This window comes from Paraburkholderia sp. JHI2823 (assembly GCF_038900695.1).
In the GTDB taxonomy this organism is placed as follows: Bacteria; Pseudomonadota; Gammaproteobacteria; order Burkholderiales; family Burkholderiaceae; genus Paraburkholderia; species Paraburkholderia mimosarum.
Genome location: NZ_JAYMRY010000012.1, coordinates 1 through 55,733 on the forward strand (window position 1 = coordinate 1; position 55,733 = coordinate 55,733).

Consider the following 55,733-nt stretch of genomic DNA (forward strand, 5'->3'; position numbering starts at 1 on the left):
ATGTCCGGTTCGATGAGCGGGGTGTGGAAACGGGGTTAAGGCGAGGTTACTCGGGCACCGCCAGACGAAAGGGGCGGCAACAGACAAACCGAACCTACCGCTACCGCGCCACATCTCGACTCTACCGGTTGCCGACTTCCGCCACATGCATGATGGAGCAGCCTTCGCCGGATTTGACGGTGTCTGTCCGATGACGTCCCGACTTATACACTTCAAGGTCTTATCCCCGTCACCGCGCCGATATTGGCTTCAGGTTCCTTGCGATTCGCACTGAACCATGAAACGTCCACACGCAAGCCCCCAAGCGCAGCGGATCTGCCTACCCGGATCGAAGCGCCATGTGCACTCGCAATGCGCCGCACGATCGACCACCCGAGGCCGCTCCCGCTTTGCCCGGTGCCCCGCGCCCGGAAGAACCGGTCTCCGAGCCGGTGCAAGTCGTCCTCCGGCAGACCCGGCCCGCTATCTTCCACGGCCAGCACGACGCGGCCATCGCAACGGCGCACCGACACCGAGATTCGAGCCCGAGGAGGGCTATAGCGGACAGCGTTGTCGACCAGGTTGCGAATGAGCGCAGCAATCAGCACCTCGTTGCCTGTGATGTCGCAGTGTTCAGCCGCTTCGAGTTCGAGTCGCTGCCACTTGCCGATCGACCGGGGGGCGATGTCGGCGACAACCTGCTTCGCAACGGCACCCATGTCGACCGCAGTGCTGTCAGTGGTATCGTCGGCCGGCGTCCCCGCTTCGAGTCGCGACAGCAGCAAGAGCTGGTCGACGAGATGCGCCATACGGTCGCAGCCCTCGAGCACGCCAGAGAGCGCGTGCCTGCGAAGCGCGGCATCGGCTTCCGCCATCGCTACCTGGGCCTGTGCCTTGATCGCGGCGATGGGCGTGCGCAGTTCATGCGCGGCATCGGCGGTGAAGCGCCGCTCCGCGTCGAGCACAGCCCGAATGCGATCGAACAGACGGTTGAGCGCATCGAGCATCGGCTGCATTTCTTGGGGTGCGCGATTCATCCGGACCACGTCCAGTGCACGCGGATCGCGCCGCGCCAGCATGCTGCCCAGGTCCCGGAGCGGCGCCGCGCCTCGCCGCACTGCCCACCAGGTCACGAGCGCGAGCACCGGCAGGGCGCCGGCCATGGGCCAGAAGGCGCTGCGCATCACCGCCATCAGTATCGAAGTGCGTGAGTCGACCCGTTCGCCCACGTAGACTTCGACATCGTGCTGCGCGCCGGGAGTCGCAAACACGCGCCATGCGTTGCCCTCTATCTGGACGGTCCAGAACCCCGATTGCCGCTTCTCCCGGGAAGGCACCATCGGTTGCGCGGGCGCGTTGGCCGAATGCATGCCGAGCCGCCCTTCGTGGAAAACCTGAAATACCACCTTCGGCGCATAGGGATGCAGAATCGGCGTGTCCAGGGTTTCGTCGTCGTCTGCCGCCTGGGCCTGCTGCATCACCAGCAGCGCGGCAGCCTGCGCGAGGTGGCTGTCGAGTAGCTGATCGATTTCCCGCCGCGCGTCCTGCCAGGTGAGTACGCTCGCGCCCAGCCACACGCCAGCGACCACACCCGTCACGAGCACCAGCAAACGTCCCTGCAGCGAGCGAGGCAGCTTCATGGCTCGCCCGTGGTTTCGCGCATCAGCACGTAGCCCACGCCGCGTACCGTCCGGATCAGGTCGCTGCCGAGCTTGCTTCTGAGGCGGTGCACATGCACTTCGACTGCATTGCTCTCCACTTCCCGGCCCCAGCTATACAGGTGCTGCTCGATCTGCTCACGCGAAAGCACGCGGCCTGCATTGAGCATCAACACGTGCAGCAGATCGAACTCGCGCGCGGACAGCGTGACGGGTGCGCCGCCGCGGTAGACCATACGCGATGCCGGTTCCAGCACCACATCGTGAGCCTGAAGCCGCTCGCGCGGCCGGCCATGCGCGCGGCGCACCAGTGCCCGCAGCCGGGCGCCGAGTTCATGGAGGTCGATCGGTTTGACCACGTAGTCATCGGCGCCGATGTCGAGCCCGCGAACGCGGTCCTTCACGGCATCGCGCGCCGTGAGCACCAGAATGGGAAGCTCCACACCGGCGCGGCGCACGTTTAGCAGCACATCGATTCCGTCCATGCGCGGCAAGCCGAGATCGAGCACCGCAGCCGCATACGGTTGCGCGCGCAACTCGCTTTGCGCCGCTTCACCGTCGCGAACCCAGTCGACTTGAAAGCCCTGCTGCCGCAACCCGGCACGAATGCCGTCGCCGAGCAGGGTGTCGTCTTCGACAAGCAGAATGCGCACGCGTGAAAGGTCCTGTCGATCGGGTTCAGTCGCCGTCTCCATCTCCGTCGGTCCGCAGATGCGCAGCGGAACCGGCGGATGGGGTTGGCGCCGGTGTTTGCGGCGCTGCTTGCCATTGTGTCCACCACCAGGCGATCGCGGCTGCCATGACCAACGCAGCGAATCCCCAGCGCGCGGTTCGTATGCTTTCGTTCGCGCGGCCCGATTTGTATCCCGTTACCATCGCGCCAATCAGGTTTTCGCGATGCAGCAGGCTACTCGCCAGCACCGCGACGACGTGAATGGCGATGAGCGCGAGCATGGCGTTGGCGACGCCCCCATGCAGCTCGCCAAGCCATTCGCCGCCGGTGCCGTTATAAGCGGCCCAGCCGGTCGCTCCGACCGCCCAGGTCATGAGCAGCATCGCAACGATCGCGATGGCGCCTGCCGGATTGTGGCCAACGTGTCGTTCAGGACGTCCCTTGAGGAGGCTCGCCATGTAGCGCATGACCGCTGTTGGCGAGCGCACGAAGGCGGAGAACCGGGCGTATCGCGTGCCCATCAGTCCCCAGACGATGCGAAACCCTACGAGGCCGACCATCGTGTAGCCCAGTGTCGCGTGCAGCAGGCGCCATCGCTCGCTCTCCGCGGTCAGCCAGGCGCCGGCGAACGAGGCAACCATCAGCCAGTGGAACACGCGCACGGGCGCGTCCCATACCAGAATCCGGATCGTGCCGGACGCATGCGCGTCATTGTCAGCGCGGGATACGGATGTATCGTTCATCGAAATTTCCTTGATCTGCCTGCGTATGGCAGGCGGCGCAGTTGGACGCGCTCTTGATTGCGGGACGCCGCCACGTCGACGCGGGCACTTCGTCGTGCGCGGCCATGAACCATGAGGTGCGGGTAATGCGATCCTCGGGCGGTGCGTTCGCCGCCCGCCCCGCGTTTGCCGCGTGGCCCGTGAGCCAGCCTTCGAGCTGCTTCACGGAAGCGGGGTCCAGAGACGCGTTGGTGCCGAAGTGGTGATCGAGATTGTTCAGGATGCGTCGCCATGAATCGGCAGGCAACATACCTGGCGGATAGGCCAGGTGGCACGCGGCGCACTCTTGCCGGTATTTGGGCAGTGGCGTCACGGATCTTGCCTGCTGTTGTTCTTCGTCCTCCGCGAAACCCGGGCCGGAAAGCACGGTCGCGGCCAGTGCCGTGAACGCGAACGCAATAGCAGTAGCGGGTCGGATTCTCATAGGTCAGTCACCAGCGAAGTCATCGATGTGGATCGCGCCGTGCGTGCTATGGCTTGAGCGTCATGAGCCAGCTCAGGATGTCGGCTTTCTCCGACACCGTGCACTCGCGCCCAACCACGTCGCCGCAATTGCGGCGGAACCACTTTTCCGTTTTTGCCGCATCGGTAAAGCGCTCCGGATTGAAGGCCGGCGCGAGCGGTGCAATCGTCTTGCCCGTGGCTGCGTGCTGGCCGTTTGCGGTCGGCGTGGCGCCGTGGCAGGTCGCGCAGGCCCACTCACGGCCATGCCGCGTGGTGAAGAACTGTTGGCCCCGCGAGGGCACGGGCGCAGATCCCGACTGCGCGGCGTAGCCGTTCAAGATTTGCGCGGGAGATTGCGCGTACGCGGCTGGAACACCGGTGGCAGTGACAAAGCCGAACACGTAGAGCAAGCGAAGCGCGCGCAGGCATCCGGACGTGAGCATCGTGAATTCTCCTGGTGGATGCCCTCCATGTTCGGGCGGCTTCCTTACCGGATTCTTAACGCCGCCATCCAATGCATTTTCAACAACCGCGCCCCGCTTTTTTTGATCTGAATCAACCCCGTCGGATCACGCGGTGGTCAGTGCCCACGGGGCCGGAGAACGGATCCGCTGACCCTTCAGCATCATGCAGACGATGAATTGACGTATGTCAATGGCTAAAGCAGCAACGTTCGTAGATTGGAACAAGCGGTTCCCTGCGTCGCAGGTGAGCGCCCGGTATGCATGATGAAGGAGATGACGATGTACGTTGTTTCGCGTTTGAGCCGAGTTCTTCTTTGTCTGGCTGGCGTGGCTCTCTATGGAACGGCTCTGGCCGATTCCTCGCCATCGCCGAACGTCGCGTCTCAGGTCGACTGCGGGAGATGGGGGAATGGGCCGGGGCCGGGCATGATGGGTGGCGGGTATGGTGCGGGAATGATGGGTTACGGCGCCGGGCCCGGCATGATGCATGGCTACGGAATGGGAATGGGCATGGGCCCTGGCGCCATGATGCCGGGCGGCTGGGCAGCCAGTCTGGATCTGACCGACGACCAGCGTACGAAGATCAATCAGATCCAGGACCAGGCACGCAAGCGTCTCTGGGCGCTGATGGGCAGCATGATGGATCAGCAGGCGACGCTGCGCGACTTGTACCAGGCGCCGAAGCGCGACGACGCGGCAATCGACGAGACCCACAAGGCGATCGGCGCGCTCCGTCAAAAGATGACCGACTCCTCGATCGATGCGCGCAAGCGTGTGGAGGCCGTGCTGACGCGCAAGCAGCTGGACAAGCTTCGCGCGTACGAAAATCAGGCGGACGAGCTCGGATGGTGACGTATGGCGAGGTCGAAGTGCGAACTCGCTGCTGCTGAAGCCGACGCGCGTTCGATCCACCGCAGTGCATGTCGAATCGCAGCGTCTCGATGAATGTATCGTCGATGATGGTTCACTGCGATTCGAGCGTACGGATCAATCGGACGCCGGCACCCTTGCCAGGCTACGTCACGCCTTGACGTTAATCAGTTGACCGATCGTCTGGCCACTGGAATTGACGGTGGGCGCCGATGCAGTCGGTGCCGCCTGCGACGCCTTATCGTCAGCGTCGCCATCCCTGTCAGGACCCACCTCGCCAGCTTCACCGCCCTTCGAGACGTTTGGCGGCAACGGATGCTGCTGTGCGACGGCGTTGCCGCCGATGGAAGATATCGTCATTGTTTTCCTCTGGAAAATATGGGTACAACGCTGTGCCCGATCGGGTTATCGGCGCGCGTTGCTCGTGGATTGAGTCTCTTTCTGGAGGAAACCTTCTCACCATGGTGAGCAATCACCGGTTGCGGCCGGGACGCGTCGGCGAAGAAAAACCGAGGCGATTCGTGGCTTCGTTTCCGTTGCATGTCGCGTAAACCCTCCCGCAAGAAATCGCCCGCCGTAAGAACCGGGTAAGCCGGCGCTTTTAACTTACTCACGAGCGCATCGAAAGAACAACAGCTGAGAACGTGCGCCCGAGCGCATCGCGCCACATCCCCGCACGGGGATCCCCAACTCATATGGCTCGCTGATCGTTCCGGCGCTGCCCGAAAGAACGCGTTCTTTCAGGCAGTGGAAGATACCCGTATAGGAGACGAAGATGGACCTCAAACTCGCAGAGAAAATAAAATCGAGCGCGACATATCGCGAACTGGTGCGAAAGCGCTCGAAGCTCGCCTGGACGCTGACCGCCCTCGTGCTGGTCGTCTACTACGGCTACGTGCTGCTCGTCGCCTTCGACAAGAGTCTGCTTGCCGCGAGGATGGGTGCGGGCGTGATGACCTGGGGCATGCCGATCGGGCTCTTCGTGATCGTGTTCACGGTGGTGATCACCGGCCTCTACGTGCGCCACGCCAACAGCAACTACGATGAACTCACCGACCGGATCAAGCGGGAGGCCGCATGAAAGCCCGACAATTCCTCGCCGCAAACGCGCTGCTCGCCGCTTCGGCCAGTTGCTTCGCCGCCGGTGCCGACCTCGGCCAGGCGGTCAAGCAGGCGACCAACTGGACCGCGATCTGCATGTTCATGCTGTTCGTGATCGCCACGCTGTTCATCACCAAATGGGCCGCCAGAAAGACGCGCTCGGCCGCCGAGTTCTATACCGCGGGCGGCGGCATCACCGGTTTTCAGAACGGCCTTGCGATCGCGGGCGACTTCATGTCTGCGGCGTCGTTCCTCGGTATCTCGGCCGCGGTCTACGCGAACGGCTATGACGGCCTCATCTATTCGATCGGCTTTCTGGTGGGCTGGCCGATCATCACGTTCCTGATGGCCGAACGACTGCGCAATCTCGGCCGCTTCACGTTCGCCGATGTGGCCGCCTACCGCTTCAAGCAAGCCCCGATACGCGCGTTCGCCGCATCGGGCACGCTCGTCGTGGTGGCGTTTTACCTGATCGCGCAGATGGTGGGCGCGGGACAGCTCATCAAGCTGCTGTTCGGCCTCGACTACTGGATCGCGGTGGTGATTGTCGGCGCACTAATGATGGTGTACGTGCTCTTCGGCGGCATGACCGCGACCACCTGGGTGCAGATCATCAAGGCGTGCCTGCTCCTTGCGGGCGCCTCGTTCATGGCTTTCATGGTGCTCTGGCAATTCCACTTCAGCCCCGAGGCGCTGTTCGCGAAGGCCGTGGAAGTGCACGAGAAGAAGGCCTCGATCATGGGGCCGGGCAACTTCATCAAGGATCCGATCTCGGCGATCTCGTTCGGCATGGCGCTGATGTTCGGCACGGCCGGCCTGCCGCACATCCTGATGCGCTTCTTCACCGTTCCCAATGCGAAGGAAGCACGCAAGTCGGTGTTCTGGGCGACCACCTGGGTCGGCTACTTCTACATCCTCACCTTCATCATCGGCTTCGGCGCGATCGTGCTGGTGAGCACGAATCCGGTCTTCAAGGACGCGGGCGGCAAGCTGCTCGGCGGTGCCAACATGGCCGCCGTGCATCTGGCGAATGCGGTCGGCGGCAATGTGTTCCTCGGTTTCATCTCGGCCGTCGCCTTCGCGACCATCCTCGCGGTCGTCGCTGGCCTCACGCTCGCCGGTGCTTCGGCCGTGTCGCACGATCTGTATGCGACCGTGCTCAAGCACGGCAAGGCATCGAGCGAGAGCGAACTGCGCGTTTCGCGTTTCACCACGGTCGTGCTGGGCATCGTTGCGGTCGTGCTGGGCATCGTGTTCGAAAAGCAGAACATCGCGTTCATGGTGTCGCTCGCCTTCGCAGTCGCGGCCTCGGCCAATTTCCCGGTCCTGTTCATGTCCGTGCTGTGGCGCGGCTGCACGACGCGCGGCGCCACCATCGGCGGCTTCCTTGGGCTGCTCTCGGCGGTGCTGCTGACGGTCCTCTCCAAGGCCGTGTGGGTCGATGTATTCCACTATGCGAACGCACCGTTTCCGTACGCTTCGCCCGCGCTCTTTTCGATGGCGATCGGCTTCGCCGGCATCTGGATCTTCTCGGTGACCGACAAGTCCGCTCGCGCACGGATCGACCACGCCGGGTTCGAGGCGCAGAGCGTGCGCTCGGAAACCGGCATCGGCGCGGTGGAGGGCGCGAGCCACTAACGAGGCCTGGTACACTTCGAAGGGGCGGCGTCGCGACTCGGCGAGGTCGACTATCGAAGAGATTCAAAAGGGAGGGGGCGACGCATCTGCGGCGCCTCCTTCCGTCAATCTGCAGTCGATTAGCAAGCCGAAGTAACTTCAAGGCTTTGCGACATGCCACATGTCTTTGAAGCCGTCGCCATTCGTCTGTCCTGCCCGCGTGTCTTTGGCATAGCGATAGAGGGGGTGGCCCTTGTAGGTCCATTGATGCTTCCCGTCCGCAGAAGCGATGAGCCCCCAGTCGCCGCTCGCCTTGTCGTAGGGATCGGCGAGCGCGGCGGGCCACATGGCGGCGCACGCGCCGGCGCAGGCGCTTTTGCCCTGCGCCGTATCCTTGTCGAACGTATAGAGCGTCATACCGTCGTCGTCGACGACGATGCCGTTGGCAACCTTGGGCGCTTCCGCGAACGCCGCGATCGGCAGCAAGCAAGCCGCTGCGACGCACAACAAGATTCTGGTCATGATTTCCGTCCTTGTGAAAACCCACCCGGGATAGCTGATAAACGGCTGACGGCCGCGTTTCTTCCACCATGGCCACCCATTCGTTCGCTGTCGAACAAACGCGGGTAAGGGCATCACGCATGATCTTCTGGCGCGCTTTTGCGCCAGCAGCTTTTGTGCACCAGGAGCCGCCGGGGCGGGCCGGATGGGGCATACTGCACAGCGCGCCCCGCCTTTTTGCCCGAGGAAGCCGCGATGATCTTTCGACAGCTTTTCGACCCCGTATCGTCCACTTACACCTACCTGCTCGGCGACGCTGAAAGCGGCGAAGCGCTGCTGATCGACCCCGTCTACGAGCAGGTGCCGCGCGATCTCGCGCTCTTGCAGGAGTTGGGCCTGCGGCTTCAGACGACGTTGGACACCCACGTGCACGCCGACCACGTAACGGGCGCATGGCGCTTGCGCGAGCGCTGCGGCAGCCGGATCGCGCTCGCCGCGGTGGTGGGCGCCGAGGGCGTCGACCTGCCGCTACGGCATGGCGACCGCGTTTCGTTCGGCAAGCGCTATCTGGAAGTTCGCGCCACGCCCGGCCACACGAGCGGCTGTCTGACCTATGTGCTCGACGACGCGAGCATGGCCTTCACCGGCGATAGTCTGCTGATACGCGGCTGCGGCCGTACCGATTTCCAGGGCGGGAGCGCGCAGGCGCTTTTCACGTCGGTGCGCGAGCAGATCCTCACGCTGCCCGACCCTTGCCTGCTTTATCCCGGGCACGACTATCGCGGCATCACGGTCACGAGCGTGGCCGAAGAGCGGCGCTTCAACCCGCGCCTGGGTGGCGACGTCGATCTCGGCGATTTCGCGGGCTACATGCATAACCTGAATTTGCCGCACCCCAAGCTGATGGCCGTCGCGGTGCCCGCCAACCTGCGCTGCGGGAAGCCCGAAGGCGAGGCGCCGGTTCAGGAGTCGCCCGACTGGGCGCCCCTCACGCTGCGCTTTAGCGGCGTATGGGAGATCGAGCCGATGGCGCTGCTGGAGCATGCGGCCGGGTTGCAGATCGTGGACGTGCGCGAGGCGCCCGAGTTCATCGACCCGCTCGGCCACTTGCCCGACGCGAAGCTCGTGCCGCTCTCGCAGTTGATGGCCCGGATCGACGAACTCGACCGCGAGCGCCCCGTCGTGGCCGTGTGCCGCTCGGGTGTGCGGTCTGCGCAGGCGAGCGTGCTGCTGAGCAAGGCGGGCTTCGACAAGGTGGCCAATCTCGCTGGCGGGATGCTGCGCTGGAAGGCGGAGGGTTTGCCGGTCGCGCCAGGGAGCCGCTGATGATGCCTTCGAGGAGACGAACATGACTGCCCACGACTTCGCCGAGTTCTCCTGGGACGAGCAGGAGGACGTCAAGGCCGTGCTTGCCAGCCGGGGGCTCGAGCTGCGCGAGTTCAGGATCTCGGACAACGCCAGCGCGGCTGGGGAGGGGAAGAACGGACCGGTCCGGCAGGTTTGCGTAACGCGGATCACCAATGGCAAGACGGCCACCTATGAAACCGACCACTTCGCCCCCTGGATCACCGACTTCGACGAGGCGCTGCAAGCCGGCGAATTCGACGACTGAGCGGTTATCGGCTCAACGCGGCCTGAGCCCGCTGGAGCCACTCGCCATTGTGTTCGCGGGCATGGCGCGGCCAGTGCTTCGCGTCGTGCACGATTTCGGCATATAGCTCGCGCGCGCGCTGGCGGTCGGCTGGATCCGGCTGCTTCGCCAGCCAGTCGGCGAACAGGCAACGCGGTGCGGCGTCGCTTGCGCACGAGAGCGCGGTTTCGAACGCGGCACGCGCGCCCGGTGCCCCTGTCGCGGCCAGGGCACGTGCATACAGCAAGGACGGATCCGGTTGCTGGCGGGCGACCGGTTGCACGGCGAACAGCTTTTCCAGCGTCTCCTGTGTGGCCGCGGCATTGCCGTTGGCAAACTGCGCACGCGCCAGCCCTTCGAGCAAGGCCGGATCGGACGCGAACGGGCCGCTGGCTGCGGCCTGATAGTGCTCCAGCGCTTCGGCGGCGTTGCCGGCATCGAGCAGCGCGGCCCCCAGCCGCATGCGATGCGCGACGGTCGGCGCGCGGTCGAAATCCGTGCGCGCCTCGCGCACCGCGCGATTGGGATCGACGAGCTGCGAGATGGCCCTTGACGTCGCCCTGGCCCCGCGCGACTGGCGCAGCGAGGGCAAGTAGATGACGAAGAAGTAGACGAGGCTGCCAAGACCAGGAAAAAGAAACAGGATCAGCAGCCAGTACATGTTCTGCTGGTTGCGAATCGCATGCACCGCGAAGAGCAGGGCGATGATGACGTAAAGGCTGATTCCGAAAATGCGCATCGACGAGAAGGTCCGTTGTGCTGCGTGATCCGCCGCGAGTCATCGAATCGATCGGGTGGCGGGGAACGCGTCAATGGGAAGGGCCGTGCAGGTTGCGCTGCAGCGACTCCAACCCCCAATGATACTGCCTGGCGGTTTCGGTCTCCGCGAGCGCGCCGCGAATCGCGGCCTTTCGAACGGCAATTGACGGATCGGCGCCCACAGACGCGGTTGCGCCTACGCGCGTTTCGCGGCGACGTACGTGTAGACGACCGGGAGCACGAACAGCGTGAACGCCGTGCCCACGAGCATGCCGCTCGCGAGCGTGATGCCTATCGCGAAGCGGCTCGCTGCCCCTGCGCCGCTCGCGAACACCAGCGGCGCCATACCCGCGACCATCGCAGCCGTGGTCATCAGGATCGGGCGCAGCCGCACCGCGGCCGCGCGCTCGATTGCGGCAGCGCGGTCGAGCCCTTCGGCGCGCCGCAAGTCGTTCGCGAAGCTGACCATCAGAATGCCGTGCTTCGAGATGAGACCGATCAGCGTCACGAGCCCGATCTGTGTATAGATGTTGAGCGTCGCGTAGCCCAGATAGAGCGGCACGAGCGCGCCGCAGACGGAGAGCGGCACGGTCACGAGAATCACGACCGGATCGCGCGTGCTCTCGAACTGCGCGGCGAGCGCGAGAAAGATCAGGATCAGCGCGAACACGAACGTCACGATGAGCCGGTTGCCTTCGTGCACGTATTGCCTCGACTCGCCCAGCCAGTCGATCGAATAGCCGGCAGGCAGGTCCAGCGAGCGCAGGAATTCGACCGCTTCGCCCATGGTCACGCCTGCTGCCGGTATCGCCGAAAACGTGACCGCGTTCATCTGGTTGAACTGGTTGAGCATCGCGGGTTGATGACCCGTCGAAACGCGCACGACCGTCGACAGCGGAATCATCCCGCCCGACGCAGTCTTCACGTAGTAGCGGTTCAACGTATCGGCGGAGAGGCGCTCGTTGCGCGTGACCTGCGTAATTACGTCGTATGCGCGCCCGTCGTGGTTGAAACGGTTCACATAGTTTTCGCCGACCAGCAGCGCGAACGTTTCGGCAATGTGCTGCATCGTGATGCCGAGCGCGTTCGCCGCGTCGCGGTCGATGTCGACGTTGATCGCGCGGCTGTCGAATGTGAGGTCAGTGTCCATGGCCGCGAACAAGCCGCTGTTCGTCGCGTCCGCCTTCAGTTTCTCCATCTGCACAAACAGCTCCGGGTAGCTTGCGGGCGCGAGCAACACCATCTGCACCGGCAAACCGCCGCTCGACGCGGGCAACGCCGGCAGCAGGAAGGCGAATACCTGGGTGCCGGTTATTCCGTTTGCCCCGGCCTGCACGAGCGACTGCAGTTCGAATGCACTGCGCTCGCGCCCGGACCAGTCCACCAGGTTGACCCCGGCAAAGCCGAGGTTGTTGCCGTTGTAGCCGTTCAGGATGAAACTCGTATCCGCCTCAGGCAACGTTCGGAACACGCGTTCCATGTCCGCCGCGTAGCGCTCCATGTAATCGAGGTTCGCGTACTTCGGCGCCTTGATCGCGGCCATGATAGAGCCTTGATCCTCGGGCGGCGCGAGCTCGTGTTTGGCCCCCAGCGCGAGCGGTACGATGACGGCCATCACACCGACGCCGAGCGCTACCGTTGCGCTCCGCGCCGCGAGGCTCGCACGCAGCGCGCGCTGGTAGCGTGCAGTGAGTTGCCCGAGCCCGCGTTCGATCGCGCGTTCGAGACGCGAGGCGGCTACGCCCCGTGCGAGAAGTTGCGCGCCGAGCATGGGCGACAGCGTGAGCGCGACCACGCCCGACATCAACACGGCGCCCGCGAGCGTGAACGCGAATTCGCGAAACAGCGACCCGGTCAGGCCGCCCATCAGTCCAATGGGCGCGTAGACGGCAATCAGCGTGCCCGTCATCACGACGACCGGCGCGACGATCTCGCGCGTGCCCACGAGCGCAGCGCGCAGCGGCGCCATGCCACCTTCGACGTGCCGGTGAATGTTCTCGACAACGACGATTGCGTCGTCCACGACGAGGCCGATGGCCAGCACCATCGCGAGCATGGTCAGGATGTTCAGTGAGAAACCGGCGGCCAGCATCAACAACGCGGTGCCGGCGAGCGACAGCGGAATCGCGACCACGGGCACGATGACCGCGCGCAGCGAGCCGAGAAACACGAAGATCACGACCACGACGATGGCGACCGTTTCGGCGAGCGTGACGCAAACCTCGTCGATCGACGCATGAATGAAGCGGGCGACGTCGAAGCCGTTCGCGATGGCGAGGCCTTCGGGCTTCGTATGTTCCATCTGGGGCAGCAGTGCCTCGATGCCGCGCACGATCTCGAGCGGATTGCCCGCAGGCGTAGCGTTCACCGCGATGTAAACGGCGCGGCGGCCGTTCATCAGCGCGCTCGAGTCGTCGTTCTGGCCGCCCGTTGCGACGGACGCCACGTCCTTGAGCCTTACGACGCCATGGTCGTAGCCGCCGGTTTTCACGATGAGTTCGCCGAACGAGCGCGGGTCGCCGAGATCGGTGTTCGCGGCGATGTCCGCGGCCGTCAGCGCGCCTTTGGCCTGACCCGGCGCCGCCTGCACGTTGTTCGCCTTGAGCGCCGCCGCGATCTCGCCCGCGCTCAGCCCGTGCGCCGCGAGGCGCGCCGCGTCGATCCACACGCGCATCGCGAGATTGCGGCCGCCGAGGATGTCCGCGGACGCGACGCCGGGCACGGCGCTCACGAGCGGCTGTGCGACACGCACCACGAAGTCGGTAATCTCGGGCACAGACAGCGTGTCGCTCGCGAAGCCGAGGTACATGACGGCGGTCGGCGCGTCCGTGAGCCTGGTGATGACCGGATCGTTCGCATCGACCGGTAGCCTGTATTTGACCTGCTGCACCTTCGCCAGGACTTCGGTCATCGCGCGGTCCGAATCCGCGCCGAGGCGCAGCCGCGCCTTCACGACGCTTCGGCCTTGCGTTGTCGTCGAGGCGAGATAGTCGATGCCTTCGGCGGTCGCGATCGACTGCGCGATGGGCGCCGTGACGAAGCCTTGCATCAGCGTTTGCGATGCGCCGGGGTAGCCGGTCTCGACGCTAATCGTCGCGCTTTCGAGCGCCGGGTATTGCCGGACCGGCAACGCCATCAGTGCGCGCGCGCCGACGAGCAGGATCAGCAGACCCAGAGTCGCGGCCAGCACCGGGCGCTCGATGAACAGGTCGGTCCAGCGCGCGCCGTCGGCTTCATGTTCGCGGCGCCGGATCATTGCGGCCGCTCCGGCGGCGTTGCGCCGTCGAGTGCGATCTTCACGCGCATGCCCGGCGCGACGCGCAACTGGCCGGACGTCACGATGACTTCACCGGGACGCAGACCGTCGAGCACCGCCACGCGGTCATCGCGGCGCGCACCGGTCTCGATGCGGCGAATCGCAACTGTGCCGACGCCGTTGCGGTCCGCGTGCTCGACGACGGCAACCGTTTCGCCGTCCTGCGAGGTCTGCACCGCGGTATCGGGCACCGTGAGCACGTCGTGCCGGGGCGGCAGTTCGAGCCTGACCTGGGCATACATGCCGGGGCGTAACAGATGGTTTGGATTGCTCAGCGTGGCCTGAACGCTCACGTTGCGCGTACGCTCGTCGACATGCGGTTCGAGCGCGGTGACGCGGGCGTCGAACAGGCGGCCGGGAAACGCGTCGGTCGCGACGCGCACGCGCGAGCCGGGACGTAGTTGCCCGAGGTGCTTTTGCGGCAAGGCGAAATTCACGTGCAACGTATCCAGGTCTGTCAGCGTCGCTATGGGGTCGCCCGCGTTCACATACTGCCCGACGTTCACGCGCCGCAAGCCGATCTCGCCGCTGAACGGCGCACGCACGCTCTTCTGCGTGATGACGGCCTGGACTTGCCGGGCATCCGCGGTGGTCGCTGCGAAATCGAACCGATGCTCATCGAGCGCCCGGCGCGATTCCGCGCCCATCGGCACCAGCGTTTGCGAGCGCTGGAGCTGGGTTTTCGCGTAGGCCGCCCTAGCTTGCAGACTCGCAAGCCGCGCGCGTTCCGGTGCATCGTAGAGCTGCACGAGCCGCGCGCCTTCGGCGACCGCCGTGCCCGGCTCGAATTCGATGCCCGTCACGCGCCCGGCGACCTCCGGCGCGAGCGTGACCTGCCGGACCGCCGCGAGCGTGCCGATTGCGTCGAGCGTGACGGATTCCATGCCGGTCCGCGCAACGGTGGCCGCGACCGTGAGCGGCGGGGCGGGGGGCGGAGCCTCGCGGGTGGGCACGTCGCGCGCGTGCCGCCACAGCACGAAACTGCCGAAAACAGCGGCCAGTGCGACGACCGCCAGCGCGAGCGGCCGGGCGGCGCGCATCCGCGCGCGCCAGCGGGGCAGGACTGTCATGCGCGGCTCGTATCAAGAGCGCCGAGCGGGCTGCGGCACCTGCGCGGCCGCCGTCTCCGCGGCCTCGCCTCGCTCCGCTGCGGATGCCTGCCTCGCGCGAACATTGGCCGCGGTCGTAGACCACTGAACGATCAGCATGCCCCCGGTGATCAGCAGCACGCCCGCGATGCGGCCAAGGGTGGCATGCCTCACGGGCAGGCCCATGACGCCGAAATGATCGATCAGCAGCGAGGTGAGCATCTGGCCGGCGATCACGCAGACGATGAACGATGTCGCGCCCAGACGCGGCGTGAGCATCAGCGCGGCGGTGATGTAGATCACGCCCGCGATGCCGCCGAACCAGATCCACGGCGGCATGCTCAGTGCATCGCGAACGAACGGCGCATGGGCGTGCGTCGCGAAGAGCACCGGCGCCACGGCGACGAGGCTGACGCAGAGCGACACGAGCGTTGCCCACAGCGGATGACCGAGCGCGCGGCCGAGGGCAGCGTTGCTGCCGGCCTGCAACGGGACGAGCGCGCCGGCCGCCACTGCCGCGCCTCCCAGCATGATGCCGGACAAGGACTGAGTGATATGCACGGAATACCTCCGGTTTCTTGTTGGTGATCCATGCCGATTCTCATATATTAGTTCTTCGAATTAAAATTCGTGGTTAGCATATCTACCATTCTTTCAACGAATAATGGATAAGCTGAAACAAGTCGATTTGAATCTTCTGGTGACACTGCACGCATTGTTGATCGAGAAGCACATCTCGCGGACGGCCACGCGGCTGAACAAGAGCCAGCCCGCGATCAGTCATGCGCTTGCGCACTTGCGCAGGATCTTCAACGACCCGTTGCTCGTGCGCGCCGGTGTCGGGCTCGAATTGACGCCTCGCGCGACGGAGCTGATGCAGCCGCTTTCCGAGGTGCTGCACCAACTCCGCGCGCTGCTGGAACCACCTCGCTTCGAGCCGTTGGAGGCACAGCAGACGTTCCGTCTCGCCATGTCGGATTACGGCGCGCGTGTCGTGCTGCCCCCGCTCGTGCGGCTGCTGCGCCAGCGGGCGCCGGGCGTTGACATCGCCGTCGGTCAGTCCAACCGGGAAACCATGCAGACGCAGGTGCTCGACGGCGAGATCGATCTCGCACTCGGCGTGTTCCCGGCGCCGCCGTTGGGTCTGCATACGAAGACACTGTTCGTGGAGTCGTTCGCCTGCGTGGCCGACGCGGCGAGCCTGCCGCCGTCGGGCGGCCTCGCGCTCGACGTGTGGCTCGAACGGCCCCACGCGCTCGTCGCCATGCGAGATGGAATGGACAACGAAATCGACCGCGCACTAGCGGGACTGAAACGCCACAGGCGCATCGCGGTGATCCTTCCGCACTGGGGCGTCGCCAACGAGCTGATTGCCGGCACCGATCTGATCCTCACCGTCGCCCGCCGCAATCTCGATCATGGGGACTTCGAACGCGTCTACGGCAGCAGCCTGCGTGTGTTCGACCCGCCGTTCGCAATCGAGTCGTTCGAGTTCCGCTATCTGTGGCACGAGCGCCGGCACAATGACCCTGCGCATCGCTGGCTTCGCGGTGTTGTTGCGCGTCTCGTGCGGGCGCGCTGAAGTTTGGCGGGCCGCCGGGCGTGTGCAGCAGTCCGGCGGTGGCGTTTGGCCGTCTGCCTTGCTGGTATTGCCATACCGTTCATATCTCCTTTAGATGCCCCGCTCCGGCCATTCCTCCTCCGAATAATCCGAATTCGCGCAAAGAATTTTCTTGCTTTCAATTGCCTGCATATACTCGTTTCAAAACCCGAGCCAACCACACCGGCGGAAAGATCAATTTCATGATTTGCGCGAGCGGTATTTGTCGTTTAAATAAACCGCATCAGTGAGAGATGTCAAAGAGTCATCTGGCGCTTCGCCGTCGGAAACCGGATTCGTGAAGGCTGGGTTCGAAAGCGGGATAGCCGGAATCCGAATCTCAACAGTAGGAGGGGCTCGATGAGCACGCTAATTCGTTACGACTCCATCGGCGAGCGGTTCGAGGACTTCACGCAGACAGCAGCGCAGAGGGCGGTCGAGGAGCGCACGATTTTCCATATGACAGGCAATGTCGCCGGGCTGAAGGTGCTCGACCTCGCCTGCGGTTTCGGCTATTTTAGCCGCGCGTTGTATCGGCGCGGCGCAGTTCAGGTCGTAGGCGTCGACGTTTCGGCACGAATGATCGAACTCGCGCGCGCGGAATCAAAAAAATACGGCGAACCGTTGATTTTCCACGTCCACAACGTCGCGGAAATGAAAATACTTGGCGAATTCGATTTGGTGAATGCCGCATGGTTATTCAATTATGCTGAATCGCCGGAGGATCTGGCGAAAATGTTTCGCGCTGCTGCGGCGAATCTGAAACCGGATGGGAAACTCGTCGCCTATACCGTTGATCCCGGTTTTTCGCTCGAAAAGGGTAATTTCGAACGTTACGGCGTGGACGTGCGCAATGAAACGCCATGGCGCGGAGGCTTTCGTCACGATGCACAGTTCGTCACCCAGCCGCCCAGCGCATTCACCTTTTATCGCTGGAGCCGGGCCGAATACGAGCGTGCCATTCTGGCGGCGGGCTTTATGACGTTTTACTGGCAGAAGCCATTGCTTGCGTTATCCGATATCGCGGCGCGACCAGTCGGTTTCTGGTCCGTGTTCCAGTCCAACTGCCTGCAAACCGGGCTCGTGTGCCAGCGCTGACGCGCAGCACGCACCGGTTGGCGGCCCGGTTTCGCGGCGTTCGGTGCGCAGCGGCGCCAGCCGAACGCGTCTTTCCTTCCGACTTCGACTGTCAGGCGACGTACATGAAAATTTCCGATATTGAACGCGGCGTGTCCGTACGAACCCGCGTGAAAGTGCCCATCCGTCCGCGAGCCGGCAAGGTTCGCTTTGAACCCGAAATGGTGACGTTTTCGGGGCTGTGCGATAACGCCGAGCACCTCGCGCTCGTGTTTGGTCCATCCGGTGCGGTGCCCCACGTGCGCGTGCATTCGGAGTGCCTGACCGGCGACGTGTTCGGCTCAGCGCGTTGCGACTGCGGCGAGCAACTGAACGAGGCGATCATGCACTTCGGTGCGTGCGGCGGCATTCTGCTGTACCTGCGCCAGGAGGGGCGGGGCATTGGCCTCTACAACAAGCTCGAAGCGTACCGGTTGCAGATCGTGAATGGCCTCGACACGTTCGCCGCGAATCGCGCGCTGAATTTCCCCGACGACCCGCGCGACTTCCGCGTCGCCGCGCAAATGTTGCAGGCGCTCGGCGTGCGCGAGATCGCGCTTGTCACCAACAACCCTGACAAGGCCATGCAGATCGCCCAGCACGGCATCGAGGTGAACCGTTGCCTCTGCACCGGGGTTTTTGCTAATGAAACGAATCGCAGCTACTTGCATGCGAAGGTGGTGCACCACCAGCATTCGATCAACCTGAGCGGAGACTATCAATGATCGCCCACAGCAGCCCGATCAGCGGCGTTGCCGCTCATCGCGACCAGTACGTGCTGACAGCCGGTTACGACAACCAGGTCATTCTTTGGGACGCGCGGACGCAACGGCCGCTCGCCCGCGCGATTCACGACCATCTCGCGAACCAGGGAGCGTTCTCGCCGGACGGCGCGTATGTCGTGACGTCGTCGTCGGATCACACCGCGCGGCTGTGGACGGTGCCGAACCTGCAACTCGTCGCCGTGTTCGCCGACCAGCAGGACGACGTCGAGATGAGCGCCTTTCACCCGACACGGCCGCTCGTCGCGACCGCGTCGCGCGATCATCGCGTGCGCGTGTACGACTACAGTGGACGCCTGATGCACACGTTCAGCGGTCACACGGCCGATGTGATATCCGTCGAATGGATGCGCGACGGGGAGGAACTCGTATCGTCGAGCGACGACGGCACCATCAAGCGATGGTCCCTCAAGGCCAACGAACTCGTTGCGGACGTCGATCTCGACGGCATCGAGACGGACACGATCGTGATCGCCCCCGACGGCCGTATCTTTGCCGGCAACGACGCGGGCGAGATCATCGTGATCGGGCACGACGCGCGCACGCGGTTGCCCGCGCACGAAGCCGGCATCAAGCGGCTCGTGCTCGACAGTGGGCGCAGCCTGCTCGTGTCGCTGTCGTACGACCGCACGATGCGGCTGTGGCGTGTGGGCGGCGGCCTGCCCGAGCCCGCCGGCGTCACCGCGCTGCCGCCCGAGGTTTGGCCGCGTTCGTGCTCGTTCGAAGGCGACGACCATCTGGTGTTCTCGACTTTCCATGCGAGCTATCGTCGCTACAACTGGCGGCGCGCACGCTGGGACGACACCGAGCTCGCGCCCACGCATGGCATAAACGCGGTGTTGCCGGTCCAAGGCCAACAATGGACGATCGGCGACTCAGGTGTTGTGCGCGTCGACGGCGACGTGCAGGCGCGCACAGGCAGCCTGTGCAACTTCCTCGTCGCCGCGGAGCCGCTGATCCTGACGGGCGGCCAGCTCGGCAAGCTGTTCGATGCGCGCACCGGGCGCGAGTTGCACCAGCACCGCTCGCCACTCAACTGCGGCGTGGCTTTCGAGCAGGGCGGTGCGACCTGGGCTGTGATCGGTACATACACGGGGGAGGGGATCGTGCTGCGCAACGACGGCGAGAACTTCGAGCACGTAGCCGATCTGCCGCTGCATCACAACGCGGTCAAGGGGCTGGCGTGCTCCGGCGACTTGCTGTGTTCGGTCGCGGCGGATACCTCGGCCACCTGGTACCGGCTCTCGACGCTCGAACCCGTCGCGCGGATCGAGCGGGCGCACGACAGGATTGCGAATGGTTGCGCGGGGCTCGGCGAAGGCTGGTTTGCTTCGGTGGGCCGCGACCGGAAGCTGCGGATCTGGTCGCCCGAGCAGCGCTGCGAAGTGCTGGTGACGCCGCACACGCATTCGGTCAAGTGCGTCTGCTCGAGCGATGACGGCCGCTTCGTCGCGACCGGCAGTTACAACGGACGCGTGACGATCTACGACCGGCGCGAGTCGCGGTGGTGCGCCGACGAGCGTCTAACGATCGCGGGCGTGTCGTCGCTGGCCTACGATCCGAACGCGGGCCTTTTCCTCGCAAGTTCGTACGATGGGCGCGTCTACCAGGTTGCCGCGCAAGCGACGCGTTGAATCTGCCCCGCGTGCCGCGAGCCGGGCGGTTCTGATCAAGAGGAGTTCGGACTAAAAGATGCCGATGCTCGCCGACAATCCAAACTGCCTGAGCGACCGCGAAGCCATGGGGCTACCCGAGACGTTCGTCGCGCGCTTGCCTGCCACCCTGCTGGCCAGACATCGCGAACTGTTGCGGGCAGAGCCTGACGAGCTCGCCGCGTTTGCCGGGGATCCGCAGCAGCCATTCGAGCGGCGCTACGCGGCTGGCACGCTACTCGGTCTCGTTGGCGATCCGCGCATCCGGCCGTTCGATCCGTACATGGTCACGATCCCTGCCGCCCACGCGACACTCGGCTTGTCTCACGATGAGGTGAACCGGGTCGTCGAGCAGTGGGGCGACGTCGGTGTGATCGAACCGTGGATTGCGAAGGAGTGCCCACGTTACGACGCGCAGATCGCGCGGTTCGCGCTGATGCGCTACCCGGTCACAAATCTCGAATACCGGTTGTTCCTGGAACACACCGGCCTCGCTTTGTTGCCGACGTCGTGGACGTTCGGCGCCTATCCGGCCGAGAGGGCGAATCATCCCGTTTGGTCGGTGCTCCCGGAAGCCGCCGACCGTTACGCACAGTGGCTCTCCGCTGCGACGGGGCGGCGCTTCCGGCTGCCTTTGGAGGCCGAGTGGGAGTATGCGGCTTCGGGTGGCGCACACGAGTACCCGTGGGGCGACGCGTTCGATCCGCGAGCGGCGAACACGGTCGAGGCCGGGCCGCTCGGCACAACGCCGGTTGGCATCTTCCCGGACGGGCGCAGCCCGTTTGGGGTCGACGATATGGCGGGTAACGTCGAGGAATACGTGGCGGATGACTACCGGCCTTACCCCGGCGGCGCACCGGTCGACGACGACCTCGTGCTTTCGCAGGGCCCGTATCGCGTGGCGCGGGGCGGCAGCTTCACGCGCTTTGGCGATCTAGCGCGCTGCGCGCGCCGGCACGGCCGGTACCCGCGTGACATCTACGTCTTGGGCTTCCGGCTTGCGGAGTCGCTGCAATGAGCGGCCGCACGACCCTCGGCAGAACAGTCGATATCCCAGCGGCCTCTTCCGTCGCCGATCGGGCTCATATATCGAGCGAATCGGCAACGATGTGTTTGCGCGCATCGCGCACATCGACTCGCTGGTCTGAACGAGAGCAGGTCGTGGGGCAACTCCGATCCCGGTGGAATAGCGGATCCTGAGATCCGCACTATGGCTCACAGGAGTCGACAGCTCGACGTTGATCGCCGCGATGATCATTGCCGCGCGGCCACCGAGTGCGCGCCGATGCCAGTTTCCGTCTACGCGCACCTCGCTGCCTTAAGCGAGCCAGCTCGGAACGCATGCGAGGACATCACCCGTGACGATCGAGGTGAGATTGCCGAACCACCAGCAAAGCACGGCGATCGCGAGCACGGCCAGATGGAGGGCCATTTGCTTGCGTACCACCTGCATCCTGGCGACGAGCAGCGATTGCGCGGCCACACGCGCCGCGCCGGCGATCAGCACGATACCCGCCGCGATCGCGCTGGCTGAAGCCAGCAGATAAATCCCCCGCTGCAGGGCGACCGCGCGCCCGAGGCTGACGAGCGCACCGGATAGCGTGCCCCGGCGTTCTGGCTCAGTGCTAATCGGCCGCAGCCGTGGTGTTCGCGCCGAGTCGATGTGCGATTTTCTTCATATTTTTTTCCGTGCTGAGTCCGTGAACCGCCAGCACCGAATAAAAGCGACTTTTATTCAGCCTCGAAAAAACCGGCGCATCGCAAGCCGGCTCATGGAAATCCCGTACGCACCGGCATGACCCGCGAAAGCTTCGGGAAGGGTTGGGATCACTAGAATCCCCCCATTCAATCGAGGCAGGCAGCGTCGTGCAGCCGGCCCAATCAAACGGAGACAGTCGATGCAACCCAGTTTTCGCGCGTTGCGCCATGTGGCGCTCGCTTGTGGCCTGCTGTTTACCCTCGCAACTCAGGGCGCGCACGCGGCCGATGCAAGCGGCGAGAAAATCACGATCATGGTGGGCGGGATCACCAAGCTCATTTACCTGCCCGCGCGCCTGACCGAGCAACTCGGCTACTTCAAGGACGAAGGGTTGAACGTCGAGCTGCTGTCGCAGCCTGCCGGCGTGGATGCGGAGAACGAACTGCTCGCGGGTGCCGTGCAAGGGGTCGTCGGCTTCTACGATCACACCATCGATCTGCAAACCAAGGGTAAAGACGTCAAGGCGATCGTCGTGTTCGGCCAGGTGCCGGGCGAAGTGGAGATGGTGTCGTCGAAGGCCGCCGACACGATCAAGTCCATGGCCGACGTCAAAGGCAAGACGCTCGGCGTGACCGGGCTCGGCTCGTCGACCAGCTTTCTCACGCAGTACCTCGCGGGCCAGCATGGGCTTGGCTCGAGCGACTACAGCATGTTGCCGGTCGGCGCGGACGCGAGCTTCATCGCGGCTATCAAGCAAGGGCGCATCGATGCGGGCATGACCACCGAGCCCACCGTCTCCGCGCTGCAAAAGAGCGGCGATGCCAAGGTGCTCGTCGACATGCGCACGCTCGAAGGCACGCGCGCCGCGCTCGGCGGCACCTATCCGGCGGCAAGCCTTTATGTCCAGGATGCGTGGGCGGCCTCGCACAAGGAACAGGCGGCGAAGCTCGCCCATGCATTCGTGCGCACCATGCAGTTCATTCATACGCATAGCGCCGAAGAAATCGCCGACAAAATGCCCGCCGATTATCAAAAGGACAAGGCGCTATACGTGAGCGCGCTGAAGGCGTCGCTGCCGATGTACACGGCGGACGGCAAGATGCCCGCCGATGGCCCGGCAACCGTGCTGAAGGTCCTCGCGAGCTTCAATCCTTCGGTGAAGGGCAAGCACGTGGACCTGGCCAAAACCTATACGAACGAGTTCGTCAGCGCGAAATGAAGCAGACTCCGAACCTGAATGCCGCGCCCGCCATCGAGTTCCGCTCGGTATCGTGCCGCTTCGTCTCGCCCGACGGCAAGGCCACTATCGCGTTGCGCGATTTCAGCATGTCGGTTGCGCAAGGCGAATTCGTCGCGATCGTCGGGCCCACGGGCTGCGGCAAGTCCACCACGCTCAGCATGATCACGGGCTTGCTGAAACCCACCTCGGGAGACGTGCGCGTGATGGGCGAGCCCGTCGACGGCATCGATCCGCGCATCGGCTTCGTGTTCCAGGCCGACGCCGTGTTTCCGTGGCGCTCGGTGCTCGACAACGTCGCGGCGGGCCCGCTCTTTCGCGGCCGCTCGAAGTCGGCGGCCTACGACGAAGCCAATGAATGGCTGCGCCGCGTGGGTCTCGCCAACTTCGGCAAGCACTATCCGCATCAGCTATCGGGCGGCATGAGAAAGCGCGTGGCGCTTGCGCAGACCTTCATCAACAAGCCCGAGATCCTGTTGATGGACGAGCCGTTCTCGGCGCTCGACATGCAAACGCGCACGCTGATGCAGGACGAGCTGCTTCAGTTGTGGGGCGGAACGGGTTCGGTGGTATTCGTCACGCACGATCTCGAAGAGGCGATCGCACTGGCGGACCGCGTCTTCGTGCTGACCGCGCGGCCGGCCACGCTCAAGAAGGTCTACGAAATCGACCTGCCGCGCCCGCGCGTCACCTCGGAAATCCGCTATCACCCACGCTTCGTGGAAATCTCGCGCGACATCTGGCACGACCTGCGCGAGGAGGTGCAAATTGCCTGACACGCTCGAACTCCGGAAAGCGCCCATGACATCGCCTGCAACACCTTCGAAAGCAACAGCAACACTGGACGGCAAGTCGCTAGCTGAAGTCGAGCGGCTCGCGCAACGCCGCATCCGGCAGCGCCACGCGCTCGTCATCACGCTGCGCATTCTCGTGCTCGTCGTCGCGCTGGGCGGCTGGGAACTCGCCGGGCGCAACAAATGGATCGATCCGTTCTTCTTTTCGATGCCGTCGCTGATCTTCCTGCAGATCGTCGACTGGTTCCAGAACGGCACTTCGCAGGGGCCGCTGCTGTTGCAGGTCTGGGTCACGCTCGAAGAAACCATACTCGGCTTCCTGATCGGCGCCGTGGCAGGCGTGGTCTGCGGCATCGTGCTCGGCCGCAACAAGCTGCTCTCCGACGTGTTCAGCCTCTACATCAAGATCGCCAACTCGATTCCGCGCGTGGTGCTCGGCTCGGTGTTCGTGATCGCGCTGGGGCTCGGCATGGCGTCGAAGGTCGCGCTCGCGGTCGTGATGGTGTTCTTCGTGGTGTTCGCCAATGCGTTCCAGGGCGTGCGCGAGGCCGACCGCTACATGATCGCCAACGCGCAGATTCTGGGCGCGTCGCGCCGCCAGGTGACGACCTCGGTCGTGATTCCCTCGGCGCTCAGCTGGATTCTCGCGAGCTTGCACGTGAGCTTCGGCTTCGCGCTGGTCGGCGCCGTGGTCGGCGAATTCCTCGGCTCGAAGCAAGGCATCGGTTTGCTGATCTCGACGGCCCAGGGCGCGTTCAATGCGAGCGGCGTGTTCGCCGCAATGATCGTGCTCGCCGTCGTTGCGCTTGCTATGGACTACTTGCTGACCGCGCTGGAAAAACGTCTGCTCAAATGGCGGCCCGCCGCGTTTTGAGCGGGAGCGGTTGGGCCAGCCGCGATGCTGGCCTGGAAGTCGATTCACTGCGTATGCCGTCCTGCGCCGAGCCGCCGGACGGCTTTGTACCTGAGAGAACGTGACATGGTGCATAGTCTGCGCGCGCGTTTGCTGTTGTGGCTGCTGGTGCCGCTCGCCGCGTTTGTCGTCGTCACGAGCGGCGTGTCGTACGACGCCGCGCGTCAAACCGCGGATCTGTTGCAGGACCACGCGCTGCTGGATTCCGCGCGTACGATCATCGAAGACGTCGGCTGGGTCGACGGCGCACTCAACGCGACGATTCCACCCGCGGCGCTGGAGCTGTTCGAGTCGCCCTGGCAGGATCACGTCTTCTACAAGGTGCTCGCCGGCAACGGGCGATTGCTGGGCGGCGCGCCGGACCTGCCGCCGCCGTCTGCGAGCAGCGCCGTGCAGCCCGTGTTCTACGACAGCGCGTATGCGGGCCAGCCGATACGCGCCGTTGCCTACGAGCGGCTCCTCTACGACTCGGGCCGTGCCGAACGCGTCACGGTCATCGTCGGCAAGACGATTGCGTCGCGCCAGGCGATGATCGACGGGCTGTGGCGTCCTCAGCTCCTGCGGCAGTGGCTCATGCTGGGGCTCGTCGTGCTGCTCGTGCCGCTCGGGCTCACGCTCGAATTGCGTCCGCTCATGAAGCTCAAGGACGATGTGGCCGACCGCGAGCCCGCGCAACTCGAGCCGATCCGCCCCGATCATCTGCCATCGGAACTCAGACCGATCGTCGATGCGATCAATCAATGCATCGCCCGGCTCAAGGTTCACGCCGCGATGCAACGTCAGTTCATCGCCGACGCGGCGCATCAGTTGCGCACGCCACTCGCGCTGCTCACCACGCAGACGCAGTTCGCTAGCCAGTGCGATGCGCACGATCCCGCGCTTTTCGATGCGCTCAAAGGCGTTCGCCGCACCAGCCAGAAAATGGCGGAGTTGACGAATCAGCTACTTTTGCTCGCGCAGGCGGAATCGATGGCGACGTCGTCTCGCGCCCAAACGCGCGTCGATCTCACGGAAGTGGTGGCTTCGGTGCTCGAAGAGATGGTCCAGGCCGCGGAGCGGCGCGATATCGATCTCGGCGCGGATCTGGCCGAATGCGTGCCCGTGGCGGGCAACAAGGGCTTGCTGGCGTCGCTGGTCGCCAATCTCATCGACAACGCGATCCGCTATACGCAGAAGGGGGGCCGTGTCACAGCCATCTGCCGCTGTGAAGAGGGCGAGGCGATGCTCCAGGTGGTGGACAACGGACCCGGCATTCCGGCCGAGGCGCGCGCGCACGTATTCGAGCGCTTCTATCGCGTCGCGGCGGACACCGAAGGCACGGGCCTCGGACTCGCCATCGTGCATCAGGTCGCGCGCTCGCACGGCGGGTCGGTGAACGTCGCCGCGGGGGCGCAGCGCGTGGGGCTCGTCGCGACGGTGCGCCTGCCGGTGCTGGCAGGCTGAGGAGGGACCATGAAGTTGCTGCTCGTAGAAGACAATGCCGAACTCGCGCGCTGGATCGTCAACCTGTTGCGCGCCGAGAATTTCACGGTGGATTGCGTGGCCGACGGAGAATCCGCCGATTCCGTTCTGATCACGCAAAGCTATGACCTCGTGCTCCTCGACATGCGCCTGCCGCGTTTGAGCGGCAAGGACGTGCTCAACCGCCTGCGGCGCAGACGCAACAACGTGCCCGTGCTCATGCTGACCGCGCACGGTTCGATCGACGACAAGGTGGCCTGCTTCGGCGCGGGCGCCGACGACTATGTGGTCAAGCCGTTCGACAGCCGTGAGCTCGTGGCGCGCATCAAGGCGCTCATACGGCGGCAGTCGGGCGAGAAGTCGGGTTGGCTGACGTGCGGCGACCTGCAGTACATCTCCGATACGCGCGAGTTCCGTCACAAGGATGCGCCGCTCAGCCTGCGCCGGCGCGAGCATTCGATTCTGGAGGCGCTCATGCTGCGCCAGGGCAAGGCGGTGCCGAAGCACGTGCTGCTCGAGCGCATCTGCAGCCTGAGCGACGAGCCGAGCGCGGATGCCATCGACATTTACATCCACCGCCTGCGCAAGCACCTGGCGGAGTCGAGCGTGCAGATCACGACGCTGCGCGGGCTTGGCTACATCCTGCGTGCGAAAGAACCCGTGGCGGCTTGAACACGTCCGGATTTTTCCGGTATTGGTGAATGTACTTAGGAATACAGACGGTTCATGAAAGAATCGCGAAGGGATCACCTCTCTACTATTCGTCTCATCCGCTGACTCACGAGGCTCGACTACGTGTCAGGACTGCGTCCGGGACTGCCCGTCGGGACCAAACCGGCAAGTGACTGCAGCGGGTCCATGAAAACTTCCAAACGCGAAATTCCCTGGAGACGATCTTGAAGAGAAGGCATCTTGCAATTACCGTGGCGGCAGGCGCATTGGCGGCGAGCGGCGCGCACGCGCAGTCGAGCGTTCAGCTCTATGGTCTGTTGGACCTGAGCGTACCCACGTATCAGTCGCACGCGGATGCCAAGGGCAACCACGTGATCGGCATGGGCCTCGGCGGCGAGCCCTGGTTCAGCGGCAGCCGCTGGGGCTTGAAAGGCGCTGAAGACATTGGCGGCGGCACGAAGATCATCTTCCGGCTCGAAAGCGAATACCGCGTGAGCGACGGGCAGATGGAAGACCCGGGCCAGCTCTTCGACCGCGACGCCTGGGTGGGCGTGGAAGACGAACGCTTCGGCAAGTTCACGGCGGGCTTCCAGAACACGATCGCGCGCGATGCGTCCGCCATTTACGGCGACCCGTACGGCAACGCGAAACTCACGACGGAAGAGGGCGGCTGGACCAACGCGAACAACTTCAAGCAGATGATCTTCTACGCGGGGAGCGCAACGGGCACCCGTTACGAAAACGGCCTCGCGTGGAAGAAGGTCTTCGACAACGGCATTTTCGCGGCTGCGGGTTACGCGTTCGGCAATTCCACGAGCTTCGGCAACAACGCGAACTACCAGTTCGCGCTCGGCTACAACGCGCCGACCTGGACGGCTTCGACGTTCTATAACCACGTGAACCGCGAAGGCAATACGAACCAGGCGTTCTCGGTGGGCGGCAACTATACGATCGGTATTTTGCGCGCCAATGCGGGCTATTTCCGCTACTGGGGCAATCAGGGGGCGCTGGGCCAGCGTCAGGACAACGCCTGGACGGTCTCGTTCAAGCTCGTGCCGAAGGGCGCGCTCGACTACGAACTCGGCTATCAGCAGATGCGCACGCGCAATGCCGCGTACAACGTCGACGGCAACATCCCGAACGCCAACATCGGCGCATTCGATCCGACCAGCGGGCTGCACAACGGCTTCAAGGAGACGCTCTACGGTTCGATCTTCTATCACCTGTCCAAGCGCACCGAAGTGTACCTGGCAGGCGACTACATGAAGCTGCACGGCGGCTACACGGTCGGCTCGACGTTCGGCGCGACCAACCAGGTCGAAGTGACGACGGGCGTGCGCACGCGCTTCTGATCCCGCGTCAGTCTGTTTTTCTCGACAGCTAGCAGGGCTCGATTCGTCTGGCGAATCGAGCCCTTTGTTTTTGCTGCGCCATCAACCCGCGCTCACGCATGCCACGGTCGGCGCCGTATAAGCAGACGGGTAAGGCGAGAATGGGCCGCTGAGCAGTCGCAAGCGCTGGGTGGCGAGGACATCGGCCTCGACCTGTTCGCGGCGCGTGAGCGCGGCCGGTTCGCCGGCCGGCGGCGCTTCGTTGACGCCGCAAAGCAGGTTCTTCCCGCTCGATAGCTGCACAGGCGTCTGGTAGACCGAGCCGGGCGCCGCCGCGGCCAGGGCGCCGGTGCTCCACAACGCCGCCGCGCAGACCATTGCGCATCCGGGCAAGACGATCTTCATGGCTCACTCCTCAAATTGCGATGACCCATCTTCTGCCAATGAACGGGCGCGTTCCAGACCGGATCCGGGAAATGACTCTTGCGATTAGCTCAAGGATGGCGGCGTCGTCGTGCAGGCCGAGATTTCAGCCTGCGGCTCGGGCCGATTCTGAAAGTTCGGACAGGCTGCGGGCGCGAGTGGGTTCATCCGCCGGAAAAGTGCCGATAGATCAAGGGGTTATTCATTGACCGCGGCGCTGGCACGCCTGCTGCTTTATAGAGGTCCGGCGGCCCAATCAGGCCGCTTCCCTCATCAAACAAGCACCGGAGACGCGACGCAGTCCGGTCGCGAAAACGAAGGAGACATCCCGTGCAGAACAGCGTATCCGCATCCGCCACTTCTCAGGCGATCCCCGAGCCGTCCTCGACTCCCCAAACCCGCTTCTGGCCGGAAGGCTGGTGGAAGCTCATGGAGATCCGCATCGGCATCATTCCGCTGCCGATCTACATGATCCTGTTCGCGCTGATCGCCGGCTTCGCGGTCACGGGCAAGGTGCCCGGCGAGATCTCGATGGCCATCGCCGTGCTGGCGTTCTGCGGCTTCACCTGCGCCGAACTCGGCAAGCGCCTGCCACTTCTGCGCAACATCGGCGCGGCCGCGATTCTCGCGACCTTCGTGCCCTCGGCGCTCGTGTACTACCACGTGCTGCCCAAGCCCGTGCAGAACCTCACGGTCGAATTCACGAAGCAGACCAACTTCCTGTATCTCTTCATTGCGTCGATCATCGTCGGCAGCATTCTGAGCATGGACCGGCGCGTGCTCATTCAGGGCTTCCTGAAGATCTTTATTCCGCTCGCCGCCGGCACGGTCGCGGCGACGCTCGTGGGCACCGCCGTTGGCGCGGCGCTCGGGCTTGGCGTCAAGCACACGCTGCTCTATATCGTCGTGCCGATCATGGCGGGCGGCGTTGGCGAAGGCGCGATTCCCCTCTCGATCGGCTATTCGGAAATCATGCACGTCGCGCAAGGCGAGCTGTTCGCACAGGTGCTGCCGCCCGTGATGCTCGGCAGCCTCATCGCAATCATCCTCTCGGGCATGCTCGACATGCTGGGCAAGCGCCTTCCGCATCTCACCGGCAACGGTCGCCTGCAAGTCGGCGCGACCGACGAAATGGCGCCGTCGGACGAGGAAGTGCGCGGCCATGTCGATGTGAGCCACATCGCGGCGGCCGGCATCACGGCGATCACGCTGTACCTGATCGGCCTGATGGCGAACAAGCTGTTCGGCTTTCCCGCGCCGGTCGCGATGCTGTTTCTCGCCGTGCTCGTGAAGCTCGCGCGCGCGGTTTCGCCGCCGCTGCAGGAAGGCGCGTTCGTGGTCTACAAATTCTTCTCGACGGCGGTCACCTACCCGCTGCTGTTCGCGATCGGCGTGGCGATGACGCCTTGGGAAAAGCTCATGGCCGCGTTCACGCTCGTCAACGTCGTGACGATCGCCGCGACCGTCGCAACGCTGATGGGCACGGGTTTCGTAGTGGGCCGCCTGATGAAGATGTACCCTATCGACACCGCAATCGTGAACGCGTGCCACAGCGGCCAGGGCGGCACCGGTGACGTCGCGATCCTCACCGCCGCGAACCGCATGCAGCTCATGCCGTTCGCGCAGATCGCCACGCGCATTGGCGGCGCGATCGTCGTGACCGTGACGCTCATCGTGCTCGCCCATTTCGGCGCATGACGCGCGGGTGTGCCCCTCGCACGCGCCGTCGCGATGGCGGCGCCGGTGCATCCGGCGCGAACCGTCCGCTCATCGAGCGACAGGGCGGCGATCCATCGACGAGAGTGAACGTGCACAGGCGCTACAAGGGAATTCCATGGTGGGGATGGGCGGCGGCGGCCGTGCTTTATGTGGGCGCGGCCGCCGCCGCGGTGGAGTTCGCCTGGAGCCGCGCGATCGACGCATTGGCCGAAGTGGGTGCGCACCGGCTCGACCTTTACGCGGCGAGCCTGACGAGCGAGCTGGGACGCTTCGAGATGGTGCCTGCGCTCGTCGCGAGGCAGGACAGCGTGCGCGCGTTGCTCAAGGCCTCGCCGGACGAAGCACGCGCGAGGTTGCCCGCGGTCGATGCCTATCTGGAAGCGGTCAACCGTGACGTGGGCAGCGGCGCCGTGGACGTGATCGATGCACACGGCACCGTGATCGCCGCGAGCAACTGGAACCAGCCGGTCAGCTTCGTCGGCACCAATGTGTCGTATCGCCCTTACTTCATCGACGCCCTCGCGCAGGGCAGAGGCCGTTTCTTCGGCATCGGCACCAACACCGGCATTCCCGGGCTGTATTTCGCGAGCGCGATTCGCGATGGCGATGCCGCGATCGGCGCCGCGGCCGTCAAGGTCAGCGTCGACGCGCTCGAGTCCGCCTGGCGCACGCCCGGCGAAGCGGCGGTCGTGGTGGACAGCAATGGCGTGGTCGTGATCTCGACCGAGCCCGAATGGAAATTCACCGCCCTGCGCGCGATGACCCCGCAGCAGCAGCGCGAGATTCAGGCGTCGCGGCAGTACGCGGGCCGCATCGTCGAGGCGCTGCAACACCGGCGCGTGGGCGACTGGAACGACGCCGCGTGGATCGGCGTGTTTCCCGACCTGCGCCGCGCGGGCCGCACCGCCCGTTATCTCGTGATGTCGCGGCCCGCGCCGCAGGGGCAGGACACGATCATGGTGCTGCTCGACACCGCCGGTGCGCGGCGGCAGCAGCGGCTTGCCTTCGCGTCCGTGACGGGGGTGGTTCTGATCGCCGCACTCTATGCGCTTTATGCGGTGCAGCGCCGCCGCGTGATCGTGGAGAAGCTCAAGGCGCAGGAAGCGCTGCGCCGCGCGAACGACCAGCTGGAAATGACCGTTGCGCAGCGCACCGCCGCGCTCACCGAGGCGAACGCGCGGATGCAGCGCGAGATCATCGAGCGCGAGCGCACCGAGCAGCGTCTGCGCGCCACGCAGCAGGAAGTCGTGCATGCGGGCAAGCTCGCGGTGATCGGCCAGATGGCGGCGGCCCTCACGCACGAGCTGAACCAGCCGCTCGTGGCGATCCGCACGCTCTGCGACAACGCGCGCACCTTCTTCGAACGCAATCAGCCCGCGCAGGCGATCGCCAATCTGGAGCGCGTCGCTCGCCTCGTGGACAGCATGGCGGTGCTCACCAGCGAGCTGAAGGCGTTCGCGCGCAAGCCGGAGGTCGAGCGCGTGGCGGTATCGCTTGCCGAGGCCGTCGCGCACGCGCGGCTCATCTACGAGTCGCGGATTCGCGACGAAGCCGTGCGGCTCGATGTGCGGATTGCGCCGGGCACGACGGTGTATGCGGAGTCGAGCCAGCTTCAGCAGGTGATCGTCAACCTGCTTGGCAATGCACTCGACGCCGTGCGCGACGCGAGCACCCGCGTGATCGCCATGAATGCCAGCGAGCCCGATGCGTCAGGTTGTGTGCGCTTCACGATCGACGACAGCGGCCCTGGCATCGCGCCGGACGTGCTCGCGCATCTGTTCGAGCCGTTCGTCACGACGAAGCCGCGCGGGCAAGGCCTCGGTCTCGGGCTCGCAATCACGTCGCGCATCGTCGAAGGCTTTGGCGCGAGAATCACCGCGGCGAACCGGGAAGAAGGCGGTGCCCGGTTCACGATCGAATTCGCGGCAGCCGAGCCGCAAAGGACAGAACATGGCAGATGAGATCCGGGTGCTGGTTGTCGAGGACGACGAGAACGTCCGCATCGGCGTCGAGCAGGCGGTCGCGCTCGCCGGCTTTCCGGTGAGCGCATACGCATCGGCGGCCGATGCCTGGGCCGATATCGCGCCCGGCGCGCCGGTCGTGATCGTTTCGGACGTGCGCATGCCCGGCATCGACGGCCTGCAACTGCTCGACCACGTGATGGCCATCGATTCGCAAATCCCCGTTCTGCTGATCAGCGGCCACGCGGATATCTCGACGGCGGTCAGTGCGATGCGCGTGGGCGCCTACGACTTCATCGAGAAGCCGTTCTCGTCCGATGTGATCGCGGCCCGCGTGGCCCGTGCCGTAGAGAAGCGCCGGCTCACGCTCGAAGTCGAGGGGTTGCGCGCAACGCTCCACAACTGGCAGGGCATCGAGGCGCTGGTGCTCGGCAAATCTGCGGCGATGGCGGATGTGCGCAAGAAGATTCTGCGGCTCGCCAACACCTCGGTGTCGGTCCTCATTACGGGCGAGACGGGCACGGGCAAGGAATTGATCGCGCGCAGCCTGCACGATTTCAGCGCGCGGCGCGATGCGCATTTCGTGGCGCTGAACTGCGGCGGACTGCCCGAGCAGGTGTTCGAGAGCGAGCTGTTCGGACACGAGGCGGGTGCCTTCACAGGCGCGATCAAGAAGCGCGTGGGCAAGATCGAATGGGCCAACGGCGGGACGCTCTTTCTCGACGAGATCGAAACGATGCCGCTGCCGCTGCAGATCAAGATGCTGCGCGTGCTGCAGGAGCGCGTGGTCGAGCGGCTTGGCGCGAACGAGCTGATTCCGGTGGATTGCCGCATCGTTGCCGCTTCGAAGGCGGACCTCGCCGAACTCTCCGCCGGCGGCGGCTTTCGCGCCGACCTGCTGTACCGGCTGAACGTTGCGCAAATCGAGTTGCCGCCGTTGCGCGAGCGGCGCGAGGACGTGCCTTTGCTGTTCGAGCACTTCGTGCTGGCGGCGGCGCGCCGCTTCGGCACGCCGCCGCCCGTCGTGACCGCTGCTCAGGTGTCCGAACTAATGACGCACGCGTGGCCCGGCAACGTGCGCGAGTTGCAGAACGTCGCCGACCGCTTCGTGCTGGGGCTGACCGGCGACAGCCTGCTTTCGGCAGGCGCCGCCTCAGTGAAAGGGGACACGCTGGCTCAGCAGCTTGCGTACTTCGAACGCATGCTGATCGAAAACGCGCTGCAGCGCAATCGCGGCAACGTCGCGGACGCGAGCGCCGAGCTAGGGATGCCGCGCAAGACGCTGTATCACAAGCTGCGCCAGTTGAAGATCGCGGCGCGGGATGCGCAGGGCGAGGAAAAGGAAGACCCGGACGCTTGAGCGTGCGGCCGGCAGTCGGCCGCAAATTGACCACGATTTCCACCACGCAGCGCAAACATGGACCGCATCGAGCTCGCGACGCAAGGCCAGATTCCCGGCTATCTGATCCGGGGTGTCACGCAACGCCAGAAAGTATTTCGTCCCGGGGATTGGGCGGAACGGCTCAAGGGCGTCATCACGCTTTTCGTCGGCGAACGGCGGCCCGGGCTTCACGTCGCGTCCACGCGGCTCGTCATGCCGGTCGTATCGGCGGGTATCAAATGTTTGTTCGTGTCCGACGAATTGAGGTTGATCTGCCCGGATGCATTCGAGTTCGTGATGGGATTCGCAACGGACAACGAACTGCTGGTCAGCGGGCACGACGCACCGCTGATCGCCGTGGTGCCAACGGCCTAGTTGGTGCGGTACGTGGTGGTGGTCGACTGCAGTTTTGTCAGCGTGCCGTTCTTGAGCCGGAACCAGCCTTCCGAGCCCTGCATCACGACTTCATCCGGTTGCCAGAAGACGCGTTTGACCGTCATGCGCATGTTCGCGCGCTGCACGAGCGGCGGCTGGCGGCGAAAGTCGTACAGCACGGGGCCGTAGGCGGTTTGCACGAGCATGCGCGTAACGGTGCCGTTGTCGCCGCCGACTTCATCGAAATGCGTGAGCGTCTTCGCGTCGAAGCGGTCGAAGATCTCCTTGCCGAGGACAGCCACGAAGTCGCGGTCGTCACGCACGAATTGCACGGTGCCCGCAGGCGTGGCGAACGAGCCGGGCGCGTTGCTTTGCGCCTGCGCTGAGGTTGCAACGAAGGAGACGGCGGCGAGCGCGGCGAATAGAAGTCGTTTCATGTTGCTTTCCGGATCGGGCGGCCGCACCGTGAGTGGGGTGGCGGCACATAGACGTTGGCTTGCCGTGCATTTTCGTTCATTTCCGCTTTGACGTCGAATGTCCCGGGCCGCGCTTGCGGCGCCGCGCACCGCATGTGCGCAAGCGCCCGGCCTGCGGAACAGGTCCGCGGGCCGGGCGCTTTGCATTGCGTTACGCGGGGAGGCTGCCCGGAGGTCAGCTCGGCACGTAGCCCTTGGGAAGCGTCGAATTGGAACTGGCCACCGACGCATTCTTCGAGACCACGTAGATCGGCGACTCGGTCAAGCTCAACGACACTCTGCCATTGGAGTAGCTCATGGTCGTCGGATTGCCCATTTCGTCGAGCACGGTGACCGTGCCGCTCGTGCCGGGTGCGTCCACGGCGAGGCTGTAGCCCACGCTATAGGTCGAGCTGTAGCCGCTGCTCGCGCTCCACACGTTGTTGTTGTGCGTCCAGAGGGCCGTGATGACCGCGCCGTTGTTCAACTGCTGGAACGCGTAGGCGTAGACGCCCGAGGGCGTGCCGTTCACCGGGCCGAGCGTGTTGGTGCCGTCGAGAATGCGCGTCATCGCCGCCACCGACATCGCCGCGGGCTTCGGGCTGATGTTCTGCGCGCCGTATTGGCCCTGGGCATCGGCGAGGTCGAAGAACGTGCCGTAGCCCGTGAGGCCCGGGAAGTCCGCACCGTAGAAGATCCAGGTTTGATCGGCGCCTTCGCCCAGGATGATCAGGTGGCTGCGCGCGACCACTGCGCCTTGTGCATAGAGGATATTGCCGTTCGGATAGTTCGGACCGTACGACGTGCCATTGTCATAGCTGATGCCGAGTTCGGTGCTCCAGAGCTTCATGCCCGGCTTGTAGTCGGCCGCCATTTCGCTGCGCAGGGCGCGCATTTGCCCGATCAGCGAGTTGGACGCGTTGGCGGGATCGGTCGCTTGCCGTTCCGGCACGTACGAGGGCGAGGTGCCGTTGACGTCGTAGTAGCCGTGCGTCGTCACGCCGTCGATGTACTGGGCAAAGCCGAGCGACGCGAGCGTTTTGAGGTGGTTCGCGGTGCCGGCCGGCGCCGTATCGGTCGGACCCATCACGACCGCGTGAGGATCGGTCGAGTGAACGCCCTGATGGACGGCCTGGTAAAGCTGCACGAATTGCGAGTTCGTACCCTTCCATTGGGAATCCGGCTCCCAGGTGAGCTGGTAGTAGTTGGCCGATTGATGCGGGTAATAAGTCGTCCGAATCGAATTCGATTCCGTACCGAGCCGGCTCATGTAGTTCTGGTAGTACGTGAGATCGGTGGGCAGCTGTGCCTCGTCCTCGAACGCGTTGGTCGGGCTCGCCCAGGCGGGAATGCCGTCGAGGCGAACCATGCGCATCACGTTACCCGTGGCGAAGAACGGGTCGACCTTGCTGGTGCTCGGGTTGAAGGTGTTGGGGCCGTTCGGCTCCATGGTCGACATCTCGCGATGGTCGTAAATCGTCGAGATGCCGAGCGAGGAGAGCACGGATGTGTTGCCGTCCTCGCCTTGCATGCCGAAGCGATGCTGGTCCTGATGCGCATACGTGACCGTCGGGACGATGCCGGACAGGTTGGGCAGCACGCCGAACGTCGCGAGGCCGGTCGGCCGGGTGCCCGCGGAGGGGAGCTGTCCGCCGGCGGTGTCGAGCTTGGCGGACACGGCGAAGTAGCCAGCCAGCGTGGACGTGCAGCTCAAGGTGGTCGTCACGGCGCCTGCCGTCACGTGCAGATGACCGCTCGCGGCCACGTTGCCGACCTGGTCGGTGACCGACCAGGTCAGCGTGTCGGCTGCGGGCGCATTGGTGGTGAAGGCGAGCGGAAACGTCGCGCCCGAGGCGAAGATGCGGCCGCTTTGTGCGGTCGGGGTGTCGGCGCTCACGAGATTAGTGCTGGAAGTCGCACTGGATGTCGTGGGGGAGCCGCATTGCATCGTGCCATGCGTGAGCGCTTTCGCGTTGGCGCTCGTCGTTGCATTTGCAGCATTCGTGCCGGCTGCGCTTTGCGGCGTAGCAGAGGCATTGGCTGCATCCGTTGCGGGGCTTCCGGAGCCACCGCCGCCGCACGCCGCCAGGAATAGCGACGACGACAACAAGAGATAGAAGAGCTTCATCGATTGAAAAGGGCAAAGCGACGCCCGGCCGGCTGCGGCGCGCGATGGGCGCTCGGGGCAGGCCAGAAAGTCGGGACAATGAATGAATGCGGCGTGGCTCGAAGAACCCTGCACCCGCTAACGAACGCCGTGCGCTGGCACGAGCTTGGCTATCTGGTACTTCGCGGTAGCCCAGGTAAAAATTTCACCTTTGCTAACGCTGCACCGTCGGAAATTCGGCCTTGCGCTGGATCCCTGGAGGAGGGGAGACGTGCGCAATTTTTACGGACGAAGATGACGTTGTTACTGCTTGAAGTCCAGACGCCGAGCGAATATTACCGATAATTGGCGATTTCATGTGAAAATTAGACGTAACAAAATGTACAGACGAATTGGTTCTATCCATTTTTCCCGAAAGCCAGGCCAATTCGAGCCAATAGCGAGGTATTAATTACCTCACGTCGAGACGGTAATGTTTGCCGCATCATCCACGATGAAACCCGCTATCTCCTGCAATATCGGCAGTTCGGCGGGAATATGAATGGCGCCAGGGTAATTAATTCTGGCAATATATCCCTTTTAATATCCTTTCTATTTAATTCGGGTCGGAATTAACTGACTTCACCGATTTATTTCGATCAGGGGTGGCGAATTGATCGACGGCGATAGCGCTTTTATTCGCTTTATCCGTGACTTGAGTGGGAACGACGGAGTAGAGAAGGCCGGCCAGCGCTCAGGCGTGGCGAAGGAAGTGGCCGGACGGGGCGCGGCCCCTAGACCCGGTCGAGTGCGAGATGCAGCGGTGCGTGCGGTCGCAACGTCACGTTGAGCATGGGGCGTGGTCCCGCCATGCCATCCCGGGCCGAGAGCGTGTAGCGCTGCAGCACCATCGCCGCGATCACGGTCATCTCGGTCATGGCCAGGTGCTGGCCGAGGCCCGAGGGTTCGAGCTGAGCGACGCGCAACGGCTCTCGCATTTCCCGGCGTCCCCGCTGGTGTGTCTTTCGTGGTACCGGGAACTGGATGCGGGGCTCGTGCAAGCGTGCGCGAATGGGCCGACGTGGCGGCCGTTCGGCACGGCGCTCACGCTTTCGGGCAGCCAGTCGCGACCCACCACGAGCTGGGCGCCGACAACGGGTTTCGGCGGCATGATCTGCTTCGCGGCCGATGCGGCGAAAGCCTTGTTCGATCTGGATCTGGCCACAGTTCACGACCGCTTTCTGATTGCCAGCGCCGCGCTGGGACCGCAGTGGCAGACGTTCCTCGACGATTTGATCTGCACTGCTGACGATACCCAAACCATCGCGGTTCTTGCACACCACCTGTCGCCGCGTTGGGAGGCGGTTCGTGAGTCGCACGCACAGCGAGCGCCAGGTCGAGCGGCGCATCAAGGCTTACAGCGGCCGCTCGCGGCGCGAGTGGCAGTCGCTGGTGAAATCCGAGGGCGCGTATTTCGCGGCAACGGACCGCTTTGCGTCCGGCCAGTCCTTCGACTTGGCGGCATTTGCCCAGGACGAAGGTTTTGCGGATCAGGCGCACCTGAGCCGCACGACGAAGCGCATGACCGGGTTCTCGCCTACGGAGTTCGCGCAGCGCTATGTCGAGGACGAGTCGTTCTGGATGTACCGGTTGTGGGTATGACGCGGCTCTGGCGCGAGTGGGCCGATGCGGCACCGCAGGAGAGTTAGCAAGCGGCCCAAAAGCCACGGAAACTGCGTCCGGCCTGCAATGTTTTGTGTCCGGCGCCGGTGCCGATACAGTGAGATACAAAACCTCTCGCGCCTTGCGGTATAAACGCATCATTCCCCGCACACGGAGCCCGAACATGCACGCCGATGGTTTTGCGGCCCCCCGCCGCGTGCCGCTTTCCGTGGCGGCGCTGCACTGGCCGCGCACGCTGTTCGCGCGCCTCGCCCTGATCCTTTGCGTCGGCCTCGCGCTTGCGCAGGTGTTGTCGTTCACGCTCACCGTAACCGAGCGCGACGACGCCACCGCGACCATGATGACGGCCTACATCGCGCGCGAAGTCGCCATCTCCGTGGCGCTGCTCGATCATCTGCCCGCAGCCGAGCGCGAAGCCTGGCTGCCGCAGCTCGCGCGCCGTAGCTATTTCTTCATCCTCGGGCCCGGCACGCCTGGCGAGCCGCCCGAGGCGCACCGCTCGAAGAGCGTGGCGTCGGCGATCGCGAGCGGCCTGGGCGACAAGTACCCGCTCACCTCCAGTGCCGTGCCGGGCAACGGCGAACGTCTGCAGATCCATCTGCGCCTCTCCGACGGCTCGCCGCTCACCATCGACTACCGGCCGCCTCCCGCACTGCCCATGTCGGGCTGGCTGCCGGTCGTGCTGGCGGCCCAGCTCGCCGTGCTGGCGGTGTGCTGCTGGTTTGCCGTGCGCATCGCGACGCGGCCGCTGCACGAGCTCGCGCGCGTGGCGGACGCGCTCGGGCCGGACCTGAAGGCCGAGCGTCTGGAAGAAGACGGCCCGTCCGAAGTGGCGCGCGCCGCGCGCGCGTTCAATGCGATGCAGCAGCGCATTTCGGCGCACGTGGCCGAGCGCATGCAAATCCTCGCAGCCATCTCGCACGACCTGCAGACGCCGATCACGCGCATGCGGCTGCGCGTGGATCAGATGGACGATGAAGCGCAGGCGGGCAAGCTCACGCAGGACCTGCTGGAGATGGAGCAACTGGTAAAGGAAGGCGTGGCCTACGCGCGCACGCTGCATGGCACCGGCGAGGCGCCGCGCCGCGTCGATCTCGACGCGCTGCTCGACAGTCTGGTGTGCGATTACGTGGATGCGGGTTCGCCCGTGACGTTCGAGCGCCGCCTGAACGTGGCGATCGTCACGCGCGTGCAGGCGCTGCGGCGCATCGTCGGCAATCTCGTGGATAACGCCCTGAAGTACGGCAACACGGCGGCCATCGAGGTCAGCGCGTCGCCGCAGGACAAGACCGTCACGATTTCCGTGCTCGACAGCGGTCCCGGCATACCCGATGAGGCGCTCGAAAAGGTATTCGAACCGTTCTACCGCCTGGAAACCTCGCGCAATCGCGGCACGGGCGGCACGGGGCTCGGCCTCGCGATCTCGCGTCAGCTCGCCGTGGCGATGGGCGCGCAGCTCACGTTGCGCAACCGGCCCGAAGGCGGGCTGGAAGGGCGGCTCGTGCTGCCGGGCGCCGACGCGTGAAGGGAGTCAGGCTAGCGGAATGAAGACATTGAACTGCCCCTCGTCGGGGTGCCGCGAGCGATGGCCCTTGCCAATGGTGTCCTCGCAGAGCACGACGGTGCCCGGCTCGCAATGGCGCGTATCGCCGTCGCTCGTTTCGAACTCGACCCAGCCAGTCATCCAGATCACGAACTGGCGCACCGGCGTGGTATGCCAGTCCGCTTCCTTGAGGCCCGCGGGCACCCAGCCGAAGCGCACCGCCTTCGCCGATTCCCATGTGGAGAGGTAAATGGGCGGGATGTTGGGGAAAAGCTCCAGCGGCGTGAGCGGGATGTCGATGTCCTCGAGATGCGACTCGCCCTGGGCATCGGCGTAGATACGCAGGCATTTCATGGGACCCTCCTGGAACCGTTGTCGCCGTTGTGCGCCTACGCGCATTGTCGTCCCGAATCGGGCGGTGCGGTTCCGGTTTGTGCATGATGTGCAGCGCATTGCATGCCCGATGCAATGTGGCGTGTCTGCCCGCGCGAGACTTTCCGTTCTGGAGGACGCATGAAACGTTGGTTGGCTATCCTGTTCTTCGCCGCGAGCGGCCTGGCTGCGGAAATCGCGCATCCGGTGTACTGTTCGTGCATCGCTCAAACCCGTTCACGCCTCGGGCGCAAGGAGAAACATGCCAATGACGGAAAAGATGGATCATGTCCTGATCGTCGATGACGATCGCGGCATACGTGAACTGGTCGGCGCCTACCTCGAAAAGAATGGCATGCGCGTGTCGCTGGCGGCGAACGGCCGCGAGATGCGCTCGGTGCTGGAGAGCGGCGCGCCCGACCTGATCGTGCTCGACCTCATGATGCCCGGCGACGACGGCCTCGTGCTGTGCCGCGAGTTGCGCGCGGGCAAGTTCCGCGCCGTGCCCGTGGTGATGCTCACCGCGCGCAACGAGGAGACGGACCGCATCGTCGGCCTGGAAATGGGTGCCGACGACTATTTGCCCAAGCCGTTCGCCGTGCGCGAACTCTTCGCGCGCATCCGCTCGGTGCTGCGCCGCACACGCATGCTGCCGCCCGGCATGGAAGTGAGCGAGTCGGCCCAGTTGATCGCGTTCGGCGACTGGCGGCTCGACACCACGGCGCGTCATCTGCTGGACGCCGAAGGCACGATCGTGGCGCTGAGCGGCGCGGAATACCGGCTCTTGCGCGTGTTTCTCGATCATCCGCAGCGTGTGCTCACGCGCGACCAGTTGCTGAACCTCACGCAGGGCCGCCAGGCCGATGCGTTCGACCGCTCGATCGATCTGCTCGTGAGCCGTCTGCGCCAGCGTTTGCGCGACGAGGCGCGCGAGCCGCGTTACATCAAGACGCTGCGCAGCGAGGGCTATGTGTTTTCGGCGGCGGTGAGCATGGCCGAGGCACCGGAGTAGGTTCGACGCCAATGCGCATGCCGCCGCCGGTCGAGGTCTGGCCGAATCAATGATCGTTTCGCCATCCTTACTTCGTCCTGCGATGTAGCGGAGCCCCTCACTCCACGCTTTCGCCCCGCCCCTTATGCTGCGCCGCCAGCCTGTCCTGGTGCGTCGGCGGCACGGGATCGTAGTGGCTTAGCTGAATGCTGTAATTTCCATGCCCGCCCGCGAGCGAATTGAGCCGCGACTGATAATCGTTGAGCTCCGCGAGCGGCACCTTCCCCGCAATGACCATGGCTTGCCCACCCATCGTGCGCGTCCCATGCACCTGCCCGCGCCTCGCGGATAGATCGCCGATGATGTCGCCCATCGCAGCCTCAGGCGTCATCACCTCAATATCGACGATCGGTTCGAGCACGATAGGCTGTGCTTTCAAAACCGCATCGATGAACGCCTTGCGGCCCGCGGTAACGAACGCCACTTCCTTCGAGTCCACTGGATGGCTCTTGCCGTCGTACACGATCACGCGCACGTCCTGCATCGGAAAGCCCGCAAGCGGCCCGCTGTCGATCACCTGCAAGATTCCTTTTTCCACCGCAGGCATGAACTGCGAAGGAATCGCACCGCCTTTCACAGCATCCACGAATTCGAAACCAGCGCCGCGCGGTAACGGCTCCACGCGCAGCATGACTTCGCCGAACTGGCCCGCGCCGCCCGTCTGCTTCTTGTGGCGGCAGTGTCCCTCGGCCTTGCCGCCAATCGTCTCGCGCCAGGCGATCGTGGGCGGGCGCGTGACCACATCGAGTTTGTACTGATCGGTGAGCCGCTCCAGCATGTAGCGCAGGTGCAGCTCGCCCAGCCCGCGCACGACGGTTTCGTTGGTGCCCTCGGGATGATCGATCTGCAGGCAGGGGTCCTCGGCCGCGAGCTTTTGCAGCACCTCCCACACGCGCTGCTCGTTGCCGGGACGCGCGGGCTCGATCGCGAGCCCGTAAATCGGATTGGGAAACGCGGGCGGCGTGAGATGGATGTTGCCGTCCTCGGGCGCATCGTGCAGCACGGCATCGAAGCCGATGTCATCGGCCTTTGCCACGGCGCAGATGTTTCCGGGCCCGGCGCGCTGGACCTCCGTATGCTCCTTGCCCTGCAGCATCAGCAGATGCGCGACCTTGAACGGCTGTCGCGCGTTGCCGATATAAAGCTGGCTGTCGCGCGTGACGGTGCCCTGATGAATGCGAAATACGGCGACCTTGCCGATATACGGGTCCATCACGATCTTGAACACATGCGCGAGCACGTGCTTGTCGGCGTCCGGCTCGGCCTGCACGGGTTCCACCTTGCCTTCCAGCTCGCGATAGAAAAGCGGCGGATTGCCTTCGGTGACGTTGGGCAGGAGCCGAACGAACACGTCGAGCAGTTGTGCGATGCCCGCGCCCGTCGCCGCGGACGTGAAGCACACCGGCACGAGATGCCCTTCGCGCAACGCGCGCTCGAAGGGCGCGTGCAGTTGCTCGGGGCTGATGGCTTCGCCTTGCTCGAGGTAGAGCTCCATCAACTCGGGATCGAGTTCGATCACCTGGTCGATGAGCGCATTGTGCGCCGCTTCCACCGAATGAAAATCAGCCTCTCCCGCGGGGTTGAAGAAGCAGTCCACCACCTCGCGGCCGCCTTGCGCGGGCAGATTGATCGGCAGGCAGCTCTTGCCGAAGGCCTCCTGAATCTGCGCGAGCAGGCCCGGCAAATCGACTTTTTCGGCGTCGATGCCGTTCACGATGATCATCCGGCATAGCTTGCGCTGTTGCGCGTACGTCATCATGCGCGTGGTCGTCATCTCGATGCCGGTGCGCGCATTGATGACGATGGCCGCCGTTTCCACCGCAGGCAGCGCGCTCATCGACATGCCGGCGAAGTCGGGGTAGCCGGGCGTATCGATCAGGTAGATGCGGGTGTCCTGGTGGTCGAAGTAGGCGACAGCGGAATTGAGGGAGTGGTGGTACTTGCGTTCGAGGGGATCGAAATCGCAGAGGGCGGTGCCGCGATTCACGCTGCCTGGCGCGTGCAGCGCGCCGCCCTGGTGCAGGAGCGCTTCGGCAAGTGAGGTCTTGCCGCAGCCGGCATGGCCGACCAGAGCGATCGTGCGGATGGCTTCGGGACTGTAATCCATTTGTCGATCCATTGTTGTACTTCATCCAGTGTGACCCACAAGCGTTTCCAAAATCCACTGTATAATCAATAGGTTGTCAACGTAATTCGCCCAAGATGACCCATTTTGTTCCGACTGCTGCCATGTGTCCAGTGGTGGGATAGAGGGTGGGTCAGGATCCTGGGGAAATACCCTATGCCTGCGCTTCCCGATCGCGCGCTCAGCCCAACGACGCATAGGCGCCGTGAGATGGGATTGGGCTTGTACCCGCCGACGTCGCTGCGCGACGCCCGAGCGCGAGCGCTGGTGATGCGCAACCAGCTCGATAGCGGGCCACGACCCTATCGACGAGCGCAGACGCGAGCAGGTGATTGTCGAGCGAGAGGTGAAGGTGCCTACGTTCTTGCAGGCCGCCGAGAAAACCCACGAGAGGGCAAAGAGCGGCTGGAAGCATGCCGACGGGAGAAACGCACGGCGGTGGCTAAGTAGCGTAAAGGCGCACCTTGCGCCTCTGCTGGAATGTCGCGTCGATACCCTCCGGCCGCGTGATTTTTCCGATGCGCTCGCGTCCGCATGGATCGAGTGCCCGCGTGTTGCGGATAATGTCTTTCAGCGTGCTAGTGCAATCATGGAGTGGGCTTTCGCGGCGTACCCGGAGTACGTGATGTGTAATCCGGTGCCAAGTGCGCGCGCTTTGCTGCCAAGCAGAAGCGCGCGGCAGTCGAGGCCAAAGCACAACCCCGGGATCCTGCACACCGATGCCCCCGCGTTCGTGCGCGTGCACCTTGCGGGCATTGAGCCGCACGAGGTTACGCGCGCGTGCACGTTCGTGCTGCTGCACACGGCGGTTCGCCCGGCCGAGGCACGAGGCATGGAATGGGGCGAGCTCGATTTTGACAGTGCTCGGTGGCTGATCCCCGCAGAGCGCATGAAAGGCGGCGTCGAACACGATGTGCCGCTCGTCCCTGAGGTGATGGCCCTCCTACGCGCGATACGAGAAATTCGAATGCACGATCGCTTTGTTTTCCCGAACGTGACCAACACAGGTCCGGTTTCCGATGTGGATCTGCAGACGTTCTTTCGGGAAACGGGCACTGTGTCGGATACTCCAGGCCGCACGCCTGTGCCACATGGTTGTCGTGCGTGCTTTCGCGGTTGGGTCGACGCCAAAGGCTATGATCCCAGACTTGGCGAGCGCCAGCTTGCGCACTGGCCACGCGGAGAGACGGCGGTGGCATATCAACGAGATACGATGTTTGAGCGCCGCGCGGTCCTCATGGGTGCATGGACGAACTACCGGCACGGGCGGGCAGCGGCAGGTGACAACGTGATTGCGCTTAACGTGAGCGCAGCGGCATAAAAGAACCCGGCCTTGTGCGAGCCCAGTCAATCGGAGCCTCTAAACGAAAATGACTTGTACTGCCGCGAAGCGACATGTTCCACAAGTCGGATGGAAAGGAAGGCGTGTGATCAAAGATCCGCGGTGGCCCAGACGAAGGGACGCAGATCAACCGCGAGAGCGTCAGATCAGCGTAGGCACCTCGACGAACAGCGCCGGCCTCAGGTGCGGTCTTTTGTAGGTCCTGTAGAGCTTCCGTTGTGAACCTTTGTTGGGCCGGACGCCGGGTGTCCGCGAGGCCGAAGTCCTACATCTTCACGAATCGTCCGAACCCCGGCGGCCCGGGAAGTCTTGAGCCATTGGGAGATCGAGATGATCGTTTCGGAGGAGGACGACCTCGAGGGGACGCTCACGGATTTCGTTCAAGGTGTGGGGTGGCCTGACTTTGAATGAAACCGCATGAGCGGAAGGTCGAACATGATCATCAGCGTCGAGAGCGTCGGGACGCATGGTGGCGTGCACATTCTAATGGTGCGAGTTTAGATAGGCATCCGCAGGGTTTTGATAGGAAGACTTATCCCAATAGTGGGGAGGTGTTTCACATTTTTCGCGGATCGACCCGCTCAGGTCAAACTGATTTCGCCTCAGTTCGTGCGGCCAGCAATGAGGTACGTAACGCCGAAGACTGAGTCGAAGCAGACGCTCTCGGTCCTACATCGTGTGCGCAAATTGATGGTGCGCGATCGTACGAGGACAATTAACCAGATGCATGGCTTCCTGCTCGAGTCTGGTTTCAGCCTGACAGTCGGCAAGACCAACGTTGTGCGATTGCCCGAGCTGTCTCTGGGCAGATGCGGTTTGCGTTCCGGGAGGTTGAGCAGTCGGAGCAAAACCTTCGTGGTTTCCTGGGTTGTCGCTCCCAATACCCCAAAAGGAGGAGCCCCCTCTGGCGGATTTCAGGGCGCTGTAAACCAACCATACTAGAGACACGAATCATTGAAAGGCTTGGTGGAGCAGCATGATGAAATGCCGTGATTTTCTGACCTATCAACAGATCTTCGACCAGGCAGCGGAGCACCTCTTCTGCCAAGGCCGCGCGGCGCTGCTGCCACGTGGTGGCGGTGCTTATCGCGGCTACTGCGGAGGATGTCCTGTCGGCAGCTTCATCAAGTCTTCCGATTAGCCCGAATGAAGCAAGACGGAAGCAAGGAAGCAAGCGATGAACACCCAAAACCGAAGTCTGCAAGAGTTGGTGGAGAAGTGGCTGGCGCCAACGCCCGCCGTGCCTGCTCACGTGACACAGTTCGGCCGCACGGCGGTCGGCAACAAACGGTTCGTCTGCGTCGAGGTCCTGCATCCAACCCATCCTCGCGCGCTCTTCTTCTTCCGGCACGACGATGGCTACTGGCGGGTCTTCCCGCCGTCCGGCGAGCGGCCGGCGATGGGCTTTCGGCGCGCTGCGTAACGGCCGCGCGGCCGCACCGGAGGTCTATGATGGAAGGCACCAATGGATGTGTCCGCTGTCGTCGTTGTGTATGAGGAAAAGGCCATGGAACCGGTCAGCACTGTACTTCTCATCGACGATCATGCGCTGTTCAGGCGAGGCGTGTCGCAGTTCATCCAGATGAACCCGGACTTTCACGTAGTCGGCGAAGCCGCGTCGGGGCGCGAAGGCGTCGTGCTTGCGCTTGACCTTAAGCCGGACGTGATCCTGATCGACCTCAACATGCCTGAGATGAACGGAGTCGAAACGATCGCTCTACTGCGCGAGAACGGCGTCGACCCTCGCTATATCGTGCTGACGGTCTCCGACAATGAACGGGACGCTGTAGCCGCGCTGCGCGCCGGCGCGCACGGCTATCTGCTGAAGGACATGGAGCCCGAAGAGCTGTGTCTGAACCTGCGCAAGGTGTTGAAAGGAACCGCAGTGCCTGGCGAGTCAGTGACCGGCAATCTCTTTCAGGCACTGTCGGGCGGCCAGCCGCTTCACTCCAGCGAGACCGATCTCTCGGCGCGCGAGCAGGAGGTGCTCGCATGTGATCTCCGCTGAGCGCTCGACTGCCTGGCTGCACTCGATCTGATTTCACCCGGTCCGCTTCAGTGCGAGGGACGCATGGCGCTCGCGGCTGCGCCGTAGCGCCTCCCGCGCGATGGTCTCAATGTCGCGCTCGCTCAGGACGCTCGCGACTGCGCGGGCATAGGCGTGGTGCTGCGGCGTGAGCGGCACGGACAAGTCGCGCGCATCGAGGTAGCGCAGCAAAGCGATCCGCTTTTGTCCCGAGGCAATGCTCCGGTCGTAGAGCAACAGTGCGGCTTCTGGATCGCAGGCCTGTGCAACCTGCCTTATCAGGTTTCTCGTATGCGCGCGAGTCATATAGGATGCCTGGTGAACTGACGCCTGACGATCATCCAACGGCGGTTCGTTTCTTCTTCTCGGGATCGTCGAAGGGAAGGGCGGCCGTGGTTGCGCGCGCTTCGACGCTGCCTCTCACTTCGAGTTCGACGCCGTCACGGGCCTGCTCGGCCTCCAGGCGGGCGATCGCCAGCGAGCGGCGCGTCAGCCGCGAGTACATTCCACAGGTGATCACGCCGACCTGGCGACCGTTGAGCCACAACGTGTCACCCGCCGCCGTGGCTCTCGATGAGGCGACATCGACGCCATAGATCTTGAAGCGCTCTTTGCCTGCCAGCCGGAAATGCTCATTCGCGCCGCAGAATTCGGTCTTGCCCGGCGAGACGGTGAAATCGAGGCCGAGCTCCCAGAGCGTGTCGCCCGCCTTTTCGTTGGCGAACGGATAGGTTTCCGAATTATCGTACGGGTAGAACAGCAGATAGCTTTCCACACGCAACCAATCCAGCGCCGCGAACGCGCACGCAATGATGCCGAATCCGGCGCCTTTCGCGAGGATAGCGTCCCAGATCAGGGGTGCGTCCTGCGCCTTGCAAAATATCTCGTAACCGCGTTCGCCCGTATAGCCTGTGCGCGAAATGGTGACCGGCCGGCCGAAGAGTCGAGTCTGCATGTGATGAAAGTAAGCCAGCTCGCGTATCCCGGCTACGTGCTCGGCGAGGAAGTCGACGGCTGCCGGCCCCTGCAGCGACAGGTCATGCAGATCGTCGTCGAACAGCACGGCAACCTGGCGGCCGTGTGCCGAACGCACGAGCCGCTCGTAGCCCGTGCCCGCGCCGTGCACGACCATGAATGCATTCGGCCCGGTACGGTAAATGATGCAGTCGTCGATGAACTTGCCGTCCTCGTTGAGGATGGAGGCGTAGGCAGATTTGCCCGGATAGAGCTTGCTGATATCGCGGGTGGTGGCCCAGTCGAGCAGGCTCTGCGCGTGCGGGCCGACGTAATGCACTTTTTTCAGGCCGGAGACGTCCATGAGTCCGGCTTTGGTGCGGATGGCTTCGTGATGGTCGGCGAGATCCGTCGTGTAGCTCCATGCCATGCCCATCCCGTTCCAGTCTTCCAGACGAGAACCTAGCGCGCGGTGCCGGTCCGCGAGTGCCGAAATACGCCACGAGTTTGCCATCGGTGACTCTCCGTTAGGTAGCGGTGGGAGGGTGACGAGCGGCGTCGGCATGCTGCAGTGCCCCCGCCCGCGCACGCTGATGCACGCCGTCTCCCTATCCGGCATCTTTTCCGATCTGCGCCGGAACTGCCATCCAGAAGAGGGAGTACGTCCCACGTGGTAGCCGCCGCTGCCGCGCGCCTAGAAGTGATGCAGAAAGCCGAGCCGCACGACGGTCTGATTGCCGCTTGAGGAAATATCCGCGGAGCCCACGATATGTGCGGAATCGAGGTCGGTTCCCGTCGAGCCGTTGGTGTGCTGATATGCGCCCTGAACGTAGAGCTGGGTGCGCTTGCTCAACGAGTAGTTCAGCATGAGAGCGACTTGATGCCAGTTCTGGCTCGATCCTCCAGCCATTTCCTTGAAATTGCCGTGCGTGTACGTATAGGCGGCGGCCACGGACAATTCGGGATTGATGAAGTACTGTCCGTTGACTTCGACGTTGTCGAACTTCCACGATGACCACGCCTGAGTTCCGATGTCGGGGGCGTAGGCGTTGGCGGTCGGCTGATAGACGTCGACGTGCGAGTACGCGAAGCCGACGGTCGAGCCGTCGCCGAAGGTCCATTTCGCGCCTGCGCCGATGTTCTGCTGTCGCGCGGCGGTGAATACCCCGTCGCCGCCCACTGCACCCGTGCTGCTCGAGTTGCCGTTGTTCTGCCGCAGATAAGCAATCGCGGCCGAGAACGGCCCGATTGCATAGCTGAGCGCGGCACTATATGCGCGATTGTCGGCGAAGTTGGTGGCGTTGCTGAATCCATAAACGCCCTCGGCCTGGAAGCCTTGAAAGGTCGGGCTCACATATTTGACCGCATTGTTGAAGCGAAAATCCTGGTCGGCGTTGTCGTTGTCGAACGGGTGTGCCGCGAGGTCGCCGATGGTGGCGCCCGCTGCCGTGAAGGGCGCCCACATGTCGACGGTTGCGTCGTACTGGCGCCCGAGGGTGAGCGTGCCGTAAGCGGCGGAATTCAGCCCGGCGAACGCCTGGCGTCCGAACAGCCTGCCGCCCTCGTTCGACAGACCGCTGTTGAGGTTGAAGCCGCTTTCCAGTGTGAAGATGGCGGAAAGTCCGCCGCCCAGATCCTCGTTCCCCTTGAAGCCGAAGCTCGATTCGGTGCTGTCGCCGCTCACCATCGCCCACGCGCTATGGCCGCGCGCGTTCGATGTGTAGTTCAAGCCGTCGTCGATCGTCCCATATAACGTGACACTGCTCTGGGCGTGTGTGGTGCCAGCGGCAAGGAGCGCCGCGAAGCCGGCACTGAGATGGCGTTTTCTCATGGGGTAGCCTTGTTTTCTTGTTGATCGGATGCGGATACGGTGGTCCGCGTCGTTGTTGAAGGATGATCTCGCCATGCCGATTCTCTGCCGGGATATGCCGGCAACTCATCAGGTATGCGAAACAAATGGTACGAATTACTTACCACGGACCGATGATGCGGGACTTCCACTTGCATTCTTCCCACTCGCGCGCGGGGTCGGAGTCCATGACGATGCCGCCCCCCACGCTGTACACACCCTCTCCATCGTGATCGAGGACCAGCGTGCGTATGGCGACGTTCATGGAGAACCGGCCATCTGGCGCGAACCATCCTACGCTGCCGCAGTACACCCCGCGCGGCGCGACTTCAAGTCGCTGTATTTGCCGCATGGCTGCGATTTTCGGCGCACCCGTGACCGAGCCGCAGGGAAAGAGCGCACGCAGGATGCGTTCGAGATTCACTTCGCCGATTTCGGCGCTGATCGTCGACGTGAGCGTCCAGACGGTTGCGTACCGCTCGAGCGCGAACAGGTTCTCCACCGCAACCGAACCGGTACGCGCAATGCGCCCAAGGTCATTGCGAAGCAGGTCGACGATCATGAGATTCTCGGCCCGGTCTTTCGTGCTCGCCTGCAACTGCGCGCCAAGACGGGCGTCGAGCTCCGGGTCGGCGTCGCGTGGCGCGGTGCCTTTCATTGGCCGCGTAGTCAGCTTTCCGCCGCCGTAGTGTAGAAACAGCTCGGGAGAAAAGGATAGGATCCGGCGCTCGCCGTCATCGATGTACGCCGCGTGGGCGGACGGGTTCGCATTGGCAAGACGGCGGTACAACGTCAGGGCGTCGCCACGCGTGCTCACATCGAGCGGAAACGTATAGTTGATCTGATAGACCTCGCCTGCTGCGATCAGGTCGCGGATCTCCGAAACATGGGCGATATAGCGCTGCCTGTCGATGCGCGGCTTGATCGAAATAATATCGTCATTGGAATCGCTTCCGGCGTATTCGCATGGCGCCTCCTCGTCGGCGTGGTCGAACACGAGCGCGGTAAGGCAAGGACGCTGCGCATGAGCCGGCTGGATCGGCTGGTGAAGCGAGGGCTCCAGCCAGTAACCCACCTCATAGTCGGCGATCAGGGCGATCCACCGTCCGTCCTTGCGCGCGGCATCCACGCCGTCAAGTGCGCTCGCCAGCTCGCCGCGGTGCCGGGCCGTGATCCGGGTGCACGGCCCGCGCATGGCGAGAGCACGTCCAGCCACGAAATCGTCGAAGCGGCATGTATTCATGGAGGCGGAGCGAGCGGGGAGGCCGGAAAAGGCAATGCAGCCAGCATCAAGGAACAAAACTGCCTCATCAATGATTCGTTGTGGGTAACCCCCGAGAGGTAGGCGGCGAGGCGCCGGAACACGGTGAAATGCACGAAGCGGACCGCGCGCGCCACGCCTTTCGCCCGGCGTCGGACCGGAGTATCGTGCGCTACCTCTTCGGAGAGAGGCCGCAGTTGCAAACCTTCACCTATGATGTGAGCGGGTATGTCAAGCCGGACGGCGCGCGGCCCCGTAGCGGGCTTAAAAGATAGTTGCCTTGTCCACATCGTCACCGGGGCGTGCCGAATGAGTGCGAATGAAGAACCCGATTTCCTGCGTACCGGCTTGACACGCCTGCTGGGCTGCCGGTATCCGATCGTATCGGCGGGCATGGGCGGGCCTGCCCGGTCGGAACTTGCCGCGGCCGTTTCGGAGGCTGGCGGGTTCGGCCTGCTTGGCATGGTGTGCGCGTGCTGGCCAACAGCGCAACGGATGAAGCACGCGGGCAGCTTTTTGGGGCATCACCCGGACAGATTGCCGCGTGAAGTCATTGGTCAAGACGACGGGCGCCCGCTCTATCTTTTCAGCACCGATTCGCCACTGCGCAGCACCACGGGCGAACTCGAACGAATGGCGTTATTCGCGGGCGAATCGTTCGCGCTCGTGAACTCGCGCACGGCGGCGGCGGAGGTGATCGAGCGTATGGTAGTCGAGGCAGAGGACGCACGGCGCCGGATCTGCGGGTGAGCGTCGGCGACTCGCCGAGCGCCCCAAAGAACGAGTACTACCGAGGAAATCGTGGAGACAAGACGAAATTCGGTTCATCAGATGCTAGGCGGTGAGGCGGCCCTTGCACGCCTCGTTCAATCGTTCTACGACATTATTGAAACCGATCCCGACGGTGCAGACATTCATGCTCTGCACTTGAAGGGTTTCGGCCTTGCGCACGTACGGCAGGCCCAGTTCGAGTTCCTCTCAGGCTTCTTCGGCGGGCCTCAGTACTACCTCGAGCGCATGGGGCATGCGAATCTGCGTTCCATGCACGCGCACATCGAGATCGGGCCCGCGCGAGTCGAGGCCTGGCTGAATTGCATGAAGAAGGCCATTGCGGCACTCGGCTATGACGCCGAGATTGAGGCTGTGCTCATGCAGCATTTCGCGCGGGTGGCACAGGCGTTGCGTAATACCGCATAGCGCGTGAGCTCCCGGGCCCCGGCGCACGCTCGCGTGCATGCTGTCTTTGCGCATTCACGTCTCGGCGCCGGCAAGTACGCAATCGGATCGCATAGGCAACGGTGAGGTTGGTTGCCGTGCGAGATCACGCGCCTGCGACCTTTGGAGAACCCGCACTGACCCAGGGTCTCCATCTACCTACAAAAACATTGTTGACACCGCAAGGGGAATCCACAATAAATACCACGGTGAAACTTTGTTGCTGAAGGGGAAACGCCAAAACCCACGTCGAAGTACCCCGTCGTGTCGCATTGCCTATGGAGGGTTTGAACATGGATTACAGATTGCGAAAGCGTATCGATAGCATGTTTGGCCGAGACCGTTTGATGGCGGGCATCGCGCTGGTGGCCCTCTGGATTGCCCTGGGATATGTCTACTTTGCGGTTAGCCTCTCCGCAGTGGACCCTGCGGTTCGCGTCGCGCTGACAATCGGCGCCGCGGGCGTCCTCGTGTTCAACACAGCCTCGGTGACCGCGATGGTGCGGCACTACAAGGAGGACAAGGACCATATCTATGGTCTCGACATCCACCATCTCGACGAAAACCGCTTGCGCAAAGCCGCGCTCGATGACAACGAGGAAGAAGCGCTCGCATAGCCCCGCTTCGCGGCGCAGTGAGTTGCGTACTTTCGCTGCGCCCCTTGTCTCCCACGATGCAGGACCCGTCAACGCATTGCCGACAAAGAGGAAACTCGACATGGCATCCGAATACGTGCCTCCCGTGCAGAAGGGTTTCGGTCAACTGGTGGATAGCTTGTTTCTGCTCGTACTCGTCTACTGCAGCCTCCTTGCGCCGTTACTGCTCAAGGCGCCGGACAAACAACCGGATGCCGCGCAGGCCGTGAAGACGCAGGTGTCGTGGCAAACGCTGGGCCAGAATCCCACGATGCAGGCGCAATGGCAGAAGCTCGGCTTCGACGCCGGGCAGGCCAAACCCATCATTACCACCAGGTTCGACTACACGGTCGATCCGGCTTCGCTGATCGTCACGGCAGTCGTGATCGTCGGTTATTTCGTCTTCGTGCTGCGCGTTTCTGACAGGCAATACAGGCAGGTGATCGCCGAAAAATTCTCGGAGTAACGCAATGAACTTCTGGCAATTACTGAGTCAGGCCGCCTGGGCGGTGGCAATCTTGCTGTTCGCGTGGATCATCGTCGACGCGCTGCGGGTTTACCGCGAATACGACGACGACTTCCTGATGAGTTCGACAGAAGGAAGCGAATAGGGAAGGGAGGCTGCGGGGCTTTTCCAAAAACGCTCAGTATGGGCCCGGAGTCATGCTCCGCACCCGCTCGTGATAGACAGGAGAACTCATGAGTCATCCAGCAGCGTCATCGCAACAGGACCAGCGGATCGCCCTCTTGAAGGTGCTAGGGCCGATTCACGTTTGGGCGCTCGGCGTCGGCATCGTGCTAGTCGGCGAATTCATGGGGTGGAATTTTTCCGTGGCGAAGGGCGGCGCATATGGGTCGCTGATCGCCTGCTGGATCATCGGTCTGCTCTACACCTGCGTCGCCATGATCGATTCGGAGGTGACCTCCACGGTCGCCGCGGCCGGGGGCCAGTACACGCAGGCGAAGCACATCATCGGGCCGCTCATGGCGTTCAATGTGGGCCTCTACCTCGTGATGGCCTATACGATGCTCGAAGCGGCCGATGCGCTTGTGGTCGGCGACCTGATCAAGGCGGTGGCGGCAGACTCGGGATATGCGAACCTCGACTCGCGGCCATTCGCGCTCGTCACGATCGCCTTTCTCGCGTGGCTCAACTATCGCGGCGTGTTCGTCACGTTGACCGTCAACTTCGTGATCACGGCGATCGCCTTTTTCGCCATTGTCGTCCTGTTCTTCGGCGTGCAGCCGTGGAACCCGGGACACATTCTGCAGCATCGCGAGCTGCTGACCCCGCTGCCGTATGGCTGGCTTGGCGTGGTCGCCGCGCTGCAGTTCGGCATGTGGTATTACCTCGGCATAGAAGGCACGTGCCAGGCCGCCGAAGAGGTGCGCTCGGCGGGGCGCTCGATCCCGCTCGGGACGATGAGCGGCATGATCACGCTGCTGATCGCCGCCGCGCTGACATGGTATGTCGCCACGGGGCTCATGCCGTGGGAGTATCTCGGCCAGGCCGTGACGCCGCTTTATGATGCCGCGCGGCTCACGGGCAACAGGAGCCTGCAGACGCTGCTGTTCGTCGGCACGTTGTTTTCGGCGGTCGCATCAGCTAATGGCTGCATCAATGACGCGTCGCGCGCGTGGTTTTCGATGTCGCGCGACCGCTATATGCCGATGTGGTTCGGCGCGGTACATCCGCGCTATCGCACGCCGTACCGCGCGATCATTTTCCTCGTGCCGATTGCGATTTCGTTTGCGTTCACGGGCCTGCTGGATCAGGTGATAACGTTCTCGATTCTCTCCGGGCTGCTCGGCTATACGTTCATGTCGATCAACATCGTGCGGTTTCGGCGGATGTGGCCGCTCGGCAGCATCAACCGGGGATACGTGCACCCCTACCATCCCATCCCGGCGATCGTCCTGGTCTGCCTGTGCGCAGCGACCTATTTCGCCACTTACCTCGGTTACGGCGCCTCGCTGCTATCGATCATGGCGTTTTACATCGTCGCGTCGATCTGGTTCGCGTTGCATCGCTACAAGTATGTCAAACGCGGCGACCAGTTCACGATGAACTGGCCCCGGCCCAAAGACTATTGATGTCCGCCAGATCGGCATCGGCGACGGCGCGAGCGGGTGACACCGCCCGCGCCGTGCGCATGAACGGAGGATCTCATCATGCCTGTCGCTGGCATTGCTCTCGCAGCGGCGTTTGCCGTGGCGCTCGTCATTCTCTACCGGCGCGAGCACAGCGCGTGCAAGGCGCAGCGAATGAGACTGTTCGACGGGTGCTTCGCGCTCTTCGAGCGCGCCGTGCTGACGCAGGACGACGTCGCGTGGCCCGTGCTCACAGGGTGCTATCGGGATCACAAGGTGCGCATCGAGCCGGTCGTGGATGGCGTTGTTTTCCGGCAGGTGCCCTCGCTCTGGCTCGTTGTGTCCGTGAGGCAGGACTTGCCCATCGGCGGTACGTTCGACCTGCTTGCCCGCAGGCGCAACGTCGAGTTCTATTCTCCAGCCTCGGAGTTGCCGTGGTGCGTCCAGCTGCCCGGTGGCTGGCCGGATCACACGACGCTCAAGTCCGATCGCAAGGCTTCCGAATTGCCGCTGGGCGCGCTCGATCCGCATGTGAGGGCGTTGTTTGCCGATCCGCGTGCTAAAGAGCTGGTTGTAATGCCGGGCGGCGTGCGCATTGTCTATCAGGTGCAGGGAGCGGACCGCAGCGAGTACCTGGTGCTGCGCTCCGCGACGTTCCGCGGCGCGCACGTGAGCGTCGCGCTACTCGAGTCGCTGCTCGAGCGGGCCACGGCTGTCTGTGCCGATCTGCTGCGAGGAAGCGATCATGCGAACGCCTGAAATCAACGCCGCCGCGCCGGCCAACGAGGCTTCGGACGGTTCGCAGGGGCCGCGCATGCGCCGCCCGCCGCATCCCTACCTCGTGCTGGCCGCGGCGGTCCTGCTGCCGGGCGTGGGGCAAGTGCTCAACCGCATGCCGACACGGGCGCTCATCATGGTGTTCTTCATGCTCTCGCTGGGCTTCCTGACACTGCAGCTCGCGGCGCCCGAGCGTTCGTTCGCGGGCCGCCACGCGGGCGGCATCTTCGTCTATGCGATCGCCGTGCTCGACGCCTACAGCATTGCACG

Annotated in this window: 57 protein-coding genes and 2 pseudogenes (1 of these 59 running past the window's edge); 37 read left to right on the plus strand and 22 right to left on the minus strand. The window is 63.9% G+C overall.

What is annotated here, in order from left to right; all coding sequences use genetic code 11:
- Positions 1-212 precede the first annotated feature (212 nt).
- The 5 genes from VSR34_RS15365 to VSR34_RS15385 are packed head-to-tail and all read right to left on the minus strand — an operon-like array spanning position 213 to position 3,979.
- Positions 213-1,619, minus strand: coding sequence for an ATP-binding protein (locus tag VSR34_RS15365; RefSeq protein WP_051390955.1), 1,407 nt, complete (start codon positions 1,617-1,619; stop codon positions 213-215).
- Positions 1,616-2,290: a response regulator gene (locus tag VSR34_RS15370; protein ID WP_028212710.1), complete on the minus strand. Its 675-nt coding sequence runs from the start codon at positions 2,288-2,290 to the stop codon at positions 1,616-1,618. Before VSR34_RS15370 ends, VSR34_RS15365 begins: the two co-directional genes overlap by 4 nt.
- Positions 2,291-2,315: 25 nt before the next feature.
- Positions 2,316-3,053: a cytochrome b/b6 domain-containing protein gene (locus tag VSR34_RS15375; protein ID WP_028212709.1), complete on the minus strand. Its 738-nt coding sequence runs from the start codon at positions 3,051-3,053 to the stop codon at positions 2,316-2,318.
- Entirely contained in the window at positions 3,025-3,516 is a 492-nt protein-coding gene (locus VSR34_RS15380; protein ID WP_028212708.1) for a diheme cytochrome c, read from the minus strand. Before VSR34_RS15380 ends, VSR34_RS15375 begins: the two co-directional genes overlap by 29 nt.
- A gap of 46 nt (positions 3,517-3,562) precedes the next feature.
- A complete protein-coding gene (locus tag VSR34_RS15385) occupies positions 3,563-3,979 on the minus strand; it encodes a DUF1924 domain-containing protein (protein ID WP_028212707.1) in 417 nt (138 codons plus the stop codon).
- Between the two features lie 300 nt (positions 3,980-4,279).
- Between VSR34_RS15385 and VSR34_RS15390 the strand changes: the two genes are divergently transcribed.
- A complete protein-coding gene (locus VSR34_RS15390; RefSeq protein ID WP_244884654.1) occupies positions 4,280-4,852 on the plus strand; it encodes a Spy/CpxP family protein refolding chaperone in 573 nt (190 codons plus the stop codon).
- A gap of 168 nt (positions 4,853-5,020) precedes the next feature.
- Here the strand turns inward: VSR34_RS15390 and VSR34_RS15395 are convergent, their stop codons facing one another.
- Positions 5,021-5,230, minus strand: a complete 210-nt coding sequence (locus VSR34_RS15395; RefSeq protein ID WP_036019382.1) for a hypothetical protein — start codon at positions 5,228-5,230, stop codon at positions 5,021-5,023.
- A gap of 415 nt (positions 5,231-5,645) precedes the next feature.
- Between VSR34_RS15395 and VSR34_RS15400 the strand changes: the two genes are divergently transcribed.
- Together VSR34_RS15400 and VSR34_RS15405 are read left to right on the plus strand one after the other, a co-directional pair.
- Complete coding sequence (locus VSR34_RS15400; protein ID WP_028212705.1) at positions 5,646-5,951, plus strand: DUF485 domain-containing protein; 306 nt, start codon at positions 5,646-5,648, stop codon at positions 5,949-5,951.
- Complete coding sequence (locus tag VSR34_RS15405; protein ID WP_028231109.1) at positions 5,948-7,609, plus strand: cation acetate symporter; 1,662 nt, start codon at positions 5,948-5,950, stop codon at positions 7,607-7,609. Before VSR34_RS15400 ends, VSR34_RS15405 begins: the two co-directional genes overlap by 4 nt.
- 138 nt (positions 7,610-7,747) lie before the next feature.
- On the opposite strand, the gene VSR34_RS15410 is transcribed toward VSR34_RS15405, so the two are convergent.
- On the minus strand, positions 7,748-8,110 hold the full coding sequence (locus VSR34_RS15410) for a hypothetical protein (protein WP_028212703.1): 363 nt from the start codon (positions 8,108-8,110) through the stop codon (positions 7,748-7,750).
- A 234-nt stretch (positions 8,111-8,344) separates the two neighbouring features.
- Between VSR34_RS15410 and VSR34_RS15415 the strand changes: the two genes are divergently transcribed.
- Positions 8,345-9,415 (plus strand): MBL fold metallo-hydrolase, encoded by a 1,071-nt coding sequence (locus VSR34_RS15415; RefSeq protein ID WP_028212702.1) that lies wholly within the window; start codon positions 8,345-8,347, stop codon positions 9,413-9,415.
- A 22-nt stretch (positions 9,416-9,437) separates the two neighbouring features.
- Positions 9,438-9,701: a hypothetical protein gene (locus VSR34_RS15420; RefSeq protein WP_342962844.1), complete on the plus strand. Its 264-nt coding sequence runs from the start codon at positions 9,438-9,440 to the stop codon at positions 9,699-9,701.
- Positions 9,702-9,705: 4 nt separating this feature from the next.
- On the opposite strand, the gene VSR34_RS15425 is transcribed toward VSR34_RS15420, so the two are convergent.
- From VSR34_RS15425 to VSR34_RS15440, 4 genes are all read right to left on the minus strand, one after another.
- On the minus strand, positions 9,706-10,458 hold the full coding sequence (locus VSR34_RS15425; RefSeq protein WP_342962845.1) for a hypothetical protein: 753 nt from the start codon (positions 10,456-10,458) through the stop codon (positions 9,706-9,708).
- Positions 10,459-10,674: 216 nt separating this feature from the next.
- Positions 10,675-13,734 (minus strand): efflux RND transporter permease subunit, encoded by a 3,060-nt coding sequence (locus tag VSR34_RS15430; protein WP_342962846.1) that lies wholly within the window; start codon positions 13,732-13,734, stop codon positions 10,675-10,677.
- On the minus strand, positions 13,731-14,834 hold the full coding sequence (locus VSR34_RS15435) for an efflux RND transporter periplasmic adaptor subunit (protein ID WP_342962923.1): 1,104 nt from the start codon (positions 14,832-14,834) through the stop codon (positions 13,731-13,733). Before VSR34_RS15435 ends, VSR34_RS15430 begins: the two co-directional genes overlap by 4 nt.
- Positions 14,835-14,876: 42 nt before the next feature.
- Positions 14,877-15,443 carry a DMT family transporter gene (locus VSR34_RS15440; RefSeq protein WP_342962847.1) on the minus strand — a complete coding sequence of 189 codons (567 nt, stop codon included), beginning with the start codon at positions 15,441-15,443 and terminating at the stop codon, positions 14,877-14,879.
- A gap of 103 nt (positions 15,444-15,546) precedes the next feature.
- Between VSR34_RS15440 and VSR34_RS15445 the strand changes: the two genes are divergently transcribed.
- The 5 genes from VSR34_RS15445 (at position 15,547) to VSR34_RS15465 (ending at position 21,050) form a co-directional block, all read left to right on the plus strand.
- Positions 15,547-16,464 (plus strand): LysR family transcriptional regulator, encoded by a 918-nt coding sequence (locus VSR34_RS15445; protein WP_342962848.1) that lies wholly within the window; start codon positions 15,547-15,549, stop codon positions 16,462-16,464.
- A gap of 378 nt (positions 16,465-16,842) precedes the next feature.
- Complete coding sequence (locus VSR34_RS15450; protein ID WP_342962849.1) at positions 16,843-17,580, plus strand: class I SAM-dependent methyltransferase; 738 nt, start codon at positions 16,843-16,845, stop codon at positions 17,578-17,580.
- A 104-nt stretch (positions 17,581-17,684) separates the two neighbouring features.
- Positions 17,685-18,323 (plus strand): GTP cyclohydrolase II, encoded by a 639-nt coding sequence (gene ribA, locus VSR34_RS15455; RefSeq protein WP_342962850.1) that lies wholly within the window; start codon positions 17,685-17,687, stop codon positions 18,321-18,323.
- A complete protein-coding gene (locus tag VSR34_RS15460) occupies positions 18,320-20,014 on the plus strand; it encodes a WD40 repeat domain-containing protein (RefSeq protein WP_342962851.1) in 1,695 nt (564 codons plus the stop codon). The genes ribA and VSR34_RS15460 overlap by 4 nt, the downstream gene beginning before the upstream one ends.
- 58 nt (positions 20,015-20,072) lie before the next feature.
- Positions 20,073-21,050 carry an SUMF1/EgtB/PvdO family nonheme iron enzyme gene (locus VSR34_RS15465; RefSeq protein WP_342962852.1) on the plus strand — a complete coding sequence of 326 codons (978 nt, stop codon included), beginning with the start codon at positions 20,073-20,075 and terminating at the stop codon, positions 21,048-21,050.
- 300 nt (positions 21,051-21,350) lie between these two features.
- Here VSR34_RS15465 and VSR34_RS15470 read toward each other — a convergent pair whose 3' ends face one another.
- Positions 21,351-21,539 carry a hypothetical protein gene (locus VSR34_RS15470; RefSeq protein ID WP_342962853.1) on the minus strand — a complete coding sequence of 63 codons (189 nt, stop codon included), beginning with the start codon at positions 21,537-21,539 and terminating at the stop codon, positions 21,351-21,353.
- 391 nt (positions 21,540-21,930) lie between these two features.
- Here VSR34_RS15470 and VSR34_RS15475 point away from each other — a divergent pair, with 391 nt between their 5' ends.
- The 6 genes from VSR34_RS15475 to VSR34_RS15500 all read left to right on the plus strand — a co-directional run bounded on the left by VSR34_RS15475 (position 21,931) and on the right by VSR34_RS15500 (position 28,160).
- Positions 21,931-22,950 (plus strand): ABC transporter substrate-binding protein, encoded by a 1,020-nt coding sequence (locus VSR34_RS15475; RefSeq protein ID WP_028212699.1) that lies wholly within the window; start codon positions 21,931-21,933, stop codon positions 22,948-22,950.
- Complete coding sequence (locus VSR34_RS15480) at positions 22,947-23,744, plus strand: ABC transporter ATP-binding protein (protein ID WP_342962854.1); 798 nt, start codon at positions 22,947-22,949, stop codon at positions 23,742-23,744. Before VSR34_RS15475 ends, VSR34_RS15480 begins: the two co-directional genes overlap by 4 nt.
- Positions 23,745-23,769: 25 nt before the next feature.
- Positions 23,770-24,636, plus strand: coding sequence for an ABC transporter permease (locus VSR34_RS15485; protein ID WP_028212697.1), 867 nt, complete (start codon positions 23,770-23,772; stop codon positions 24,634-24,636).
- A 105-nt stretch (positions 24,637-24,741) separates the two neighbouring features.
- Positions 24,742-26,118, plus strand: a complete 1,377-nt coding sequence (locus VSR34_RS15490) for a sensor histidine kinase (protein WP_342962855.1) — start codon at positions 24,742-24,744, stop codon at positions 26,116-26,118.
- A 9-nt stretch (positions 26,119-26,127) separates the two neighbouring features.
- The gene (locus tag VSR34_RS15495) at positions 26,128-26,808 is read left to right on the plus strand and encodes a response regulator (RefSeq protein WP_028212695.1); all 681 of its coding nucleotides are present in this window, start codon (positions 26,128-26,130) and stop codon (positions 26,806-26,808) included.
- A 224-nt stretch (positions 26,809-27,032) separates the two neighbouring features.
- Positions 27,033-28,160, plus strand: coding sequence for a porin (locus VSR34_RS15500; protein WP_028212694.1), 1,128 nt, complete (start codon positions 27,033-27,035; stop codon positions 28,158-28,160).
- A gap of 81 nt (positions 28,161-28,241) precedes the next feature.
- On the opposite strand, the gene VSR34_RS15505 is transcribed toward VSR34_RS15500, so the two are convergent.
- A complete protein-coding gene (locus VSR34_RS15505) occupies positions 28,242-28,544 on the minus strand; it encodes a hypothetical protein (RefSeq protein ID WP_051381425.1) in 303 nt (100 codons plus the stop codon).
- Between the two features lie 387 nt (positions 28,545-28,931).
- Between VSR34_RS15505 and VSR34_RS15510 the strand changes: the two genes are divergently transcribed.
- The 4 genes from VSR34_RS15510 (at position 28,932) to VSR34_RS15525 (ending at position 33,998) form a co-directional block, all read left to right on the plus strand.
- A complete protein-coding gene (locus VSR34_RS15510; protein WP_342962924.1) occupies positions 28,932-30,260 on the plus strand; it encodes a 2-hydroxycarboxylate transporter family protein in 1,329 nt (442 codons plus the stop codon).
- A 110-nt stretch (positions 30,261-30,370) separates the two neighbouring features.
- Positions 30,371-32,242, plus strand: coding sequence for an ATP-binding protein (locus tag VSR34_RS15515; protein ID WP_342962856.1), 1,872 nt, complete (start codon positions 30,371-30,373; stop codon positions 32,240-32,242).
- On the plus strand, positions 32,232-33,602 hold the full coding sequence (locus tag VSR34_RS15520) for a sigma-54 dependent transcriptional regulator (protein ID WP_028212691.1): 1,371 nt from the start codon (positions 32,232-32,234) through the stop codon (positions 33,600-33,602). Before VSR34_RS15515 ends, VSR34_RS15520 begins: the two co-directional genes overlap by 11 nt.
- Positions 33,603-33,659: 57 nt before the next feature.
- On the plus strand, positions 33,660-33,998 hold the full coding sequence (locus VSR34_RS15525; RefSeq protein WP_028231095.1) for a DUF3579 domain-containing protein: 339 nt from the start codon (positions 33,660-33,662) through the stop codon (positions 33,996-33,998).
- Here the strand turns inward: VSR34_RS15525 and VSR34_RS15530 are convergent.
- The 3 genes and pseudogenes from VSR34_RS15530 to VSR34_RS15540 all read right to left on the minus strand — a co-directional run.
- Positions 33,995-34,435 carry a hypothetical protein gene (locus VSR34_RS15530; RefSeq protein ID WP_342962857.1) on the minus strand — a complete coding sequence of 147 codons (441 nt, stop codon included), beginning with the start codon at positions 34,433-34,435 and terminating at the stop codon, positions 33,995-33,997. The two genes, VSR34_RS15525 and VSR34_RS15530, sit on opposite strands and share 4 nt — an antisense overlap.
- A gap of 214 nt (positions 34,436-34,649) precedes the next feature.
- Positions 34,650-36,581, minus strand: a complete 1,932-nt coding sequence (locus VSR34_RS15535; RefSeq protein WP_028212688.1) for a hypothetical protein — start codon at positions 36,579-36,581, stop codon at positions 34,650-34,652.
- A gap of 752 nt (positions 36,582-37,333) precedes the next feature.
- A pseudogene (locus VSR34_RS15540) lies at positions 37,334-37,495 on the minus strand (cytochrome P450); the annotation flags it as partial.
- Between the two features lie 412 nt (positions 37,496-37,907).
- Between VSR34_RS15540 and VSR34_RS15545 the strand changes: the two are divergent.
- Both VSR34_RS15545 and VSR34_RS15550 read left to right on the plus strand, forming a co-directional pair.
- Positions 37,908-38,201, plus strand: a complete 294-nt coding sequence (locus VSR34_RS15545; protein WP_342962858.1) for a hypothetical protein — start codon at positions 37,908-37,910, stop codon at positions 38,199-38,201.
- A gap of 184 nt (positions 38,202-38,385) precedes the next feature.
- On the plus strand, positions 38,386-39,747 hold the full coding sequence (locus tag VSR34_RS15550; protein ID WP_051390954.1) for an ATP-binding protein: 1,362 nt from the start codon (positions 38,386-38,388) through the stop codon (positions 39,745-39,747).
- Between the two features lie 6 nt (positions 39,748-39,753).
- Here VSR34_RS15550 and VSR34_RS15555 read toward each other — a convergent pair whose 3' ends face one another.
- Positions 39,754-40,119, minus strand: coding sequence for a hypothetical protein (locus VSR34_RS15555; RefSeq protein ID WP_028212685.1), 366 nt, complete (start codon positions 40,117-40,119; stop codon positions 39,754-39,756).
- Positions 40,120-40,278: 159 nt separating this feature from the next.
- Here VSR34_RS15555 and VSR34_RS15560 point away from each other — a divergent pair, with 159 nt between their 5' ends.
- Both VSR34_RS15560 and VSR34_RS15565 read left to right on the plus strand, forming a co-directional pair.
- Positions 40,279-40,443, plus strand: a complete 165-nt coding sequence (locus VSR34_RS15560; RefSeq protein WP_167334420.1) for a hypothetical protein — start codon at positions 40,279-40,281, stop codon at positions 40,441-40,443.
- A complete protein-coding gene (locus VSR34_RS15565) occupies positions 40,406-41,149 on the plus strand; it encodes a response regulator (protein ID WP_028212684.1) in 744 nt (247 codons plus the stop codon). Before VSR34_RS15560 ends, VSR34_RS15565 begins: the two co-directional genes overlap by 38 nt.
- A gap of 97 nt (positions 41,150-41,246) precedes the next feature.
- On the opposite strand, the gene fusA is transcribed toward VSR34_RS15565, so the two are convergent.
- The gene (gene fusA / locus VSR34_RS15570) at positions 41,247-43,295 is read right to left on the minus strand and encodes an elongation factor G (protein ID WP_342962859.1); all 2,049 of its coding nucleotides are present in this window, start codon (positions 43,293-43,295) and stop codon (positions 41,247-41,249) included.
- A gap of 382 nt (positions 43,296-43,677) precedes the next feature.
- Between fusA and VSR34_RS15575 the strand changes: the two genes are divergently transcribed.
- The 5 genes and pseudogenes from VSR34_RS15575 to VSR34_RS15595 all read left to right on the plus strand — a co-directional run bounded on the left by VSR34_RS15575 (position 43,678) and on the right by VSR34_RS15595 (position 46,663).
- The gene (locus VSR34_RS15575; RefSeq protein ID WP_342962860.1) at positions 43,678-44,634 is read left to right on the plus strand and encodes a site-specific integrase; all 957 of its coding nucleotides are present in this window, start codon (positions 43,678-43,680) and stop codon (positions 44,632-44,634) included.
- A 633-nt stretch (positions 44,635-45,267) separates the two neighbouring features.
- Positions 45,268-45,423: pseudogene (locus VSR34_RS15580) on the plus strand (IS110 family transposase); the annotation flags it as partial.
- Positions 45,424-45,631: 208 nt separating this feature from the next.
- Positions 45,632-45,796, plus strand: coding sequence for a hypothetical protein (locus VSR34_RS15585; protein WP_342962927.1), 165 nt, complete (start codon positions 45,632-45,634; stop codon positions 45,794-45,796).
- Between the two features lie 36 nt (positions 45,797-45,832).
- On the plus strand, positions 45,833-46,078 hold the full coding sequence (locus tag VSR34_RS15590) for a hypothetical protein (protein ID WP_342962861.1): 246 nt from the start codon (positions 45,833-45,835) through the stop codon (positions 46,076-46,078).
- Positions 46,079-46,120: 42 nt separating this feature from the next.
- Positions 46,121-46,663, plus strand: a complete 543-nt coding sequence (locus tag VSR34_RS15595; RefSeq protein ID WP_342962862.1) for a response regulator — start codon at positions 46,121-46,123, stop codon at positions 46,661-46,663.
- Between the two features lie 33 nt (positions 46,664-46,696).
- Here VSR34_RS15595 and VSR34_RS15600 read toward each other — a convergent pair whose 3' ends face one another.
- The 4 genes from VSR34_RS15600 to VSR34_RS15615 all read right to left on the minus strand — a co-directional run bounded on the left by VSR34_RS15600 (position 46,697) and on the right by VSR34_RS15615 (position 50,727).
- Entirely contained in the window at positions 46,697-46,987 is a 291-nt protein-coding gene (locus tag VSR34_RS15600) for a hypothetical protein (RefSeq protein WP_036019380.1), read from the minus strand.
- Between the two features lie 31 nt (positions 46,988-47,018).
- On the minus strand, positions 47,019-48,200 hold the full coding sequence (locus VSR34_RS15605; protein WP_342962863.1) for an aminomethyltransferase family protein: 1,182 nt from the start codon (positions 48,198-48,200) through the stop codon (positions 47,019-47,021).
- Between the two features lie 129 nt (positions 48,201-48,329).
- Positions 48,330-49,466: a porin gene (locus VSR34_RS15610; protein ID WP_342962864.1), complete on the minus strand. Its 1,137-nt coding sequence runs from the start codon at positions 49,464-49,466 to the stop codon at positions 48,330-48,332.
- 139 nt (positions 49,467-49,605) lie between these two features.
- Positions 49,606-50,727, minus strand: coding sequence for an aminodeoxychorismate synthase component I (locus VSR34_RS15615; protein WP_342962865.1), 1,122 nt, complete (start codon positions 50,725-50,727; stop codon positions 49,606-49,608).
- 327 nt (positions 50,728-51,054) lie between these two features.
- Here VSR34_RS15615 and VSR34_RS15620 point away from each other — a divergent pair, with 327 nt between their 5' ends.
- The 8 genes from VSR34_RS15620 to VSR34_RS15655 form a co-directional block, all read left to right on the plus strand.
- Complete coding sequence (locus VSR34_RS15620) at positions 51,055-51,495, plus strand: nitronate monooxygenase (RefSeq protein WP_342962866.1); 441 nt, start codon at positions 51,055-51,057, stop codon at positions 51,493-51,495.
- A gap of 51 nt (positions 51,496-51,546) precedes the next feature.
- Complete coding sequence (locus VSR34_RS15625; RefSeq protein ID WP_342962867.1) at positions 51,547-51,942, plus strand: group II truncated hemoglobin; 396 nt, start codon at positions 51,547-51,549, stop codon at positions 51,940-51,942.
- Positions 51,943-52,253: 311 nt separating this feature from the next.
- A complete protein-coding gene (locus VSR34_RS15630; protein WP_028212675.1) occupies positions 52,254-52,577 on the plus strand; it encodes a hypothetical protein in 324 nt (107 codons plus the stop codon).
- Positions 52,578-52,677: 100 nt separating this feature from the next.
- A complete protein-coding gene (locus VSR34_RS15635; protein WP_028212674.1) occupies positions 52,678-53,061 on the plus strand; it encodes a hypothetical protein in 384 nt (127 codons plus the stop codon).
- Between the two features lie 4 nt (positions 53,062-53,065).
- Positions 53,066-53,206 carry a hypothetical protein gene (locus VSR34_RS15640; RefSeq protein WP_028212673.1) on the plus strand — a complete coding sequence of 47 codons (141 nt, stop codon included), beginning with the start codon at positions 53,066-53,068 and terminating at the stop codon, positions 53,204-53,206.
- Positions 53,207-53,294: 88 nt separating this feature from the next.
- Positions 53,295-54,689: an amino acid permease gene (locus VSR34_RS15645; protein ID WP_028212672.1), complete on the plus strand. Its 1,395-nt coding sequence runs from the start codon at positions 53,295-53,297 to the stop codon at positions 54,687-54,689.
- 78 nt (positions 54,690-54,767) lie between these two features.
- Complete coding sequence (locus tag VSR34_RS15650) at positions 54,768-55,445, plus strand: hypothetical protein (RefSeq protein ID WP_028212671.1); 678 nt, start codon at positions 54,768-54,770, stop codon at positions 55,443-55,445.
- A protein-coding gene (locus VSR34_RS15655) for a hypothetical protein (RefSeq protein WP_238327903.1) crosses the window boundary here: on the plus strand, positions 55,432-55,733 show its 5' portion. The gene runs 49 nt beyond the window's last position; only the first 302 of its 351 coding nucleotides appear in the window; it begins with the start codon at positions 55,432-55,434; the stop codon falls past the right edge of the window. The genes VSR34_RS15650 and VSR34_RS15655 overlap by 14 nt, the downstream gene beginning before the upstream one ends.

Coding starts and splice junctions, on each gene's coding strand:
- VSR34_RS15550 (WP_051390954.1), top strand. CDS start 38,386: ATGCACGCCGATGGTTTTGCGGCCCCCCGCCGCGTGCCGCTTTCCGTG.
- VSR34_RS15460 (WP_342962851.1), top strand. CDS start 18,320: ATGATCGCCCACAGCAGCCCGATCAGCGGCGTTGCCGCTCATCGCGAC.
- ribA (WP_342962850.1), top strand. CDS start 17,685: ATGAAAATTTCCGATATTGAACGCGGCGTGTCCGTACGAACCCGCGTG.
- VSR34_RS15505 (WP_051381425.1), bottom strand. CDS start 28,544: ATGAAGATCGTCTTGCCCGGATGCGCAATGGTCTGCGCGGCGGCGTTG.
- VSR34_RS15450 (WP_342962849.1), top strand. CDS start 16,843: ATGAGCACGCTAATTCGTTACGACTCCATCGGCGAGCGGTTCGAGGAC.
- VSR34_RS15650 (WP_028212671.1), top strand. CDS start 54,768: ATGCCTGTCGCTGGCATTGCTCTCGCAGCGGCGTTTGCCGTGGCGCTC.
- VSR34_RS15445 (WP_342962848.1), top strand. CDS start 15,547: ATGGATAAGCTGAAACAAGTCGATTTGAATCTTCTGGTGACACTGCAC.
- VSR34_RS15535 (WP_028212688.1), bottom strand. CDS start 36,581: ATGAAGCTCTTCTATCTCTTGTTGTCGTCGTCGCTATTCCTGGCGGCG.
- VSR34_RS15415 (WP_028212702.1), top strand. CDS start 8,345: ATGATCTTTCGACAGCTTTTCGACCCCGTATCGTCCACTTACACCTAC.
- VSR34_RS15630 (WP_028212675.1), top strand. CDS start 52,254: ATGGATTACAGATTGCGAAAGCGTATCGATAGCATGTTTGGCCGAGAC.
- VSR34_RS15475 (WP_028212699.1), top strand. CDS start 21,931: ATGCAACCCAGTTTTCGCGCGTTGCGCCATGTGGCGCTCGCTTGTGGC.
- VSR34_RS15525 (WP_028231095.1), top strand. CDS start 33,660: ATGGACCGCATCGAGCTCGCGACGCAAGGCCAGATTCCCGGCTATCTG.
- VSR34_RS15485 (WP_028212697.1), top strand. CDS start 23,770: ATGACATCGCCTGCAACACCTTCGAAAGCAACAGCAACACTGGACGGC.
- VSR34_RS15560 (WP_167334420.1), top strand. CDS start 40,279: ATGAAACGTTGGTTGGCTATCCTGTTCTTCGCCGCGAGCGGCCTGGCT.
- VSR34_RS15495 (WP_028212695.1), top strand. CDS start 26,128: ATGAAGTTGCTGCTCGTAGAAGACAATGCCGAACTCGCGCGCTGGATC.
- VSR34_RS15520 (WP_028212691.1), top strand. CDS start 32,232: ATGGCAGATGAGATCCGGGTGCTGGTTGTCGAGGACGACGAGAACGTC.
- VSR34_RS15555 (WP_028212685.1), bottom strand. CDS start 40,119: ATGAAATGCCTGCGTATCTACGCCGATGCCCAGGGCGAGTCGCATCTC.
- VSR34_RS15435 (WP_342962923.1), bottom strand. CDS start 14,834: ATGCGCGCCGCCCGGCCGCTCGCGCTGGCGGTCGTCGCACTGGCCGCT.
- VSR34_RS15595 (WP_342962862.1), top strand. CDS start 46,121: ATGGATGTGTCCGCTGTCGTCGTTGTGTATGAGGAAAAGGCCATGGAA.
- VSR34_RS15590 (WP_342962861.1), top strand. CDS start 45,833: ATGAACACCCAAAACCGAAGTCTGCAAGAGTTGGTGGAGAAGTGGCTG.
- VSR34_RS15385 (WP_028212707.1), bottom strand. CDS start 3,979: ATGCTCACGTCCGGATGCCTGCGCGCGCTTCGCTTGCTCTACGTGTTC.
- VSR34_RS15420 (WP_342962844.1), top strand. CDS start 9,438: ATGACTGCCCACGACTTCGCCGAGTTCTCCTGGGACGAGCAGGAGGAC.
- VSR34_RS15395 (WP_036019382.1), bottom strand. CDS start 5,230: ATGACGATATCTTCCATCGGCGGCAACGCCGTCGCACAGCAGCATCCG.
- VSR34_RS15365 (WP_051390955.1), bottom strand. CDS start 1,619: ATGAAGCTGCCTCGCTCGCTGCAGGGACGTTTGCTGGTGCTCGTGACG.
- VSR34_RS15375 (WP_028212709.1), bottom strand. CDS start 3,053: ATGAACGATACATCCGTATCCCGCGCTGACAATGACGCGCATGCGTCC.
- VSR34_RS15610 (WP_342962864.1), bottom strand. CDS start 49,466: ATGAGAAAACGCCATCTCAGTGCCGGCTTCGCGGCGCTCCTTGCCGCT.
- VSR34_RS15600 (WP_036019380.1), bottom strand. CDS start 46,987: ATGACTCGCGCGCATACGAGAAACCTGATAAGGCAGGTTGCACAGGCC.
- VSR34_RS15430 (WP_342962846.1), bottom strand. CDS start 13,734: ATGATCCGGCGCCGCGAACATGAAGCCGACGGCGCGCGCTGGACCGAC.
- VSR34_RS15615 (WP_342962865.1), bottom strand. CDS start 50,727: ATGAATACATGCCGCTTCGACGATTTCGTGGCTGGACGTGCTCTCGCC.
- VSR34_RS15620 (WP_342962866.1), top strand. CDS start 51,055: ATGAGTGCGAATGAAGAACCCGATTTCCTGCGTACCGGCTTGACACGC.
- VSR34_RS15640 (WP_028212673.1), top strand. CDS start 53,066: ATGAACTTCTGGCAATTACTGAGTCAGGCCGCCTGGGCGGTGGCAATC.
- VSR34_RS15645 (WP_028212672.1), top strand. CDS start 53,295: ATGAGTCATCCAGCAGCGTCATCGCAACAGGACCAGCGGATCGCCCTC.
- VSR34_RS15465 (WP_342962852.1), top strand. CDS start 20,073: ATGCCGATGCTCGCCGACAATCCAAACTGCCTGAGCGACCGCGAAGCC.
- VSR34_RS15405 (WP_028231109.1), top strand. CDS start 5,948: ATGAAAGCCCGACAATTCCTCGCCGCAAACGCGCTGCTCGCCGCTTCG.
- VSR34_RS15585 (WP_342962927.1), top strand. CDS start 45,632: ATGATGAAATGCCGTGATTTTCTGACCTATCAACAGATCTTCGACCAG.
- VSR34_RS15400 (WP_028212705.1), top strand. CDS start 5,646: ATGGACCTCAAACTCGCAGAGAAAATAAAATCGAGCGCGACATATCGC.
- fusA (WP_342962859.1), bottom strand. CDS start 43,295: ATGGATTACAGTCCCGAAGCCATCCGCACGATCGCTCTGGTCGGCCAT.
- VSR34_RS15380 (WP_028212708.1), bottom strand. CDS start 3,516: ATGAGAATCCGACCCGCTACTGCTATTGCGTTCGCGTTCACGGCACTG.
- VSR34_RS15390 (WP_244884654.1), top strand. CDS start 4,280: ATGTACGTTGTTTCGCGTTTGAGCCGAGTTCTTCTTTGTCTGGCTGGC.
- VSR34_RS15490 (WP_342962855.1), top strand. CDS start 24,742: ATGGTGCATAGTCTGCGCGCGCGTTTGCTGTTGTGGCTGCTGGTGCCG.
- VSR34_RS15530 (WP_342962857.1), bottom strand. CDS start 34,435: ATGAAACGACTTCTATTCGCCGCGCTCGCCGCCGTCTCCTTCGTTGCA.
- VSR34_RS15605 (WP_342962863.1), bottom strand. CDS start 48,200: ATGCCGACGCCGCTCGTCACCCTCCCACCGCTACCTAACGGAGAGTCA.
- VSR34_RS15565 (WP_028212684.1), top strand. CDS start 40,406: ATGACGGAAAAGATGGATCATGTCCTGATCGTCGATGACGATCGCGGC.
- VSR34_RS15635 (WP_028212674.1), top strand. CDS start 52,678: ATGGCATCCGAATACGTGCCTCCCGTGCAGAAGGGTTTCGGTCAACTG.
- VSR34_RS15480 (WP_342962854.1), top strand. CDS start 22,947: ATGAAGCAGACTCCGAACCTGAATGCCGCGCCCGCCATCGAGTTCCGC.
- VSR34_RS15425 (WP_342962845.1), bottom strand. CDS start 10,458: ATGCGCATTTTCGGAATCAGCCTTTACGTCATCATCGCCCTGCTCTTC.
- VSR34_RS15410 (WP_028212703.1), bottom strand. CDS start 8,110: ATGACCAGAATCTTGTTGTGCGTCGCAGCGGCTTGCTTGCTGCCGATC.